This is a genomic window from Pseudomonas sp. Pse79 (genome assembly GCF_024519615.1).
Lineage (GTDB): Bacteria > Pseudomonadota > Gammaproteobacteria > Pseudomonadales > Pseudomonadaceae > Aquipseudomonas > Aquipseudomonas veronii.
Window position 1 is genome coordinate 1 of the sequence record NZ_JALJRR010000010.1, and the last position, 57,395, is coordinate 57,395.

Here is a 57,395-nt window from a genome sequence, read left to right on the forward strand (position 1 = left end):
GATTTGAACCGACGACCTTCGGGTTATGAGCCCGACGAGCTACCAGACTGCTCCATCCCGCGTCTGTGTGTCGGCATTCTACAGCGCAACGCAGGGGTGTCAACCTATGAATCGAAGAAAAGCGCTTGTGCTTCAATCGGTTAGCTCTCCATCACAGCCAGGTTGAGCCTTCGGGGCCAGTCTGGCCGAGGGTTTCAGCTCTATTGGCAGGTTAAATTCGATTGAGAAAATAAATTCATCTGAGAAATTTCCTACCGCTCAAGCGGAAGATTCAAACTACTGGTGCTATATACAGGGGTGAGTGCGATACTGCCCATCCGTTGGATTGCTCCCCTTCTTATATATGACGCAGCGCAAAATCATCCACGTCGACTGTGATTGCTTCTACGCCGCCATCGAGATGCGCGATGACCCGAGCCTGGCGCAAAAACCGCTGGCCGTCGGCGGCTCGGCGGATCGGCGCGGGGTGATAGCAACCTGCAACTACGAAGCGCGGGCCTATGGGGTGCGTTCGGCGATGTCATCACGCCATGCCTTGAAGCTCTGCCCCGACCTGACCATCGTCAAGCCGCGCATGGATGCCTATAAGGAAGCGTCGAAGGAAATCCACGGCATCTTTCGCGACTATACCGACCTGATCGAGCCGCTTTCCCTGGATGAGGCTTACCTGGATGTCTCCGACAGCCCGCATTTTGGCGGCAGCGCCACGCGAATTGCCCAGGACATCCGCCGCCGGGTCTCCAATCAATTGCATATCACCGTGTCCGCCGGTGTGGCGCCCAACAAGTTTCTGGCCAAGATCGCCAGTGATTGGAAGAAACCCAACGGCCTGTTTGTGATCACCCCGGACCAGGTCGAAGACTTTGTGTCGATATTGCCGGTGAAAAAGCTGCACGGCGTGGGCAAGGTGACCGCCGACAAGCTGGCGCGCCTGGGGATCGAAGACTGCCTGCAGTTGCGCGAATGGAACAAGCTGGCGCTGGTGCGCGAATTCGGCAGTTTTGGCGAGCGACTGTGGAGCCTGGCGCGTGGGATAGATGAGCGCGAGGTGCAGAACGACAGTCGTCGGCAATCGATCAGTGTGGAAAATACCTACGATGTGGATCTGCCAGATCTTTCAAGTTGCCTGGCGAAACTGCCTGAACTGATGGAAACCCTGGCTGGACGCATCGCGCGCATCGACAGCAGTTACCGCGCGGGGAAGCCGTTCGTGAAGGTGAAGTTTCATGACTTTACCCAGACGACCCTGGAGCAGGCGGGGGCAGGGCGGGACCTGGAGAGTTATCAACAGCTGATGACCCAGGCGTTCAATCGCGGTGGCAAGCCGGTGCGGTTGCTGGGGATTGGGGTGCGGTTGCTCGACCTGAGCAGTGGCAATGAACAACTCGAACTCTCCTGGTAGAGCCCGGAAACCAAATGTGGGAGGGGCGGTGCGACGATTCGACTTGCTCCCGATAGCGGTGTGTCAGTCAACTAAGGTGTTGAATGTGTCACCGCTATCGGGGGCAAGCCCCCTCCCACATTAGTCCTTTAGTGCTCCTGAGGGCTCAGCGTGCGCCAGGATCCGCGACGAGTCGCCCCGCGTCCTTGGTCAGCGCTTGCAGGAATTCCTGCTGCAACTCCGGATCATTGTGGGTCAGTTCGATCAGGCTCTGCTCCAGTTCGCTGGCTTCTTCCTCCAGGCCCAGCTCCGACAGGCGCTTGACCCGGTGGACCCACTGGCTGACTTCGTCGTCTTCCAGGTCGTCGTAGATCAGGCCGTGGGCTTCGAGCAACTTGCCGCGCAGTGTGTGGCTCACCGCCAGGGTCGAGTCCGAATGTACGTCGTCCTGGCCATCTTCCACGCTGATCTTCAAGGTGCTGATGCGGTTCAGATCCTGCTCGGCAAACGGGCTGTCCAACAGGTTCAGGCGCAGTACGCCGTTGCGGTCGGTGGTCATTTCATACACTTGCCTGCCGGCGGTGACCTGCACCGGGCGTTCGCTCCAGGGCAGGCTCGAATACTCCACGCGCTTGTCGCGCTGGACTTCATCGATACCCGCCAGGTTCTGTTGCGCACGCCCGTGGGATTGCACGTTCATGAACGGGTTGATGCCGTCGATGCCGTAGCTCAGCCAATCGTGGGTGATGCTGGTCGGCAGGTTGCCGAGGGCGAAGATATTCGCCACGTTGGCGCCCGCGCCGGCCACCAAAGCGACCGCGCCCAGCGGCATCTCATAGAGTTTGCGCCAGGGTTGGTAGGGGGTGTAGCGGTCGTAACGACGGGTGACTTCGAATTCGGTGACCTCGAAGGTCTTCTGCTCGTGAATGCGAACCCGGCGTTGCGGCAGCTCCAGCACTTTGGGTTCGCCTACATCGATCTGCAGGCTGTGGTCGAGCAACTTACGCTCGACCCGCTCCTCGTGCTCACTGCGTTGCGACATCTGGTTGGCGCAGCCGCTGACCAGCAGGGCGCCGCACAAGGCGGCGCCCCCCAGGGCTCTGGTGTTTCGCTTGAACATGACTTCTCTTGATCTGGTTTTCAGCGACGAATACGCGCCTGAAGGAAAGACAGCACGTCAGCCACCGGCAACGGTTGGGCTTCGGCTTCGGTCCGGCTCTTGTATTCCAGATTGCCATCGGCCAGGCCACGGTCACTGACCACGATCCGGTGCGGGATGCCAATCAGCTCCATGTCGGCGAACTTGATGCCCGGGCTGGTTTTCTTGTCGCGGTCGTCCAGCAACACTTCGAAACCGGCGGCCGTCAGTTCGGCATACAGTTTGTCGGTGGCTTCACGGACTTGCTCGGTTTCATAGCGCAGCGGCACCAGGGCCACCTGGAACGGCGCCAGGGCGTCACTCCAGATAATGCCTTTCTCGTCGTTGTTCTGCTCGATGGCAGCGGCAACCACGCGCGATACGCCAATGCCGTAGCAACCCATTTCGAGGGTGATCGGCTTGCCGTTTTCGCCCAGCACTTCGCACTTCATCGCCTTGCTGTACTTGTTGCCCAGCTGGAAGATGTGCCCGACTTCAATGCCACGCTTGATTTCCAGGGTGCCCTTGCCATCCGGGCTCGGGTCGCCGGCGACCACGTTACGCAGGTCGGCCACGGTCGGCACCGGCAAGTCGCGTTCCCAGTTCACGCCGAAGTAGTGCTTGTCGTCGATGTTCGCGCCGATACCGAAGTCGCTCATCAGCTCGACCGAGCGGTCGATGATGATCGGCAGCGGCAGGTTCAACGGGCCCAGGGAGCCGGCACCGGCGCCAATGGCGTCGCGCAGTTCGGCATCGGAGGCCATGACCAGCGGGCTGGCCACGCCCGGTTGCTGGGCGGCCTTGATTTCGTTGAGCTCGTGGTCGCCACGGATCACCAGGGCGATCAGCTTGCCGGCTTCCTCGGCGTGAACGATCAGGGTCTTGATGGTCTTTTCAATCGGCAGATTGAATTTTTCCACCAGGGCCGCGATGGTCTTGGTGTCCGGGGTGTCCACCAGGCGCAGTTCTTCAGCCGGGGCTGGACGGGCGGTTTCCCGTGGCACGGCTTCGGCTTTCTCGATGTTCGCCGCGTAGTCGGAACCGTTGCTGAACACGATATCGTCTTCGCCGGACTCGGCCAGTACGTGGAACTCGTGGGAGCCGGCGCCGCCGATGGAGCCGTTGTCCGCTTCAACCGGGCGGAATTTCAGGCCCAGGCGCGTGAACACGTTGCAGTAGGCGGTGTGCATGCGGTCATAGGTGACCTGCAAGGACGCCTGGTCGGCGTGGAACGAATACGCGTCCTTCATGATGAACTCGCGGCCGCGCATCAGGCCGAAGCGTGGGCGGATCTCATCACGGAACTTGGTCTGGATCTGATACAGGTTGAGGGGCAGCTGTTTATAGCTGCTCAACTCGTTGCGCATCAGGTCGGTGATCACTTCTTCATGGGTCGGGCCAGCGCAGAAGTCGCGGCCATGACGGTCCTTGAAGCGCAGCAATTCAGGGCCGTACTCTTCCCAGCGCCCGGATTCCTGCCACAGCTCGGCCGGTTGGGTGCTCGGCATCAACACTTCCAGAGAACCGGCAGCGTTCATTTCTTCGCGAACGATGGCTTCGACCTTGCGCATCACCTTCAGGCCCATGGGCAGCCAGGTGTACAGGCCAGAAGCCAGCTTGCGGATCATACCGGCGCGCAGCATCAGCTGATGGCTGATCACAACCGCGTCGGAAGGCGTTTCTTTCAGTGTGGCGAGCAAATATTGACTGGTACGCATGGTAGGCCGTTGTCGGTTGCTTGGACTTGAAGTGACTTGGGATTGTACGGGCGCAAACTGCCGCCGTACAGGCATCAGGACGCAGAGCTGTTTGTAGGAGCGAGCTTGCTCGCGAAGATCGTCAACGATGACGCGGGAAACCGGGATAAACGCGGTGTCTGTGACTTCTTCGCGAGCAAGCTCGCTACAGCTACAAGGGGAGGCTCTGTCAGTCTTCTGCCGGTGGATTCAAGCGAATCCGTCGGCTTTCCTGGAACCAATGCAGCGCAATCAGCAGCAAGGTCGGCACACCCAGCATGCAGGTGATCAGGAAGAAGTTGTGATAACCGAACTTCTCCACCATCCCCCCCGAATACCCGCCGATCAGGCGCGGCAGCAACAGCATGATCGAACTCAGCAGCGCGTATTGGGTGGCGGAGAACTTGAGGTTGGTCAGGCTCGACAGGTAGGCGACAAACGCCGAGGTGGCAAGGCCTGAGCTGAAGTTGTCCAGGGAGATGGTGAAGATCAGCATCTGCAGGTCCGGGCCCATGTCGGCGAGCATCACGAACAGCAGGTTGGTGCCGGCCGAGGCGATGCCGCCGATGAACAGGATCGGGAGGATGCCGAAGCGCACAATCAACAGGCCCCCCATGCCGGCGCCGACCAGGGTCATGATCAGGCCGAAGATCTTGCTGACCCCGGCAATCTGGTCCTTGGTAAAGCCCTGGTCGATATAGAACACGTTGGCCATCACGCCCATCACGGTATCGGACATGCGATAGGTGGCGATCAGCCCAAGCAGCAGCAGCGCCTGCCAGCGGTAGCGCAGGATGAAGTCGTTGACCGGCGTCAGCACCGGCGCCAGGCCTCGGCGGCCCATGGCCGACAAGCACAATGTTGTCAGGGTGATGTAGAGGATGGCGCGCAGGAAGGCGCGGTCTTCCATTAACAGTTCCCACAGGCTGACACCGTGGAACAGCACGCTGGCGAAATCGGTGTTGTACAACTGGGTGAACGTCGCCGGCACCGACACCAACAGCACGATCAGCACAAACACCGACACCAACTGATGCACGAAACTGTAGCGTCCAGCCTGCAACTGGGTGCGCAGTGGCACATTGGGCTCGCGCATGAACAGGGTGGTCAGCAGCGCCGGAATCATCAGCACGCCGAACAGCACATAGGTGCCGGTCCACGCCGAGTGTTTATAGTTGAAACCGGTAGAGCCGAAACCTTCGGCAAAAAACAGCGCGCCGGCCGTGGCGAGCAGGGCGGCGATGCGGTAACCGGACATATAGCTGGCGGCCAGGGCAGCCTGGCGGCTGTCATCGGCGATTTCCAGGCGATAGGCATCGACTGCAATATCCTGGGTAGCCGAAGCGAAGGCGACGATCACCGCAATAGCGATCAGCCAGGACAAGTGTTTCTGCGGGTCGCAGAAGCCCATGCCGATCAATCCGAGGATCACCAGCGATTGGGCCAGTACCAGCCAGGAGCGACGACGTCCGAGTTTGCCCAGCAGCGGCAGGCGCCATTGGTCGAGCAATGGCGACCACACCCATTTGAAGGCATACGCCAAACCGATCAGGCTCGCATAGCCGATGGTCTCGCGGGCCACACCGGCCTCACGCAACCATACCGAAAGCGTCGAGAACACCAACATGTAAGGCAAGCCGGCGGCAAAGCCGAGCAACAACAGCACTAACGTCGAGGGGCTGGCATAGGCGGCGAGCGCGGCGCGCCAGGTTTTACGGGGCATGGGCTGGAGTCTGCCTCAGATTCACGGAAACAAAGCGCGCACTCTAACCGCTGTGCTCTACCGGGCGCCAGCCATGACGCTGAATATCCACGCGATTGTTCAGGATAGCGACACCTTCGTTGCGTAAACGCGCACGTTGTTCGTCGCCTGAGGCGCTGCCCGCCGGCAGGCTTATCCGACCGCCGGCACCCAGCACGCGGTGCCAGGGCAAGCGGGTATCGTCGGGCAGTTGGCTCAGGGTGCGCCCGACCCAACGCGCCGCGCGCCCCAGCCCGGCGAGGTGGGCCAGTTCGCCGTAACTCACCACGCAACCTTCGGGGATTTGCGCCAGCGTCAGGTACAGCGCGGTGCGGCGCATCTCGGCAGGGCTTTGCGGGGCTTCGGCGGGTTGCTTCACGGTGGATATATCCGTTCAGATCGTCGGTTTCTTGTAAGAAACGTCTGTAAATATGCAGATGAGAACTGAACTCAACACAATTCATTGAGTCAGTCCTAGCTATCTAACACGATAACGCCCCTATTTCGCCAATCCTGAGCCCCTTATCCGCTTATGTTGTCCAGAACCCTGCTGTGCCTTGCTGTTTTCAGCGCCTCCACCCCCTTGCTCGCCGACACCGTCTGGTTAAAGAACGGTGACCGCCTGTCCGGCAAGATCAAGCTCTTCGACGGTGGCAAGCTGCTGATCCAGACCGACTATGCGGGGGCTATCCCGGTGGATTGGAAACAGGTGAAAACCCTGGAGAGCGATCAGGAGTTGTTGGTCAAGCAGGATGCCTACACCGGTGAGAAAGCCAAATCCTTGCAGGCTGCGGCTGATGGCAAAGTGGTGCTGGCCAATGGCGAGGCGCCCAAGACCGTGGAACTGGCCAGCATCCAGCAGATCATCAAGCCCAAGCCGGTGATCGAAGACCTGGTGTGGAAAGGCAATGTCGACATGGCGCTGGACTACAGGCGCGCCGAAAAAGACACCAACGACTACGACATCGACTTCAAAACCTCCGCCCGCCACGGCCAATGGCGCCACACCGGGCAGGGCGAGTACAACCGCGAGTTCCAGGACGACGTCACCACCACCGACAACTGGTCCCTGGAATACGACCTCGACCGCTTCATCACCGAGCACTGGTTCTGGCAGGGCCGCTTGACCTACAAGCGCGACAGGGTCGAAGACCTGTCCCGCCAACGCACTGTCGGCACCGGCCCGGGCTACCAATTCTGGGACGATGAGCTCGGCGCGTTCTCCCTGGGTTCGTTGGTCAACCGCACCGATTACGAATATTCCGATGGCGGCAAGGACAACTTCTATTCCCTGGCCATGAAGTGGGACTACAACCGCTACCTGATCGGCAAGACGGTTGAATTCTTCACCTCCGGCGAGTTGGGCAAGCCTATCGGCGGGCCGGCCGAGTATGCCCTCGATGCGGAAATGGGCCTGCGCTACAAGGTCACCGAGTGGGCGTCGCTCAATCTCAAGGCCGAGCGTGACGTGATCAGCGGCGACTCGGAAAGCAGCTTGAGCAAGACCCGCTACACCGCAGGGTTTGGCGTGGCCTGGTAATCCGCTTCGTGCCCGCTGGCAACCTGCGCGGATATTGATTACCTTGGCTTGAGATCCATTCCCATACGCTATGGGCGACTGAATTCCCGAGGAGTCATACGTTGAGCGCGCACGTTGCCAAGAACGCCCGAGAGCTGTTGCTCAAGGAATACCGTGGGGCCCTCTCCACATTGTCCAAAGCCATGCCCGGTTTTCCCTTCGGTTCGGTCGTGCCGTATTGCCTGGACGAGCAAGGCCGGCCGCTGATCCTGATCAGCCGGATCGCCCAGCACACCCATAACCTGCAGAAAGACCCTAAGTGTTCGCTGCTGGTCGGCGAGCGTGAAGCGGATGACGTGCAGGCAGTGGGGCGCCTGACCTACCTGGCCGAAGCCGAGCAATTGCACGACGCCGCCGCGATTGAAGCGGCCGCCGAACGCTATTACCGCTACTTCCCCGAATCGGCCAACTATCACCAGGCCCACGACTTCGACTTCTGGGTACTCAAGCCGGTACGTCACCGCTATATCGGCGGCTTTGGCGCGATTCACTGGCTTGACCGGTTGACCCTGGCCAACCCGTTCGCCGGCCCGGCCGAGCGCAGCATGGTCGAGCACATGAACGCCGACCACTCCAAGGCCATCGCTCATTACGTCGAGTTAGCCGGCTTGCCCACACACGAGCCGGCGCAACTGGCCGGGATCGACAGCGAAGGCATGCACCTGCGCATAGGGCATGCGCTGCACTGGTTGCCGTTCGCCGAGTCTTGCAACACGCCGACACAAGTGCGCGAGGCCCTGGTTTCCTTGGCTCATGCTGAGGTCTGGCCGAAAAAAAGCGCCGCTGAAGCTTGAATTCACGAAATGGCGACGTCATCTAAGGTGGACTGGCAAGGCAATCTTGCGTTGAGGAAACCATTTGATGCGCCCTTTTTTATTGCTCTTTCTGCTGTTCCCGGTGTTGGAGCTGTTCGTATTCGTAAAAGTCAGTGGTGCGATCGGGTTTTTCCCGGCACTGCTGCTGATCATTCTCGGCTCGATGCTCGGCGTTCTGGTGCTGCGCGTCGCCGGTCTGGCCACGGCGCTGCGTGCCCGTGAAAGCCTGAATCGCGGCGAATTGCCGGCTCAAACCATGCTCGAAGGGCTGATGATGGCCCTGGCCGGTGGCCTGTTGATCCTGCCAGGCTTCATCAGCGATGTGCTCGGCCTGGTCATGCTGCTGCCGTTCACCCGCAAGCTGCTGGCGGGCAAGATGCGCCAGCGCGCCGAAGAGGCTGCGATTCGCCAGCGCGCGTTCGCCGACGACCTGCAACCCCGTGGCGGCCCGGCTCCGCGCCAGCCGTTGGGGCGAGAAGGTGATGTGATCGAAGGTGAGTTCGAGCATCGCGACAGCAAATAACCGCTTCACTGGCGCGGCCCCTTCGGGGGCTGTGTTGTTTTTAAGGGCCGGCAGACGCAAAAAAATTCATCGCCGGCCCCTTGTAATAAGCTGATGCGCCCTTATGTAACGGTCACCGCAAGGTTTCTGGTGGCGACACCAGACAGACTTCCGCGTTTCGCCCTGCGAACCGCGACCGGCCCCGCCGGATTTAACCTGCCGGTACTGACACCGGCCGATGAAAAACACAATTAGGAGAGATCGACAATGAGCAAGCTTCGTCCTCTGCACGACCGCGTCGTTATCCGTCGCAGCGAAGAAGAAAAGAAAACCGCTGGCGGTATCGTTCTGCCAGGTTCGGCTGCTGAAAAAGCCAACCACGGTGTGATCGTCGCTGCAGGCCCAGGCAAGACTCTGGAAAACGGTGAAGTACGTGCGCTGGCCGTTAAAGTCGGTGACAAGGTTGTATTCGGTCCTTACTCCGGCAGCAACACTGTGAAAGTCGACGGCGAAGACCTGCTGGTCATGGCTGAGAACGAGATTCTCGCCGTTCTGGAAGGCTGATTTCCCCGCTCATTTTCCCGTTACTACAAAGTATTTAAGGAATATCGATAATGGCTGCTAAAGAAGTTAAATTCGGCGATTCCGCCCGCAAGAAAATGCTCACCGGTGTCAACGTCCTGGCTGACGCAGTAAAAGCGACCCTGGGCCCTAAAGGCCGTAACGTGATCATCGAGAAGAGCTTCGGCGCTCCGACCATCACCAAGGACGGCGTTTCCGTCGCCAAAGAAATCGAACTGGAAGACCGTTTCGAGAACATGGGCGCGCAGCTGGTCAAAGACGTTGCCTCCCGTGCCAACGATGACGCAGGCGACGGCACCACCACCGCTACCGTTCTGGCTCAGTCGATCGTCAACGAAGGCCTGAAAGCCGTCGCTGCCGGCATGAACCCGATGGACCTGAAACGCGGCATCGACAAGGCGACCATCGCCATCGTCAAAGAGCTGAAAAACCTGTCCAAGCCATGCGCTGACACCAAGGCTATCGCTCAGGTGGGTACCATCTCCGCCAACTCCGACAACTCCATCGGCGACATCATTGCCGAAGCCATGGAAAAAGTCGGTAAAGAAGGCGTGATCACGGTTGAAGAAGGCACTGGCCTGGAAAACGAACTGTCGGTTGTAGAAGGCATGCAGTTCGACCGTGGCTACCTGTCCCCGTACTTCGTCAACAAGCCAGAAACCATGGTTGCCGAGCTGGAAAGCCCGCTGATCCTGCTGGTCGACAAAAAGATCTCCAACATCCGCGAAATGCTGCCGGTGCTGGAAGCCGTTGCCAAGGCCGGCCGCCCACTGCTGATTGTTTCCGAAGACGTTGAAGGCGAAGCCCTGGCGACTCTGGTTGTGAACAACATGCGTGGCATCGTCAAGGTTGCAGCCGTCAAGGCTCCAGGCTTCGGCGACCGTCGCAAGGCCATGCTGCAGGACATCGCCGTTCTGACCGGCGGTACCGTTATCTCCGAAGAGATCGGCCTGAGCCTGGAAAGCGCCACCCTGGAAAACCTGGGCAGCGCCAAGCGCGTGACCATCTCCAAGGAAAACACCATCATCGTCGACGGTGCTGGCGTAGATCAGGACATCCAGTCGCGCATCACTCAGATCCGTGCCCAGGTTGCCGAAACTTCCTCGGACTACGACCGTGAAAAACTGCAAGAGCGTCTGGCCAAGCTGTCCGGCGGCGTTGCAGTGATCAAGGTTGGCGCTGGCTCCGAAGTTGAAATGAAAGAGAAGAAAGCCCGCGTTGAAGACGCCCTGCACGCAACCCGCGCAGCCGTTGAAGAAGGCGTGGTACCTGGCGGTGGTGTTGCACTGATCCGCGCCCTGGAAGCCATCCTGGACCTGAAAGGCGACAACGCCGATCAGGACGTGGGTATCGCTGTACTGCGTCGTGCCGTTGAAGCACCGCTGCGTCAGATCGCTGCCAACAGCGGCGACGAGCCAAGCGTTGTGGTTAACGCTGTGAAGAACGGTAAAGGTAACTTCGGTTACAACGCGGCAACCAGCGAATACGGCGACATGATCGAAATGGGCATCCTGGACCCTACCAAGGTGACTCGTTCGGCGCTGCAAGCAGCTTCCTCCATCGGCGGTCTGATCCTGACCACCGAAGCAGCTGTTGCTGAAGCACCGAAGAAAGAAGGCTCGGCTGGCGGCGGTATGCCAGACATGGGCGGCATGGGTGGCATGGGCGGCATGATGTAAGCCAGCCTTACCCGGCGACTGAAAAACCCCGCCTGCAGCGATGCAGGCGGGGTTTTTTTATGCGGGTGCGTAAAGGGAGGGAGGTAACTGAAGTGGTTGGCCGGTCTACGTATTCAATGCACGCACTTCTGACACCCTGACCTTCGATGGCCGATAGAGTATCAGGCAGTACAGCCCCAGGCAGATCAGCCAACAGAAAATCGCCGTCCACACATTGTGGGAAAAGAAGTGCGCGCCCTGCGCCATGCGGCTCACGGAAAACACGCTGCCCAGCGCCACGGCAAAGATGAACGCCTTGCGTGCCATCCGCGGCCGGCGATCCCGTAGCGCAAAGAACCAGGCGAACAGGGCGAACCCGGTTGCCGCATGCCCGCCGGGCCAGCAGCGCCCAGGTTTATCGGTGGGCGGGCGAGGGCTCAGCAGTTCGCTGTAGGTTTCCTGGCCACCGAACTCCTTGAGGCTCCACGGGCATTGCACGGCGGTGACGGTTTTCAACGGCGAGACGAACGCCGTGGCCAGCCCCAGGGACAACACCAGGCAGCCCAGTTCGCGGCGGTACGGCTTGAGGCGCTGGAGGATAAAGGTACCGGCAAACCCCAGAATGGCCAGCACCGAGAACAGGATGACCATCTGTTTGGCGCGGTCATGCAGGATGTCTTCGAGGAAGAAGCTGTAACGCCCGATGAAGCCGCCACCCGCAGCGCTGTAGAACTGCTTGGCGAGGTCCATGTCCAGCGATGTCAGCTGCAGCAATAGCATCAGCAGCACAGCGCCGGCGGGGATGCCCAGGCACAGCCAGAAATTGAGAGGTTTGGAAACCAGAACAACAGGTGGGGATTGCATGGTAAACCCTGATAAAAAAGTCCCGTACTCGGCTGTACGGGACGTTTTGGTTAGCGCGTGCTTAATGCCGGGGCCTCTTCCTTGGGCGCTTTCCAGCTCAGCAGTTGTTGTTTGAAATCATAACTGGCGGCCTGGTAGTAGGTGATTGCCCGCTGGATCAGCGGGTCATCGCTGCCGACCCGCAACTCCTGGCTTTTACCCAGCGCCTCGTCGTGGCGACGCAGGCCCTGGCGTGGGCTGAGAATCGCCAGGTTTTTGCCGTCGAACAGCCCCAGGTGCTGGTAGTTGCCGACCACGACCCGAGGGGGCAATGGGTTGTCCTGCAACAGGTCACGGCCAAAGAAGGTCGATTCATAGCTCAGGTTGATCAGGCCCAGCAGGGTCGGCGCCAGGTCGATCTGGCTGGCCAGTTGCGCCGATTCCCGTGCGTCGATCAGCTTCGGCGCATAGATGAACAGTGGAATCTGATAGTTGGTGATGGGCAGGTCTTCCTGGCCTGCACTGCCGGCGGTGTGGTCGGCGACGAAGACGAAGATCGTGTTATCGAACCATGGCTTCTGACGCGCCGCTTCCAGGAATTGGCCGATGGCATGGTCGGTATACTTCACCGCGCCGTCGCGGCCATTGCCGGATTTGATATCGATGCGCCCGTCCGGGTAGGTGTAGGGGCGATGGTTGGAGGTGGTCATCAGTTGCAGCAAGAACGGCTGCTGCTTGGCGTAGTCGGCATCGGCCAGCTTCAGGGTCTGTTTGTACAGATCCTCGTCCGCCATGCCCCAGGCATTCTTGAACGAGATTTCTGACTCGGGCACGCTGCTCTGGTCTACGACGCGATAACCGTTGCCGCTGAAAAACGCGTTCATGTTGTCGAAATAACCGCGCCCGCCATACACAAACACGCTGTCGTAACCGATGGCCGTGAGTTGTTGCCCCAGGCTGGCGAAGCCGCTCTCCCGACCAATGCGCTTGACGATGGAGCGTCCCGGCGTCGGTGGGATGGCCAGGGTGATCGCCTCCAGGCCACGGTCGGTGCGGGTGCCGGTGGCGTAGAAGTTGTTGAAGTACAGGCTTTGTTGACGCAAGGCGTCGAGATTCGGCGTGAGGTTGCGCCCGTCGCCATTGCTGCCCATGTATTTGGCGCTGAAACTTTCGATGGTCACCAGCACGATGTTGGGTTTGCGCAGCGTGCCCGGGTGGGTGATGGCACGGCGGATATCCAGTGGGTCCTGGCCGATGAAGCGCGCATTGGGCTCGCTGAGTTCGGCGCGCAACTGCTTGGCCACGATCTCGGTTGGCAGGCTCTTGTAGAACTGTGAGTAATCCAGCTCGTTGTTACGGAACGCGGCGAAAAACTGATACGGGCCATTGCTCGCCAGTTCGTTCTTGTAGGCATTGCCGCCTTGGGCGCGTGGGCTGTCCTGGCTGATCAGTTGCAGGCTCAGGCCCGCGACGACCAACAGCGCCAAGGCATTCAACAGACGGCCGCGCATGGGCGGCAGCGGGGCGTTCATTGCCGCATTGAATGGCTTGCGCAGGGCCAGGCTCAACACGATGGCCAGCATCGCCAGCAAACTGAGCAACTTGCCGATGGGGTAGGATTCCAGCAGGTTGTTCAGTACTTCGTCGGAGTACACCAGGTAGTCGACGGCGATAAAGTTGAAGCGCACGCCGAATTCATCCCAGAACAGCCATTCGGCCACCGAGGTGAACAGCATCGCGAACAGGCTGACGGTGAGCACTGCCTGCAGGAACCAGCGATGGCCACGGCGACGCCACAGCGCGGGCGGACACAGCAACAGGTACAGCCCCAGAGGGAGGGCGGCATAGGCTAGAAAAGCCAGGTCATAGAGCAGGCCCACGCCAAACACCGGCAGCAGATTGCCGCCGACTTCATCCAGATGCGTAATGAGCAGTACGCTGCGGGTGAGCAGGAAAACAACCAGCCAGGCACCGGTTACCAACAGCAAATAGCGCATAGGCGCTGTTTTGAGAAACCCCATGTCCAACTTCCTTAGATCGATGGGGGCGATCTTCGACCTGGCACTGTAGTCAGTTTGTGAAGCTATAGTGAAAAACTCGTTCAACTCTTTAATCGGTTGAAATCGTTTATCTGCGCAGCGCTCAGCTCTATCCCTGAGCCCCACTAGGCCTTAAGCTGCGCGAGCCAACACACGGCTGGCACGAAAGTACGGAGACACTGCCCATGCGAATTTTATTGGTTGAAGACAACCGCGATATTTTGGCCAATCTGGCCGATTATCTGGGGCTCAAAGGTTACACCGTGGACTGCGCGCAGGACGGTTTGTCGGGCCTGCACCTGGCTGCCACCGAGCACTACGACCTGATCGTACTCGACATCATGCTGCCCGGCATCGATGGCTACACCCTGTGCAAACGCCTGCGCGAAGATGCGCGCCGCGATACGCCGGTGATCATGCTCACCGCCCGCGACCAGTTGGATGACCGCCTGCAGGGTTTCAAGTCCGGCGCTGATGACTACTTGCTCAAACCGTTTGCCCTGTCGGAACTGGCCGCGCGCATCGAAGCCGTGCTGCGCCGCGCCCAGGGGGGCGGACGCCGTGCCCTGCAGGTGGCCGACCTGCATTACGACCTCGATACCCTGGAAGTCACCCGCGAAGGGCGCCTGCTCAAGCTCAACCCGGTGGGCCTGAAGCTGCTGGCGGTGTTGATGCAGAAAAGTCCCCATGTGCTGCGTCGGGAAATTCTCGAAGAAGCCCTATGGGGGGATGATTGCCCCGACAGTGACAGCCTGCGCAGTCACGTCCACCAGTTGCGCCAAGTGATCGATAAACCTTTCGCCAAACCATTGCTGCAAACGGTACACGGTGTGGGTTACCGCCTGGCCGAGGGTCGTGATGGAGTTTAAGCAAAGCCTTGCCCAGCGGATCATCATCGCCTTTGCCTTGATGAGCGCATTGGTGGCGGGCGCCTTCGCGATGGGGATCATCGCGACGGTGCATCTGGTGGAAGAGAAGCTGATTTCGGCAGGTCTGGGCGGCGACTTGCAGCGCCTGCTGCTGATGGACAGCGTCGAGGACTGGAGCCACCGACCCGAGCCGGACCAGCTGTTCTATTTCAGCGGCGGGCGCGGGGATTTCGAGCTGCCCAAGGACCTGCGGCACCTGGAACCGGGTTTTCATGAAGTGTTCCGCGAGGCGTTGTCGTACCACGCCATGGTCGAAGTGGTCGATGGTCGGCGTTACGTGCTGCTGCAAGATCAGAGCGATTTCGAAGAGCGTGAGCGCGTGCTGTTCGCGGTGGTGCTGGTGGGCTTCGTGCTCAGCCTGGCGCTGGCGGTCTTCCTCGGCTGGGTGCTGGCCCGCAAGGTGATGGCACCGGTGGTGCGCCTGGCGCGCCAGGTGCGTCATCGTGACCAGTTGCTCGGCCTGGCGCCGCCCCTGGCACCGGATTACGCCGCCGATGAAGTGGGCGAGCTGGCCGTGGCCTTCGACGCCACATTGGGCCGTCTGCGCCAGGCGCTGTCCCGCGAGCAGTTGTTTACCAGTGATGTGAGCCACGAATTGCGCACGCCGTTGATGGTATTGGCCAGTTCCTGCGAGCTGCTGCTGGAAAACCCGGCCATCGACGAGCGTGGGCGCAACCAGGTGCTGCGCATCGCCAGGGCCTGCGAAGAAATGCGCGAACTGGTGCAGACCTTCCTGATGCTGGCACGCGCCCAACACAACGACGCCACCATGTCCCCCCGGGTAACCCTCACCCAGGTGGCGGATGATTTGCTCGGCATCTGGCGTGAGCCGATCGAGCAAAAAGGCCTGCAACTGATCTACCAGCCGGGCAACCCCCTGGATACCCGCTATAACACCACCTTCCTGCATGCGGTGATGGGCAATCTGCTGCGTAATGCACTGCATTACACCGAGCAGGGCTTTATCCGGCTCACCCTGGAACCGAGTGGTTTTGTGGTGGAAGACTCCGGCGTCGGCATTCCTGAAGACAAGCGCGAAGCCATGTTCGAGCCCTTCGTGCGCGGCAGCGAAAAACGCGGCGAGGGCCTTGGACTGGGGCTGTCGCTGGTGCAGAGGATCTGCGAAAACCAAGGCTGGAGCGTCAGCCTGAGCACCATGGAACCCAATGGTTGCCGCTTTCATGTCCAACTGAGCCAGGTCAAATCCTGACCGTGTGTGCTACCGCTATGCTGGCAACGATCAGTGTAAATCGTCGTAGATAGCCCGTTGCTATCATTTGTGTCGGTAAAGTCTTGACATGTATGAATCTGGACAGGACAAGTTTTTCACAACGAGTTGACCTATTGATCACAGTCTGCAACTTAAGGTCGTAGGCATCAGTAAACGGAGACGTAAGATGCCTACCCCGATCAAGCTCGAATTTTCCGATAAGTACGACGAAGAGCATGCACAGAATTATTTGCTCAAACATCAGGATAATTTAGCTCGCCGGCTGTCCCACAAACGTGACGAGCAGTTGGCGCGCGGTGCGCTGGCCATGGCCGGTGAACCTGGCCTGGTCTTGGACTTGCCTTGCGGGGCCGGGCGTTTCTGGCCGTTGCTGGCGGAAAAACCCAACCGGGTGATCATCGGCGCCGATAATTCGGAGTCGATGTTGAAGGTCGCGATGGTCGCCCAGCCACCGGACGTGGTCAAACGGGTACGCCCTTTGCAGACATCCGCCTTTGATATCGATTTGCCTGATAACGCGGTCGACAGCATCTTCTGCATGCGCCTGATGCACCACATTGGTGAGCCTGAGCACCGCTTGGGGATATTGCAGGAGTTTCATCGTGTTACCCGCGACAGCGTGATCATCTCGCTGTGGGTGGATGGCAACTTCAAGGCCTGGAAACGCAAGCGTGCTGAAGTAAAACGTCGTAGGAAAGGTGAGCAGGAAGGTTACCAAAACCGGTTCGTGTTACCGGCTGCTACTGTCGAGGCAGAGTTTGAGCAGGCCGGTTTCCGTGTTCAGGAGTCCCTGGACTTCATTCCGCTCTACGCCATGTGGCGAGTATATGTATTGCGCAAGAGGTAACAGGATGGCAGTTGAGTGCGTAGCAGGCAGTCATGTAGCTCCCGAAGAGCGATTTGAGTATTTCTGGCGCCAGCAGGGCGAGTGGGTCGAAGAGCCTAATCGTCGGCGTGGCGGTGAAAGTGGCGTGCAGCGTGTGATGGGGCCCACCGGGCGTTTGCTCTACAGCAAACGTCAGACCGGGCATATCTACCGCAGTTTGCTGCATCCGTTTGGACGCCCGACGGTGTTGCGCGAACGGGATGCTCTCAAAGGCCTGCGCGCGCTGAATGTACGGGTACCGGAGATGGTGTTCTGCGAGGCGCGTCGTGATCCGCAACACCAATGGAAAGCATTGTTGGTGACGGCTTCGCTGGACGGTTTCGACGAAATCGAAAAATGGTACGCCGCCGGTGGCCGTGAACAGTACGGCGAAGCGGTACACGAGCGTGTACTCAAAGAGGTGGCGGCGACATTGGCGCGCATGCACAAAGGTCGCTGGCAACACGGTTGCTTGTACATCAAGCATATCTTTGTGCGCGTCACGGGTGAGCCCGGCTCGGCCAACGTGGAAGTCGCGCTGCTGGACTTCGAGAAATGCCGCCAGCGCCTGACCGCTTATCGAGCCGCCTCCCATGACATGCTGCAACTGCGCCGCCATTCGTCGTGGAGCGATGGCGACTGGGCAAAACTCAGCTACTTTTACGAGACGGCGTTTGGCAGCGCTATCAAGGGTTTAACCAAATGAAGCTAGAAATAGCTCGAGGTCTGTTTCTGGTCGGGGCGTTGGGCGTTGCTGCCCTGGCCCTGGCTGCATGGGAACAGCCTCGGACACAGGTCCTCAGTGCGGTGCAAGGCAGCGGGCAATGCCTGCTGCCGCGCATCGCCAAGGCGAATGCGACGGTCAAGCCCGATCATGACCTGCTGCTGTTCATGTTCGGGATGTCTCGAGGGGTGGGGCCACAAAGTTGAAACGATCGAAACCACCCAAAAAGGGCCTTGTGAGACGAGGCCCTTTTTTTTCGCCAGCGATTTGGCCGTCGGGCGCAGCGCGGGCCGAGCCTGACCGTCAGACCAGATGCAGATGGTTATCCCAAAGCCCGGCTGGCAATTCCAACGGTGTTGCGCTCAGCTGTGCCTGGCGGCAGTCATAGAACCGGCAGCGCCCCTGGCCGGAGGTCACGACAAACCCATCCGCCACCGCACCCACGCCCGCACAGTCCGGCAACGGCCCATCCAGGCGCAGCTCGCCACTGTCCATGTGCCAGATAAACAAGCGGTTGCCGCGCGGTGCGGTCAACGCGACCAGGCGCAATTCGCTGTGTACGGCGACGCTGGCGGTGTAGTGCGCCATTGCCTGTAGCTGCTCGTCGGCCACCGCAAACGCCATGAATGGCTGCCCCGGCCGCTTGATCGCAAGCAACTCGGAGCGCTCCTGGGACGGCCCCATGAACTGCTGCCCGGTAAGGATGGTGCCATCGCTGGCGATGCCCATATGGCGCACGCTGTTCATCTGCTGGCCGAGGGTTTCCTTGCTGATCAGGCTGCCGTCGCGTTGCATCAGCACCAGGCTCGGTTCCATGGCGTTGAGGTTCATTTCCACGCGGCTTTCGGCTTCGGTGCGGATGCCGCCGTTGGCCACCACCAGGGTTTCGCCGTCGGGCATCCACGCCACCTGGTGCGGGCCGATGCCATGGGTGGAAATCTCGCCGCTGTGCACCAGCCGTTCGCCTTCGAACCGGTACACCCCGAGCAGGCCACGGCCCGGATCGGAGGTGTCGTTTTCGGTGGCGTACAGCCAGTCGCCACTTTTATGGATTACCGCGTGGCCATAGAAGTGGCGGTTTGCATTCGCGGTGATGGTTTGCAGCAGCGCGCCATCACGCAGGTCGATCAGGTAACTCTCGGTGCCCGGGCGACGGGCGACAAACAGCGCGATCGGCAGCGTCGGGTGGTTGATGATGTCGTGGCAGCGCTGGCCGACCTGGGTGGCGAACACCCGCTGGCCGTCCAGGCGATAACCGACAGCATAGTGTTTGCCGTCTGCATCATCCCGCGCCGACAGCAGCAGCGGGCCCTTGTCTTTCTGCTTGAACAACGTCCAGCCGCCCAGCGTGAGTGCGCCGAGCAACGCGCTGCCAATGGCCAAAGCCTGTCGCCTGAGCATCATCAGTCACCGTCGTTGGCGTTGAAGCCCAGTTGGATGCCCAGCGCCTTGGCCAGCTCGCCTTCGTGCAGGCGGTGGACGACGTTGAGGCTGTCGTAGAGATCGTTGAGCTGCTGGCGTCCGGCGTCATCGCCGAGCAATTCGTTGAGGGTGCGCTGGTTGCTGGCGAACAGTTTCAGGGACGCGGCATAGGCGGCGTCGATCTTCTCGGCCAGGGCCTTTTGATCGGCCGGCAACAAGCCACGCAGGCCTTTGTTGTCGACGCCGACCCACACGGTCTGAGCCGCGGCAAGGCTGGCTTCCAGGCTTCGCAGGGACGACTGGCTGCGCCACGCGTCGGCCTGGAACGGCTGCGGGATGCCCTTGGTCTGGCGGCCCATCGGCGTGCCGAGTTTTTTCTTCAGGGTGTCCAGTGCGGTCACTTGTACGCGCAGCAGGTCGGCAATGGCCTCGTGGGAATCAGCGTAGCGCTGGTTGGGAAACTTGCTCATCTGCGCGAGCATGCCGTCGGTGCTGTTCCAACTGGCCAGGATCTCTTCGGCCAGGGCTTTCTGGCGCTCGCCGATGGCGGTCAGCAGCGGGCAGTAGCGGGCTTTCTGCGCGGCGTCGGCGATATCGGTCTTGGCGTCGTAGAGGATGTATTCATAGGCCGACAGGCCCTGCACCACTACGCTGGATTTGGCCAGGGCGGCCGCATCGATCTGCGGCTGGGCGGCGACCAGTTGCTCGACCTGGCGACCCACCAGGTTTTTCTTGTCCGGCCAGAACTGCACCTGCCACGAACGGTTACCCTCGGCCAGCGGGCCGATCAGCAGCGGTTGCAGTTCGGCCCAGGCTTTTTGGGCGTGAAGGAAGTCGGCGCGAGCGGTGTCCAGGCTTTCCTTGCCCTGGCAGTACGCCAGGGCGCTGACGGCCAGTTGACGGTCGGCTTCCACCCAGCGGCTGTAGGTCGGCAAGATCACTTGCTTGGCGATGGCGGCCGAGGTCACCGCTTGCGGGTCTTGCGGCGAGCAGGCACCGAGCGCGAGGGCGGCCAGGCTGGTGAACAACAACTTGGGACGGAACATGTCGAGCTCCCTTCTGTAAGTGGGGCGAAGCTTATAAAGAGTTCAGGAACGCCAGCAGTGCAGCGCGCTGCTCGGCATTGAAGGACAACACATGCTGCTGCGCCGCTTGTGCTTCACCGCCGTGCCAGAGCACGGCTTCCAGCAGGTTGCGGGCGCGGCCGTCATGCAAGAACTGGGTGTGGCCACTGACGGTTTGCGTCAGGCCGATGCCCCACAACGGTGGCGTGCGCCAGTCGCGGCCACTGGCCTTGAATTCGGTGCGGTGGTCGGCCAGGCCGTCGCCCATGTCATGCAACAGCAGGTCGCTGTAGGGGCGAATCACCTGGTTGGCCAGTTCAGGTTCGGCAGCATTGGTCGCCGTGGTGAACGACGGCGTGTGACACCCCTGGCAACCGGCCTGGTAGAACAGGTTCTTCCCGGCCAGCACCTGTGGTGCGTCGACGTCGCGGCGCACGGGCACTGCCAGGTTGCGGGTATAGAACAGCACCAGGCGCAGGATGTTATCGCTGACTTCCGGCTCGCCATCGGGGCCATTGCCGTTGGGCGCCTGTTTGCAGGCGACCTGGGCGTCGGTGCAGTCATCGAACGGTCTCAGCGACGTGGTGAGGCCCATATCCCCCGAAAACGCGTGAACGTTCTGTTGATTGAGATTGGGTTGCCCGGCTTTCCAGCCGAAACGTCCGAGCACGGTTTTTTGCCGGGCGTCATCCCAGACCCAGTTCGCGCGGCCGACGATGGCGTCTTTGTCGGCGGTCTTCGGGTCGGTGTTGCGCAAGATATCCGCGTCGGCAATCGCTTCGAGCAGGCCCAGGCCGATCATCGGCGGGGCGATGCGTGCGGAGAAGCGCGTGTCCGGGTGCATCGGGCCGTAACCGAGTTGGGTGATCTGCAGGTTGGGCTTGCGCAGTTCGACGACGCTGCCGTCCGTGAACGTGACGTTGACCGGCGTGTAGTCGACCCGCACCTTGCCCTCCGGCGTCACGCCGGGTACGGCCATGTCCTGCAACTGCCCACCGTAGACCGGCTCGGGCACTACGCCGAGTTGCTCGATGAGCTTGGCATACGGCGGCGCATCCGGGATCGACAGGCGCACCAGCATCGACACGGCGTTCTGCGCGTCGGCCAGCGGCGGGTGGCCACGGCCGTCCTTGATATGGCAGTTCTGGCAGGCATTGGTGTTGAACAGCGGCCCCAGGCCGTCGCGCGCGGTGGTGGTGGAAGGCGCGATCACCCAGGGGCTGCGAAAGAAACTGTTGCCGACGCTGAAATCCAGGCGGCGGGTTGGCGACAGGTTGGCCGAGGGTAGGGAAAAGGCGTTCTGGCCGTGTTTGTTCACCGTCGTTGCCCCGCCGGCCCGCGCTTCCCCCGGCTCAGCCTGGGTAAACCGGGGGGCGTCGTCGCAGGCAACCAGGCTCATGGCCATCAGTCCTGCAGACAGGCGAAGAAGCGAACGGAGCATCGAGTTTCCTGAGCAAAGGCGGAAAATAAGGTCGCAAAGTCTAACAGGGCGGGGCGGTTTGAATAAGAGCAATTATCGTTTGATGGCATCCCGGTCCATTCCCGCTAGAATGACCGCACATTTTTTTCTGGAGGTGGCCAATGCAGGCTCTCGACGCTTTGCTCAACCGTGTTTCCGTGCCGCGCCTGCTGGAACCGGCACCGACCCAGGAGCAGCGTGATGTGCTGTTCGCCGCGGCCATGCGTGCGCCCGACCACGGCCAGCTGCGTCCTTGGCGGTTCCTCACCGTGGAAGGCGCGGCCCGTGAGCAGATGGGCACGTTGCTGGTCGAAGCCGCCCGCCTGCAAGACCCCGACGCGCCGCAGGCCGTCCTCGACAAGGCCCAGAACGGCCCGTTGCGCGCGCCGCTGGTCGTAGTGGTGATTGCCCGCCTGCAGGAACACTTCAAGGTGCCGAAATCCGAGCAATTGCTGGCGGCGGCTTGTGCCGCCCATGGCATCCTGCTGGCGGCCTACGCCCAGGGGATTGGCGCGGTGTGGCGCACCGGGGACTTGTCCTACTCGGCCCATGTGGCCAAGGGGCTGGGACTGAAAGAGGGCGAGGAAGTGATTGGCTTCCTCTACCTGGGCACGCCGCAGAACCCACCGCGTACCGCGCCGAAAGAGGATGTGGCGGCGTTTGTCACGGCCTGGACCGGCCTGTAGGAGCGAGCTTGCTCGCGAAAAACTCAAGGACACCGCGTTCATCCAGGATGCACGCGTGATCGAGGATGTAGCGGCGTTTGTCACGGCCTGGACCGGCCTGTAGGAGCGAGCTTGCTCGCGAAAAACTCAAGGACGCCGCGTTTATCCAGGATGCACGCGTGATCGTTGACGTTCTTCGCGAGCAAGCTCGCTCCTACAGTGTTGTTTACACCCTGAACTGGTCCATCAACTTCATCTGTTGAGTCGCCAGTGCATTGAGTTGGCTGCTGATCGCCGCCGATTCCGTGGCCTGGCCGGTGAGGGTTTCGGTCACGGTGCGGATCGCCGACACATTGCGGTTGACCTCTTCGGCCACTGCGCTCTGTTGTTCGGCGGCGCTGGCGATCTGCAGGTTCATGTCGCTGATCACCGTCACCGCGTCGCTGATCTTGCCCAACGCCTGCACGGCCTGATGGATCTGTCCGGCATTGCTCTGGGCCTGCTGTTGGCTCGAATGCATGGTCGCCACCACGCCACGGGTGCCGCTCTGGATGCGTTCGATCACCTGGCGGATTTCCTCCACCGAATCCTGGGTGCGCTTGGCCAGGTTGCGTACTTCGTCGGCCACTACCGCAAACCCGCGCCCGCTTTCCCCGGCGCGTGCCGCTTCGATGGCGGCGTTGAGCGCCAGCAGGTTGGTCTGCTCGGCAATGCTGCGAATCACTTCCAGCACTGAACCGATCTGCTCGCTGTTGACGGCCAGTGCTTCGACTTCGCTTACGGCCTTGCTGACTTCGTCGGCGAGGGTGGTGATATCGCGGGTGCTCTGCTCGATGATCGACATGCCTTCGCGCGCCGACTGATCGGCCCCGCGCGCCGCGCTGGCGGCGTTGGAGGCGCTGTTGGCGACGTCATGGGCGGTGGCGCTCATTTCATTGGACGCCGTGGCCACCTGGTCGATCTCGCGGAACTGCACCTGCATGCCTTCGCTGGTCTGGCGTGCAATGGCCGAAGACTGGTCCGCCGTGCCACGGGCTTCGCTGATGCTTTGCTTGATCTGCGCGATGGTCGGTTGCAGCTTGTCGAGGAAACGGTTGAACCAGGTCACCAGTTCGCCCAGCTCGTCTTTCTTGGAGTAGGCCAGGCGCTGGGTGAGGTCGCCGTCGCCGCTGGCGATGTCCTTGAGCATGGCGGCCACGCTGTTGATCGGCCGGGTCACGCCGGTGGCGGTCAGCCAGACCAGCAGCAGGCCGAGCAATGCGGCGACGGCCGCGACCAGCAAGGCCTTGAGCGTGCCGCTGGCCTGGGCCTTGTCGAGTACGGCTTGCAGCTTGACGTTATCGGCCAGCAGTACCGCCTTGGGCAGCTTGATCACTATGCCCCAGGACTTGGCGTCGGCAAGCGGTTTGAGCGGGTACACCGCGCGAATGGTGTTGTCCTGTTCGAGAATCGTGCGGTTGTCGCTGCCCAGCAGTTGCACGATCTCTTTGCCTTCGGCGCCCAGGGTGTCGATCAAGTTCTTGCCGACCTTGGCCGGTTCGCCACTGTAGGCGGCGATCAAACCGGTGCTGGAGATAATCTCCAACTGCGCCATACCGTTGAACAGGTCTTTCTGCGCGGCATCGGTGCTGGCTTGCAAGGCATTGAGGGCAATGTCGACGCCTAGGACGCCGATGAGTTTGCCGTCTACCAGCAACGGCAGGGCGATGGTGGTCATCAGTACAGTCTTGCCGCCCACCGTGTCTTCATACGGGTCCAGCAGGCAAGCGCGACGGGTGTCCCGTGGGCAGGTGTACCAGATGTTGTAGGGGGTGCCGTTGAGGTTGAGGGTGGTTTTGTTCAGGTCCTCTTCGACCATGATGGTGTTCAAGCCTTCGCCGCCGGCGCGGCTCCAGTAGCTGGAGAAACGGCCTTTATCGTTGGAGACACGCGCCTTGTCGTCGACAAACTCACTGTCCTTGCCATCCAGCGCATTGGGCTCGAACGACATCCATATCCCCAGCACCTTGCTGTTGCGTTCAAACGCGGTTTTCAGGCTCTGGTTGAGTTCTTCACGCAGCGCGCCGGGTTCGAGGGAACGCTTGGCGGCCAGGGTGCGCAGGTCTTTGACCTGGTCGGCGAGGGCGGTCAGCGCCACCAGGCTGTCGCCGAAGGTTCGCTGCAGTTGTACCGCCTGTTCGGCAGCCTTGGCTTGCAGCAGTTGTTGCACACTGGCGGTGAGCATCCGTGAGCTTGAGTCGCTGACCAGCGCATTGTTCTGCGCGGTATTGTAAATATTCATGCCGACCACCAGCGCAATCACTCCCAGCAGGCAGAGGCCGGACAGCAGCACGATTTTCAAGCGGATGGAGAGGGTATCGAACATAGGTTCACTCACGGATGGGCTTGTTGGTATGCGAGCCGGGCCAAGTCCATTCGGCGCCTTATCCGGAGCATCGGCGTAGCCAGGGGTTTCATGAGAGGGAGGCGATGAACGGTAGGAAAACGCCTACATCCCGCGTTATACGGGGCGTGCAAGCCGTTCCGGGCGGGACCATATCCACAGGTTGCCCAGGCTCATTCCGGCGATGGTGAGGTAGATCGGCCAGCCGTGATCGAGCGTCAGCAGCATCAGTAGGGCACAGAGCAGCATGCTGACGGTGGCGCTGATTTTGGCGCGGCGCGCAATGATCTTGCCGTTGCGCCAGTTGAACAGGATCGGCCCGAACAGGCGGTGGTTTTCCAGCCAGGCGCTGAGGCGCGGCGAGCTTTTGGTGGCGGCCCAGGCAGCCAGCAGGATGAATTCGGTGGTGGGCAAACCCGGCACGACAATCGCCACCAACCCGATACCCAGGCTGACGTAGGCCAGCAGGCCGAAGAGGAACCGGGCGATTCTCGAGGTGGATGGGGATTTGCCGGTCATGGGTGTGTGCAAGTCGGGGAAAACAATTATTCAGCTTGGCATGAGATCCAAGTGTGGGGGGGGCGTGTCAGCCACCACTTTCATGGCTGACCCATCCCTATCGGGAGCAAGTCGAATCGTCGCACCGCCCCTCCCACCGAATACGCATTTCAATCGAATATCAGGCCAGTTCAGGGGCGGTAGCGTATGCCTGTTCGAGCAACACCGTGAAGCGCATAAACGCATTGAGCGCACCTTTTTCCACATCGGCTTCTTCTTCGGCGCTGAATTCCAGGCCGTCGAGGGTGCGGGTGAAGCGCTTCCAGCCGTCGGCGCGGCCGCCGGCCGGCTCGCCGAGGTGGCGGGCGCCGAAGGTTTCGCTCAGGCCCAGGGCCACGGCGCGCTTGATCAGGAACGCCGCGCCCAGCTTGGAGCCTTCGGAGACGAACAACCAGCCCAGGGCCTCGGCTTGGCTCGGGTTCTGCACGGCGCCGGGGACGGCGGCCGGCACGTCAGTGTCCAGGTCGGCCAGGTCCAGTCTGGCGGCGTCGGCGCGGCAGCGCTCGGCCAGGTCGGGGACGATCTTGATCAGCGCGGCATCGTTGTACAGCGCCACCAGTTCCGATTGGAACAGGTACTGCGCCACCACGAAGCGCGCGAAGTTGGGCTGGGTTTCAAACGGCGCGTGCGCCTTGACCAGCGCATCGAGCCGGGTGTGCGGCTCGCTGGTGATCTGGTTCAGGCGCTGGGAGCGCAGGCTTGGGCGTTCTGCGGAAGGCGAAGCGGTCATGACAAAGTCCTTGTGAAGGGAGCGCCGTGTTGCCCTGAGGCATGGCTGGGCGGTTAGTAACTAGACGAACAAGAAGACGCGGCACAGTAAAAAATCCTCACCTCGCCGGTGATTGATTCCGGCGAGGCGAGGCGGATTGATCAGATGTCCCAGATCACATTGATCGCAAAGTTGCGACCGGGCTGGGTCAGGCGGTCGAGGTTGGCCGGGCCGGTGACACCGGCTTCGCCGACGCTGTCGTAGCTGCGCACGTCATCCCAGTTCCAGTACTTCTTGTCGGTCAGGTTGTAGAGGCCGGCGTTGAGGGTCACGTCGTGGGTGACTTTATAGAAGCCGGTCAGGTCGAGGATGCCGAAGCCTGGGGTCTTGAACGGGCCGTTGGCGCTGTCGCCGTCGGGCGCGAAGAAGGTCTTGCTGTCGACACGGTCTTGTTTCTTCACCAGGGTCCAGCTCAGCAGGCCACCGTAGTTGTCCTGTTCGTAACCCAGGCCGAATACGCCTTTGAGTGGGTTGACGCTGTTCAGTGGCTCGCCGCTGTCGTCGTTGCGCCCGTAGGCGTAGGCAATCGACCCCTGGGTATACAGGCCCTGAGGCGCCCCGAAGGCGTCGAGGTTCAAGCGGCCCTTGGCTTCCGCGCCCTTGATGGTTGCGCGCTTGATATTGACGGCCTGGAACTGTTCGACGGTGCCGCCGACGACCGCGTTGTCTTCGTCGATAAAATCGCGGTACTTGTTGTAAAACACCGCGATGTCGAAGGACCCTGCGGCGAACTTGCCGCGAATCCCGGTTTCAATGCCTTTGCTGGTTTCCGGCTTGAGGTCGGGGTTGGGCTCGACGGTGTAGCCCAGGTTCAGGTTTTCAAAGCGTCCGTACAGCGCCTTGGCCGAGGGGGTGCGGAAGCCTTCGGCGTATTGGCCAAACAGGGTGTAGTGATCGGTCAGGGCATACGTCAGGCCAAACTTGGGGGTGACACGGTGCCAGGTTTTTTCCTTGTCGCTCACCGGGTATTGGCCGGTCGGGTTGACGGTACTGAGGAACGCTTGAGTCAGCTTGGGTTTGAGCTGGGTGTAGTCATAACGCAGGCTGGGCAGGAAGGTCCATTTGTCCCAGGCAATCTGGTCCTGGGCAAACAACGAATAGGTGTTGATGGTCGGGTCGGGGAAGTCGCTGGCCTTCTTCACGCTGTCGCTGGCCGTTGGGCTGGGCGCGCCAATGGCTGTGCAACCGGCGCCGACGGCAAGGCAAGTGGCCGCGCCCTCGCGGGAGCCGGTGACTTTCTGCTGCTTGAGCGTGGTGCCGTAGGTCACTTGGTGATCGGTTTCGCCGACGCTGAATGCCTTGTCCAGCTGGGCATCGAATACCCACTGTTTTTCTTCATAAAGCGTGTCGCGGGTGCGCAATACCCGACGGCCGGCCTGGTAGATTTCTGCGGTGCTCTGGTCGGTCTTGGCGATCTGGTAATTGAGACTGGTCTTGATGCGATCGGTCACGGGCGAGTCGAAGGCAAAGGTGTTTTCCAGGCCGAAACGTTCGCGGGTGATGGTGTCGTTGCCTCGGCGATCACGGTAGAGATTGAAACCTTGACCACCGACGAACGGGCCACCCACGGCATTCTTCAGGTTGACGTCGCGATCGTCCTTGTACTTCTCGTAAGTCAGGCCCAGACGGTTGTCATCGCCATAGTTCCAGCCCAGTTTGGCCAACACGTTGGTGGTGCGCGCCTCCTCGGGGTTGGCGCCGGTGCGGGCCAGGCCGGTGGCGTTGTTGCCGTCGTAGGCTTCGGTTTCATGGCCGTTGCGCTGGCTCAGGTGCAGCAAACCGTCGACGTCCTGTACGCGGCCGGCGACGGTGGCGGAGGTCAGCCAGCTCTCGTCGGCGGAGCTGTAGCCGGTCTTGAGGCGGGCGCCGACGTCCTGGCCGGGCTTGATGATGTCGTCCGGGTCGAGGGTGAAATAGCTCACCGCGCCGCCGATGGCGCTGCTGCCATACAGGGCCGACGCCGGGCCGCGCAGGATTTCCACGCGCTTGACGATTTCCGGGTCGACGTAGTTGCGACGGGTCTTGGCGTAGGGGCCGTTGAAGAAGTTGTCCGGCACTTCCACGCCATCGACCTGGGTGAGGATGCGGTCGCCGTCGATACCGCGAATGTTGTAGCCCGCATTGCCGGCACGGGTGCCGGCGCCACCGACCGAGACGCCCGGCTCGTAACGCACCAGCTCGCGGATCGTGTTGACGTTCTGGCGGTCCAGCGTTTGGCGATCATGCACGCTGACGGTGTTCGGTACGCTGTTGACGTCCTGCTCGTTACGGGTGGCGCTGATGGTCACCTGTTGCAGGTTGAGGACACCGCCGGCAGCGCGCTTTTCCAGGACGATGTTGCTGTTGCCGAGTTTGCGGTAGCTCAGGTTGGTCCCCACCAACAAGCGCTCCAGGGCTTTTTCCGGCGACAGCGCACCGCGCACGCCAGGGGACGACACGCCCTGGCCCAGCTCCGCCGGCAGGCCGACTTGCCAGCCGGTCACGGCGGTGAAGGCATTGAGTGCCGAAACCAGTGGCTGCTGTTCGATGCTGAAGCTGTAGTTGCCGTGGCTGCGGGCGGTCGGTTCGGCGGCGGCGGCCGTCAGCGGGGTACCGACCAGCAGGAGGGCGGCGGTCAGCAAGGACAGCACGGGTGAAGAAGACCGGCGATTGAAACGAGAGGACATCGAGAGCGCTCCGGAAGTACGAGTCTTATAGTTGCGCACTGGTTCAAATAGGAATCAGTTGCATTGGCTAAGACGAGACGTACAGCCGAGGTCTATCGAGTAAAAATAATTCTCATTTAGTTCAGGATCACCAAGGCCGGGTATTCAGAGAGCTTGGCCGAGGTGATGTGGGCCAGGGAACGCACTACGTCCAACGGTTGGTCGAGGCGGTAGTTGCCGGTGACGGCGACGCTGGCGAGTTGGTCGTTGGTGTTGACGATCCAGCCGGGGTAGTAGCGGCGCAATTCGGCGAGCACTTCGCTCATCGGGCGGTTTTCGAAGATCAACCGGCCCTGGACCCAGGCCAGGTCCTTGTTGGCGTCGAGCCTGGCGGGTTGACCGAAGCCGTTGGGACCGATGCGGATGCTTTGCCCAGCGCTCAGGCGCACGCGGGCATCGTCGAAGGTGTTGCTCAGGTCGACGTCGCCGCGCTGCACCTGCACCTGCGCTTCGCCGTTGAGGTAGCGCACGGCGAATGCGGTGTCGCGCACGCTGGCGCGCACCGGGCCGGCGTCGACTTCCAGGGGCAGGCCGCGGTTGGGCGTTACCTCGAAAAACGCTTCGCCTTGGTAGAGGCGGGCGATGCGCTGGTGATCCCGGGTGGTGCTGGAGAACGCCGAATCGGTGTTCAGCAGGACGTTCGAGCCCTCATCCAATTGCAGGCGCTGGCGCTCACCCACCACGGTGAGGTGGTCAGCTTGCAGGCGTACCGGCAGGTTGCTGAAGCTGAACAGCCCGAGCATCAACACGGCGGCGGTGGCCAGTGGTTTCCAATGCGGTTTGATGCGGCGCCAGGCCCCGGGTTTGCGCGGTGCGGACAGCGCGACGGCGGCGCTGTGGACGGGCGCCCCGCCCCAGGCGGCCTGGGCTTTGCCGAAGGCACGGACGCGTGCCGGATCGCCGGCCAGCCAGGCTTCGAACGCGGCCTGCTGCCCGGGTTGCGGGCACTGCAGGGCGATCAGCCAGTCGAGGGCCTGGTCCATCGCCGGGTCTTGCAACACCTCATGAGCCAGCGCATGGGGGCGCAGTTTATTCGGGTCGGTCACGGTGTGCCTCGGGTCTTCGCCACGTTCTATTTATCTTTCCTACAGCCTGGGTCGACATTTCTGTCGGGTGAAGCTTAAGGCTGATCCAGCCGTTCGGCCACACCTACACAGATGGCCATGATCAATTTCAGTTCCTTTTGCACCGTGCTCAAGGACACTTCCAATTGATCGGCAATCTCCTGGTAACTGCAACCGTGCAGGCGGCTGAGGATGAAAATCCGTTGCTGGCGGGCACTCAATTGGCCGAGGCTGATGCTCAGGTGCTCAAGCAGTTGCTCGGCCTGGGTCGCGTCTTCGGGCGTGCTGATGGGGGCGGCGACGCTTTGCAGGACGTCCAGCGGGACATCTTCCTGCAGTGTGCGCGCCTGTATCCTGCGGGAACGCAAGTGATCCAGCGCGAGGTTGCGCGCGGTCTGGTAGACGAAGGGTTCGAGGTGATCGATCGGCCGCTCGCCCAGGGCCCGGGTCACGCGCAGGTAGGTTTCCTGCAACAGGTCCTCGGCGGTGCTGTGGTTGTTCACCATCCGCTGCAAGGTGCGTAGCAGAATCACCCGTTGGGTGAGAAAGACTTGGTTGAAGCGAGATTGGCTCACAGCGATACCGGACCGATTTGTAGTTAATGATAATGCGTATCATCAGCACAAATGGCAAGTGGCTGTTTCTCTGGGCCTCTACCGATCAAATGTGGGAGCGGCTTGCTCCCGATTACGGAATGTCAGTCAACACATGCATGACTGATACACCGCCATCGGGAGCAAGTCGAACCGCCCCTCCCACAAAAGATTATTCGGCGTTGCAGAGCGCCAGGCAGTTGTCCAGCATGCGGTTGGAGAAGCCCCACTCGTTGTCGTACCAGGCCAGCACTTTCAGCAGTTTGCCGCTGGACTTGGTGTGGTTGGCGTCGAAGATCGACGACAGCGGGTTGTGGTTGAAGTCACTGGAAACCAGCGGCAGGGTGTTGTAGCCGAGGATCTTCGAGTGCTGGCTGGCTTCCTTGAGCAGCGCGTTGACTTCCTCGGCGGTAGCGTCTTTCTTCAACTGCACGGTCAGGTCCACCAGCGATACGTTGATCACCGGCACCCGCACGGCCATGCCGGTCAGCTTGCCCGCCAGTTCCGGCAGCACCAGGCCGACCGCTTCGGCGGCGCCGGTCTTGCTCGGGATCATGTTCTGGGTGGCCGAGCGCGCGCGGTAGGGGTCGGTGTGGTAGACGTCGGTCAGGTTCTGGTCGTTGGTGTAGGCATGGATGGTGGTCATCAGGCCGCTTTCGATGCCCAGTTCGCGGTGCAGCACCTGGGCCACGGGTGCCAGGCAGTTGGTGGTGCAGGAAGCGTTGGAGATGATCTGGTGGGATTGACGCAAAATGTCATGATTTACCCCGTAGACCACGGTGGCATCCGCGCCTTTGGCCGGGGCAGAGATGATCACCTTGCGCGCGCCGGCGCTAATATGGGCAGCAGCCTTGGCCCGGTCGGTGAACAGGCCGGTGCATTCGAACACCACGTCGATATTGTGCGCAGCCCAGGGCAGCTCGGCCGGGTTGCGAATGGCACTGACGGCGATCCGGTCACCATTGACGGTCAGGCTTTCCTGATCGTGCGCGACTTCTGCATCGAAAGTACCGTGGACGGTGTCGTATTTGAGCAGGTGGGCATTGATCGAGCTGTCGCCCAAGTCATTGATCGCGACGATCTGCAAATCCTGGCGATAGCCTTGGGTATACAGTGCGCGCAGGACATTGCGGCCGATACGGCCAAAACCATTGATTGCGATTCGAAGAGTCATTGAAGAGTGCCTGTCGTCGATTTGTTGTAAGAATTACAAGATTATTCGCATAAAAATAGAAAACAAGCCTTTTTAGTGGCAATATTTTGTTCAATCTACAACGAGTGACCTGAATCAACTGGTCCGATGATCCAAACGACTCTCTGCCATCCCATGTGCCGCGGGCGTTTGATCAGCATAGACACTCAGGTCGCCACATCCGTTAGCCTGGAGTTCTACACATGCATCCCCGCGTTCTTGAGGTCACCGATCGGCTTATCGCCCGCAGTCGTGCAACCCGTGAGGCTTACCTTGCGCTCATTCGCGGCGCCGCCAGCGACGGCCCGATGCGCGGCAAGCTGCAATGCGCCAACTTTGCCCACGGCGTGGCCGGTTGCGGCACCGAAGATAAAAATAGTCTGCGTATGATGAATGCCGCCAACGTGGCAATTGTTTCGTCATATAACGACATGCTCTCGGCGCACCAGCCGTATGAACATTTCCCGGACCAGATCAAAAAAGCCCTGCGCGAAGTCGGCTCGGTCGGCCAGTTCGCCGGCGGCACGCCCGCCATGTGCGACGGCGTGACCCAAGGCGAGCCGGGCATGGAGCTGAGCCTGCTCAGCCGTGAAGTCATCGCCATGTCCACGGCGGTAGCGCTGTCCCACAACATGTTCGACGCTGCGCTGATGTTGGGCATCTGCGACAAGATCGTCCCCGGCCTGATGATGGGCGCCCTGCGCTACGGCCATCTGCCGATGATCTTCGTTCCTGGCGGGCCAATGCCGTCGGGCATCTCCAACAAGCAGAAGGCCGACGTGCGCCAGCGCTACGCCGAAGGCAAGGCCAGCCGCGAAGAGCTGCTGGAGTCGGAGATGAAGTCCTACCACAGCCCCGGCACCTGCACCTTCTATGGCACCGCCAATACCAACCAGTTGCTGATGGAAGTGATGGGCCTGCATTTGCCCGGCGCCTCGTTCGTCAACCCGTACACGCCGCTGCGTGACGCGCTGACCCGCGAAGCCGCGCATCAGGTCACGCGCCTGACCAAGGCCAACGGCAACTTCACGCCGATCGGCGAGATCGTCGACGAAAAATCCATCGTCAATGCCATCGTTGCGCTCAACGCTACCGGCGGTTCCACCAACCACACCCTGCACATGCCGGCCATCGCCATGTCGGCGGGGATCATCCTGACCTGGCAAGACATGGCCGACCTCTCCGAGGTGGTGCCGACCCTGTCCCACGTGTATCCAAACGGCAAGGCCGACATCAACCACTTCCAGGCGGCGGGCGGCATGTCGTTCCTGATCCGCGAACTGCTCGAAGCCGGCCTGCTTCACGAAGACGTCAACACCGTGGCCGGCAAAGGCCTGAGCCGCTACATCCAGGAACCGTTCCTGGTCGACGGCGAACTGATCTGGCGCGACGGCCCGATCGAAAGCCTCGACGAAGCCATCCTGCGCCCGGTGGCCCGCGCGTTCTCGCCCGAAGGTGGCTTGCGCGTGATGCAAGGCAACCTCGGCCGTGGCGTGATGAAAGTCTCCGCCGTGGCCCCCGAGCACCAGGTCGTCGAAGCCCCAGCGGTGGTGTTCCAGGATCAGCAAGATCTGGCCGATGCGTTCAAGGCCGGCCAGTTGGAAAAAGACTTTGTCGCGGTGATGCGCTTCCAGGGGCCGCGCTCCAACGGCATGCCCGAATTGCACAAGATGACGCCGTTCCTCGGCGTGTTGCAGGACCGTGGCTTCAAAGTGGCGCTGGTAACGGACGGGCGCATGTCCGGCGCGTCGGGTAAGATCCCCGCCGCGATCCATGTCAACCCCGAAGCCCAGAGCGGCGGGCCGCTGGCACGGGTGCGCGATGGCGATATCATTCGTGTGGATGGCGTCAAAGGCACCTTGGAGCTTAAGGTGGACGCCGAAGAATTTGCAGCGCGCACACCTGCCACGGGCCTGTTGGGCAATAACGTGGGGGCCGGTCGCGAGCTGTTTGCATTTATGCGCTTGGCCGCAAGCTCCGCAGAGCAAGGCGCCAGCGCCTTTACCTGTGCCTTGGAGACGCTTAAGTGAAGCTTGCGCTGGTCGGTGATATTGGCGGTACCAACGCCCGGTTTGCGTTGTGGCGGGATCAGGCACTGCATTCGATCCGGGTGCAGGCCACCGCGGATCATAAAAGCCCTGAGGACGCGATCAAGGTCTACCTCAAGGAAGAAGGCCTGGCGATCGGCGACATCGGCGCGGTGTGCCTGTCGGTGGCCGGGCCGGTGAGCGGTGATGAATTTAAATTCACCAACAACCACTGGCGCCTGAGTAAGACTGCGTTTTGCAACACCTTGCAGGTGGATGAATTGCTGCTGGTCAATGACTTCTCGGCCATGGCCCTGGGCATGACCCGCTTGAAGCCCGACGAATTCTGCGTGGTCTGCCCTGGCACGCCGGAACCGTTGCGCCCGGCGGTGGTGATCGGTCCGGGCACCGGCCTGGGCGTCGGCACCTTGCTCGACCTGGGCGGCGGCCGTTGGGCCGCGTTGCCGGGGGAGGGCGGCCATGTCGACCTGCCCCTGAGCAGCCCGCGGGAAGCCCAGCTGTGGCAGCACATTTACAATGAGATCGGCCATGTCAGCGCCGAAAGCGCCTTGAGTGGTGCAGGTTTGCCACGGGTGTATCGGGCGATCTGTGCGGTGGATGGTCACTCGCCGGTGCTGGATACGCCGGAAGCGATCACGGCGGCAGGCCTGGCCGGCGACCCGGTGGCGATGGAAGTGTTGAACCAGTTCAGTATCTGGCTGGGCCGCGTAGCCGGTAACAACGTCCTGACCACCGGCGCACGGGGCGGTGTGTATATCGTCGGCGGGGTGATCCCGCGGTTTGCCGACTTCTTTATCCACAGCGATTTTGCCAAGAGCTTCAGTGACAAAGGCTGCATGAGCGACTACTTCAAGGGCATTCCGGTATGGCTGGTGACGGCGCCGTATTCCGGGTTGACCGGGGCGGGTGTGGCGCTTGAACAGGCATTTGCCATGTAGGAGCGAGCTTGCTCGCGAAGAACGTTGACGATAACGAAGCGCATCAGGTGATACGCGGCAGCCTCAGGATTTTCGCGAGCAAGCTCGCTCCTACAGCATGGCCATAACAACAAGGAGGACCCCGTGAGCGTAATCAGTAAATCGATTCTCCTCGTCGACGACGACCAGGAAATCCGCGAATTGCTGCAAACCTACCTCAGTCGCGCCGGTTTCCAGGTGCGTGGCGTGCCGGACGGTGCGGGGTTCCGTCAGGCGATGGACGAGGCGCCGTGCGACCTGGTCATCCTCGATGTGATGTTGCCGGACGAAGACGGCTTCAGCCTGTGTCGCTGGATTCGCCAGCACCCGCGCCAGGCGCAGGTGCCGATCATCATGCTCACCGCCAGTTCCGACGAAGCCGACCGTGTGATCGGCCTGGAGCTGGGCGCCGACGACTACATCGGCAAGCCTTTCAGCCCCCGCGAGTTGCAGGCGCGGATCAAGGCACTGTTGCGCCGCTGCCAGTTCGGCCAGGAGCGCGGCGGCAATGGCGACGTGTTGGCGTTCGATGAATGGCGCCTGGACACGATCAGCCACCGACTGTTTCACGTCGACGGTGAAGAGGTGATTCTCTCCGGGGCCGACTTTGCCCTGCTCAAGCTGTTTCTCGACCACCCGCAACAGATCCTCGACCGCGACACCATCGGCAACGCCACCCGTGGCCGCGACCTGATGCCGCTCGACCGGATCGTCGACATGGCCGTCAGCCGTCTGCGCCAACGCCTGCGCGACACGGAAAAACCACCGAGGCTGATCCGCACCGTGCGCGGCAGCGGTTATCAACTGGCAGCCAGCGTGGTTGCCGGCAGTGTCCACTGAACACCTGAGCGAACGTCGCCGCCGCTTCCCGGTGCCGCGCTCGCTGCTCGGGCGCATGCTCCTGCTGACGCTGCTCGCGGTGTTGTTCGCCCAGGCGCTGTCCAGCGTGATCTGGGTCTCGCAATTGCGCGCCACCCAGCTCGAAGGCCTGGTCACCAGCGCCCGCAGCCTGGCGCATTCGATGACCGCCAGCGTGAGCTATTTCCGTTCGTTGCCGGTGGCTTATCGCCCGTTGGTCCTCGACCAATTGCGCAGCATGGGCGGCACACGGTTTGTGGTGACGCTCAACGACCGCCCGCTGGACATGGCGATCTTGCCGCAGACCCCGCGCAAGCAAGCGGTGCTCAAGGCGGTCGATGAAGTGTTGCGCCAGACCTTGGGCGCCGATGTGCATATCTCGGTGGAATTCGTCAGCGCCGAAGACCTGCGCATCTTCAACGCCGGGTTGAAACTCGATGAGCTGCCACGCTCCTGGGCGCATTACGCGCTGACCCTGGAACCGGTGAACCCGCCCGTGCTGGTCACCCAGATCCAACTCGCCCCCGGCGAATGGCTGTACATCGCCTCGCTGTTGCCCGAGCCGTACACCAGCCTCGAAGAACAAGGCCTGCCGTCGCAGCAAGTGTGGTTTATCGTGCTGACCAGCGGCTTTTTGCTGCTGTTCATCGGCCTGTTGGTCCACTGGCAGAGCCGGCCGCTCAAGCGCCTGGCGCGGGCGGCGCGGGACATGTCGCTGGGCGCCGACGTGGAGCCGGTGGCCGAAGGCGGCGGCAGTGAAGTGGTCGAAGTCGGGCGCGCCTTCAATGCCATGCGTGAACGCATCAGCCGTTACCTCACCGAACGCAGCCAGTTGTTCAGTGCAATTTCCCACGACTTGCGCACACCGATCACACGCCTGCGCCTGCGGGTTGAATTGCTTGAAGATGAAAACCTGCAAACCAAATTCGGCCGCGACCTGGACGAGTTGGAGTTGCTGGTCAAAGGCGCGCTGCAATGCGTGAAAGACACCGACATCCACGAAAACATCGAGCCGGTGGACCTCAACCATGTGCTCGACTGCCTGGTGGAACCGTACCTGGCGCCCAACGGCAACGGCCGCGTGACCCAGCATGGGCGCGCGTTGGCACCGTACCCGGGCAAGCCGCTGGCGCTCAAGCGCTGCATCGGCAACCTGATCGACAACGCATTGAAGTACGGGCAGAACGCCCATTTGCATATCGAGGACGATGGCGCGGAGTTCGTCCTGCACGTCGACGACGAAGGCCCCGGCGTGCCGGAACAGCGCCTGGAGCAAGTCTTCGAACCGCACTTCCGCCTCGCCGGCCAGCAGCAGGGCTACGGCCTGGGCCTGGGCATCGCGCGCAACATAGCGCACAGCCATGGCGGCGAAGTGAGTTTGCAGAATTTGCGCGAGGGTGGCTTGCGGGTCACCTTGCAACTGCCCCGCACCCTCGACTAAGCAGCGCCGCCGATCAAATGTGGGAGGGAGCTTGCTCCCGATAGCGGTGCAACAGTCAGCTTATCTTTAGCTGACTCACTGCCATCGGGAGCAAGTCGAACCACCCCTCCCACATCTGATCGGCAGTGAATCACACGCTCTGACGCAACCTGGCCAAATCCCGCAGTGGCGGCGCACCAAACAGCCGGCTGTATTCGCGGCTGAACTGCGACGGGCTTTCATACCCCACCCGATACCCCGCCGCGGAGGCTTCCAGACCTTCGGCAAGCATCAGCCGCCGCGCCTCCTGCAAGCGCAACTGCTTCTGGTATTGCAGCGGGCTCATCGCGGTGATGGCCTTGAAGCGGTGGTGCAAGGTCGAGACGCTCAGGTTCACTTCCCTGGCCAGGTCATCGATGCGCAGCGGTTGTTCGTAGTTGCCATTGAGCCATTTGATCGCCTGGCTGACCCGATGACTCTGACTGTTGGCTACGGCAATTTCATACAGCCGATAGCCCTGCGGCCCACGTAACAAGCGGTAGAGAATTTCACGGCTGATCAACGGCGCCAGCATGGCGATGTCTTTGGGCGAATCGAGCAAGCGCGTCAAGCGCAGTACGGCGTCGAGCAGTTGGTTGTCGAGGCGGTCGACGTACATCCCACGCGCAGTCGGGCGCGATGGCACGCCCATCGGCCCGGCTTCTGCGATCAGGGCGGTGAGCTGCGCCGGGTCGATGTTGATGCGGATCGACAGGTTCGGGTCTTGCGCGGTGGCATCGATGATCCGCCCGGCCACGGGCATCGACACCGAAAACACCAGGTAATTGAGCGGGTCATAGGCGAAGATTTCATCGGCCAGGCGCACTTCCTTGCGGCCATTGGCCAGGATGCACAAGGCGGGCTCCACCAGCACCGGGCTGAAGTCGCGCGGGGTGTTGTGGCGGTTCAGGAACAGTGACGTGATCGCCGTACCGTAGGAGCCGTCTTCCCAGGTATGCCGACGCACGATGCTGGCCAGTTCGGCGCGCTGTTTTTCCATCTCGGCATCGAGGGGCACGGGCTTAGGTTCGGGCGACGACATAGGGCGTCCTCTGCAGGCTTCTTTGATGGGCTCAGCTTAGCGGTGGCGGTGCAAACCGTGTTATGTCGATTCTGCTCGATCCTTGCCTGATCCTGCGAAGCGGCGTGAATCAGGCAAGCGCGGCGGCTGTCACGTCCCTGAAACAAGGCGTTTGCCGGTGGAATAAAACCGGCGGGCAATCGTCCTGTCTACGCTTTTCGCAGGATTGTGCAATAAGCCGGCAGGAATCGACTAACCGCGCCTCGACCCGCGCCGTTATCTTTGATCCTGTGGCAACACACCCTCACAGTGTTTGCCGAGCATCACTTCTCAACGGGAGAGTCGAACATGTCCACCCCCATTCCCGCGAGCCATATGGCCTTTATCCGCGCCCGTAGCGGCTGCAGCACCGAACTCGGTGCTCGTTTGAGCAGTTTGATCGAACCGGGCCGTCAGGCTCAGGGTTGCCTGCAATTTTCGTTGCAGCATTCCCAGGTCGACCCCGATGTCTGGCTGGTCTCGGGCCTCTGGAGCAGCGAGCAGGCGATGAGTGCCTACTTCAACTCGCCAGCCCTGATGATCTTCACCGAGCTGTTGAACGACGCAGTCGTGCGCAGCATGGACTTCCAGACCTTCACCGATGCATCCGCCGCCAGTGCTTACGGCGAGTACCTGCAACTCGCCGGTTAGGGTTTAGAATGGCCGACTTTCCATTGGCCAGGACCTGCAACATGGCACGTAAACAATTTGCCCACCACGAAGCCGTTTCCGCCGTAGTACCGGGCGAAGGAGGCTACAGCGCCGCCGTCGCCGTCAAGGCACTCGATGGCATGGGCGCACCGCAGTTTCACAAGATCCTGGATGGACAGAAGTTCAAGACGGCATCCGATGCCGATGATGCGGCGACGCTGCACCTTGAGTTGTTGACCGACGTCGACGCAGAAGGTCAGTTGACCTGGGCAACTGCCACAAACTAACGCACGCCGCTGATCTAATGTGGGAGGGGGCTTGCCCCCGATAGCGGTGTTTCAGCTACAGATAGGCTGACTGACACACCTCCATCGGGGGCAAGCCCCCTCCCACATTTTTATTGCATTGCAGTCAGGCTTGGGTGGCGCCTGGGCGATACATTCTGAACAGCGCCTCGGGGCCCAGTTGGAAGTAATCCGCCGGGCCGCCGCCACGCAGGATCGGCTCGGCGGCGGCGGTGTCGTAGATCCCATCCTTGAGCAGCCACTTGGCAATATGCACCGCGACCACCTCGCCCAGCACCAGCCAGCTGGGTACCAGCACATGGTCGGCACGCTGCAGCTGAATGATCTGCGTGACTTTGCACTCGAACGCCACCGGGCTCTCGCCCACCCGCGGCACGCCGACGATCTTCGAGGCCACCGGCGTCAGGCCGGACAACTCGAACTCATTCACCTGCGGCGGCACGGCGGCACAGCTCTGGTTCATCTGCTCGGCCAACGGACGGGTGGCCAGGTTCCACACAAACTCGCCGGTCTGTTCGATGTTGTTCAGGCTGTCTTTGCGCCCGACACTGGAAAACCCAATGATCGGCGGAATGTAGTTGAACGCATTGAAGAAACTGTAGGGCGCCAGGTTCAGGTGGCCCTCACTGTCGTGGGACGAAATCCAACCGATCGGTCGCGGGCCGACGATGGCGTTGAACGGGTCATGGGGCAGGCCGTGGCCCTTGGCGGGTTCGTAGTAGTAGCTGTCGTCAGACATGGCTGGGTTCCTGCTGCGCTTTTCTGAGAGGCCGTCATAGTGCAAGCCATGGCGGCGAATTTCCATCGGCCCTATGGAATTATCATTCAGCGCCCACCTATTTTTCACAGCGTCCCGTTCAGTCTGCGCGCGCGGTCGACACCCCCTATAAGTCGGCCCAGAGTTGTCCTGATTCCACCTGTGAGAGGGATTCTACATGTGAGAGGGGGCTTGCCCCCGATGGCGGTGGGTCAGCTTGAGACAAGTTGACTGATACACCGCGATCGGGAGCAAGCCCCCTCCCACATTCGTGACTGCGTTCAGCGGTTAGTTCGTGGTGATCCGCGAGTGCTTGCGGGTGTCTTTCATGGTCACGTAGACCACCAACGACACCGCGATACATGCGGTCACGTACCAGTAGTAGCCGGTTTCCATGCCGATGCTCTTGAACCACAGCGCGATGTATTCAGCGGTGCCGCCGAAGATCGATACGGTCAGCGCATACGGCAGGCCCACGCCCAGCGCGCGGATTTCGGTGGGGAACAGCTCAGCCTTCACCACCGCGTTGATCGAGGTGTAGCCGCTGACGATGATCAGCGCCGCCATGATCAGGAAGAACGCGCCCCACCAGGTCTGGATGGTGTGCAGGGTGGTCAGGATCGGCACGGTGAACAGCGTGCCGAGAATGCCGAAGGCGATCAGGATCGGACGGCGGCCGACTTTGTCCGACAGCGTACCGACCAGGGGTTGCAGGCACATGAACAGAAACAGCGTCGCCGCCGAGATGGTGGTGGAGTCGGAAATGCTCATGCCGACGGTGTTCACCAGGTACTTCTGCATGTAGGTGGTGTAGGTGTAGAAGGCCAGGGTGCCGCCCATGGTCAGGCCGACCACGGTCATCAGTTCCTTGGGGTGGCGCATCAAGGTACGCATTGCGCTTTCCTTGGCTTTTTCCTTCTTGGTGAACGACTCGGTTTCTTCCATGCCGCGACGCAGGTACAGCGCGACCACTGCACACAGGGCGCCGATGGCGAACGGGATACGCCAGCCCCAATCGTACAGTTGCTCGGTGGTGAGCACTTGTTGCAGCACGATCAGCACCGCCAGGGCTATGAGCTGGCCGGAGATCAGGGTCACGTACTGGAAGCTGGAGAAGAAACCGCGACGCTCCTTGGTCGCCATTTCACTCAGGTAAGTGGCCGAGGTGCCGTATTCGCCACCCACCGACAAGCCTTGCAGCAGACGGGCGAACACCAGCAGGATCGGTGCGCCGACGCCGATGGTTTCATAACCCGGGCTCAGGGCGATGATCAGCGAGCCGAAGCACATCAGCAGCACCGAGGCCATCAACGCGGCCTTGCGACCGGCGCGGTCGGCATACAGGCCCATCAGCCAGCCGCCGATCGGGCGCATCAGGAAGCCCACGGCGAAGATCGCAGCGGTGTTGAGCAGTTGGGCGGTGGTGTCGCCTTTCGGGAAGAAGGCTTTGGCGAAGTACAGCGAGAACGCCGCGTAGACGTACCAGTCGTACCACTCGACCATGTTGCCGACCGATCCGCTGAAGATCGATTTGATGCGGCTGGTGGTGGTGCGTTCTTTCGCCGGCGCAGCCGCCGACCCCAGAGGCAAAGTATTGGAGTTATCCATTGAAGGAACCTTCAGATAGTTGTTTTTATGGAGCGTGCCTGAGCACAGCCTGACTGGGGCTATAGCAGGAGCTGTGCCAGGTGGGGGAAGGCCCGATCTAGAAGGGTTTGCAGCTTTTTTTGAGCGGAAAGCCGCCGATGGTTCTGGGGTGGGTGAGCGGAAATCCGCTTATGGCGTGCCCGCGATGGCGTCTTTGAAAACACCACAAAGAACGCCCTAGAGAAACATCTCGCGCACCAACCCATGCCGCTGCATTTTCTCGTTGAAGGTGCGCCGGGGCAGTTGCAGCTCGGCCAGTACCGCCTTGATATCGCCTTTGTGTCGGGTCAGTGCGGCTTTCAGGCAGTGGGCCTCGAAGGCTTCCTGTTGCGCCGCCAATGATTGCCCGGCCTCGATGCCTTCGGGCTCCGGTTCGCCCAGCCCCAGCACCTGGCGTTCGGCGACGTTGGCCAGTTCGCGCACGTTGCCCGGCCAGTCATGGCTGAGCAGGCGCCCCAGTTGCGCGCCACTCAGCGGTTCAACGGTGCGGCCCAGGCGTTCGGCGGCGCTTTGCGCAAAGTGATCGAACAGCAGCGGTATATCTTCACGGCGCTCGCGCAGGGGCGGCAGGCGCAGTTGTGCGACGTTCAGCCGATAGGCCAGGTCTTCGCGAAAGCGTCCGGCGCGGGCTTCTTCCAACAGGTCCGGTTTGGTCGCAGCGATGATGCGCAGATCGACGTGGATGCTCTGATTGGAGCCCAGGCGCTCCAACTTCTGCTCCTGCAACACCCGCAGCAATTTGACTTGCTGGGCCAGGGGCATGCTTTCGATTTCATCCAGAAACAGCGTGCCGCCGTGGGCGTATTCCAGCTTGCCGATACGCTTGCCCTGAGCGCCGGTAAACGCGCCGCTCTCGTGGCCGAACAGCTCGGCTTCAAACAGCTGCTCGGGGATTGCCGCGCAATTGAGCGCGACAAAGGCTTTCTTCGCCCGCGGGCCGAAGTCGTGCAGGCAGCGGGCGACCAGTTCCTTGCCGCTGCCGGTCTCGCCGCGGATCAGCACATTGACCGGCAACGTCGCCAGGTCGAGCACCTGGCGGCGCAGGTTCTGCATGCTGCGGGACACGCCCAACAGGCTGTTTTCCAGTTGTGTCCGATGATCGGCCTGTTGATGCAGGCGGCGGTTTTCCAGGATCAGCCTACGTTTATCGAGGGCGCGACGCAGGCTGTTGAGCAGGGCTTCGGGGCTGAAGGGTTTTTCCAGGAAGTCGTAGGCCCCGTCGCGCATGGCCTCGACGGCCATCGGCACATCGCCATGGCCGGTCAGCAGGATCACCGGTAAGTCGGCGTCGCGCCGCCGCACTTCGGCCAGCAGTTCCAGGCCGCTGAGGCCGGGCATACGCACGTCGCTCAACACCACCCCGGGAAAGTCCTTGGGCAGTTGCGCCAGGCAGGCCTCGGCGCGACTGAACAACTGCACGTCAAATCCCGACAGGCTCAACCATTGCTCAACGGCTGTGCGAATGCTGGCTTCGTCATCGACCACAATCACCGCATTCAACATAGCTCCGGCGTCTCCAGCGCGATAGGCAGGGTCAGGGTAAACACCGCGCCGTCGCCACGGTTAGCGACGCACAGGCGTCCACCCAGTTCATGCACGATAGCGTAGGACACCGCCAGCCCCAAGCCGAGTCCATCACCCACGGGCTTGGTGGTGAAGAACGGGTCGAACACGCTGTTCAGGTGTTCTTCGGCGATGCCGCCGCCGCTGTCGCTGACGGTCAGTTGCCACAGTTGCTCATCGGCGTGCAGGCGGATTTCCAGGCGTTTGCGCGGCTTGTTGGCCATGGCGTCGAGGGCATTGCGCAACAGGTTGATCAGTACCTGTTCCAGGCGGATCGCGTCGCCACGGACCCAGGCGGGGCGGGTCAGGTCCAGCACGGTGCCGATGCCTTCATCGCGCAGGCGTGCGTCGAGCAGTTGCAGGGCCTGGTCGACCACACTGGCCAAGTCCAGGCGCTCGCGCAGGCCGCTGGGGCTTTTGCGGGCGAAGGTCTTGAGGTGGCCGGTCAGCGCGGCCATGCGGGTGAGCATGTCGTCCAGTGGTGTGAGCGCCTTGTAGGCATCTTCCACGCGGCCATGGTCGAGCAGCAGGCGCAGGGTCGCCAATTGCATGCGCTGTGCGGTCAGCGGCTGGTTGATTTCATGGGCGAGGGCGGCAGACATCTGCCCCAGCGCCGCCAGCTTGGCCGATTGCACCAAACCATCCTGGGCCGTGCGCAGGGCCTGGGTGCGCTCCTCGACAAGCTGTTCGAGCTCTTCGCGGCTGCGCTGGCGCATGCGGGCCAGGCGCCAGCGCTGGGTCAGGAACAGCACCAGGAACACCAGCGCCAGCCACGAACCGGCGGCGGCGAGGCCGGCGTTGCGTTGGTCTTCGAAGGCGAACTGGGGTTTGCGCAGCAGGTGCAAGGTCCAGCCTTCGCCCTTCAGCGGCAGGGATTCCCAGAGGTACCGGGCGTTGCCGTCGGGGCCGTTGACGCGCATCAGGTGGCTGTTTTCGTCGAAACGCTGCAGGGTCTGGGTCTCCAGCGATTGCAGCTGTTTCTTGTCGTACTGGCGGGTGGCCGTGAGTTCGGCGAGGTCGCTGGCCGACAGCGGGCGCAGGTTGCGATAACGCCAGCCCGGCTGGTTGGCAATAAACACAATGCCGCGCGCATCGCTGACCAGCAGCAGGTCGTTGCCCTGGGCCCATTCGCGCTCGAGTTCGGGGAACTCCAGTTTGACCACCATCGCGCCGAGGAACTGTTCGTGTTCATCGAGCACCGCGCTGGATAGGAAATACCCCGGCACGCCGGTGGTCACCCCGACCGCATAAAAGCGCCCGGTGCCCTGGCTCAGGGTCTGCCTGAAATATGGCCGGAACGCATAATTGTTCCCGACGTAACTGCTCGGCAGCTTCCAGTTGCTCGCGGCCACGGCCAGGCCGGTGCGGTCCATCAGTTCCAATGTGGAGGACTGCGCGGCGCCGTTGATACGTTCCAGTTTACGGTTGAGCAGGTCCTGGGTCGCGGCATCCAGCGGGCCTTTCAACGCGCTGATCATTTCCGAATCCAGTGCCAGCACGGCGGGCAGGGCGCGGTAGCGTTCGATCAGGGTGTGCAGCGAGTTGGCATACAGCGCTAATTGCTGATTGGCACGGGCGGCATCGTCCACCAGGGCCTGGCGTTCAGCGTGGCGGGTGGCCAAGGCAGCGGCCAGCACCGCACCGGCGATGATCAACAGGGAGTAGAAGGTCAGGCGCAGGGGGCGAGGGATCGCGATCATACGGAGATGAACAGCTGCAATTAGGGGGGAGCACCATAGCATGCGCAATAAAAAAGGCGACTGGGCTGTGTAGCCGCAGTCGCCTTTATCGGTGCGAAGAAGCGTTTACTGCACTTCTACCGCCAGGCTTTCACTGATCTTTTTCTGCCAGATGGCAGGACCGGTGATGTGGACGGATTCGCCTTTGCTGTCCACCGCAACGGTGACCGGCATGTCTTTCACTTCGAACTCGTAGATCGCTTCCATGCCCAGTTCGGCGAAAGCCACCACGCGCGACTTCTTGATGGCTTGCGCCACCAGGTAAGCAGCACCGCCTACGGCCATCAGGTACACGGCCTTGTAGTCCTTGATCGCTTCGATGGCGGTCGGGCCGCGCTCGGATTTGCCGATCATGCCCAGCAGGCCGGTTTGTTCGAGGATCTGACGGGTGAACTTGTCCATCCGCGTCGCGGTGGTCGGGCCGGCAGGACCAACCACTTCGTCGCGCACCGGATCAACCGGGCCGACGTAGTAGATGAAGCGACCCTTGAGGTCCACCGGCAGGGTTTCGCCCCTGTTCAGCATCTCGACCATGCGCTTGTGCGCCGCGTCGCGACCGGTCAGCATCTTGCCGTTGAGCAACACGGTTTCGCCCGGCTTCCAGCTCTGCACGTCTTCCGGGGTCAGGGTGTCGAGGTTGACGCGACGGGCCGACGGGCCGGCTTCCCAGACGATTTCCGGGTAGGCGTCCAGCGGTGGCGCTTCCAGCGATGCCGGGCCCGAACCGTCGAGCACGAAGTGCGCGTGACGGGTGGCGGCGCAGTTGGGGATCATGCACACCGGCAGGGAAGCGGCGTGGGTCGGGTAATCCATGATCTTCACGTCGAGCACGGTGGTCAGGCCACCCAGGCCCTGGGCGCCGATGCCCAGTTGGTTGACCTTCTCGAACAGCTCCAGGCGCATCTCTTCGATACGGTTGGAAGGGCCACGCTTTTTCAGCTCGTGGATGTCGATGGATTCCATCAACACTTCCTTGGCCATCACGGCGGCTTTCTCGGCGGTGCCGCCGATGCCGATGCCGAGCATGCCCGGTGGGCACCAGCCGGCGCCCATGGTCGGAACGGTCTTGAGCACCCAGTCGACGATCGAGTCGGACGGGTTGAGCATGGCCATTTTCGACTTGTTCTCGGAACCACCGCCCTTGGCGGCCACGTCCACTTCCACGGTGTTACCCGGGACGATGGAGTAGTGGATCACCGCTGGGGTGTTGTCCTTGGTGTTTTTACGCGCGCCCGCCGGGTCGGCGAGGATCGAAGCACGCAGGACGTTTTCCGGCAGGTTGTAGGCGCGACGCACGCCCTCGTTGATCATGTCGTCCAGGCCCATGGTGGCGCCGTCCCAGCGCACGTCCATGCCTACGCGCACGAACACGGTGACGATACCGGTGTCCTGGCAGATCGGGCGGTGGCCGGTGGCACACATGCGCGAGTTGATCAGGATCTGGGCGATGGAGTCACGGGCTGCCGGCGATTCTTCGCGCAGGTAGGCTTCGTGCATTGCCTGGATGAAGTCAACGGGGTGGTAGTAGGAAATGAATTGCAGGGCGTCGGCAACGCTCTGAATCAGGTCGTCTTGCTTGATCACGGTCATGAGTCGCGCTCCTCTATAAGGGAACATTCAATAAAGGTGGCTTCAGTGGGGTGTATCGGTCGGCTGAAACCACCTTTCCAAGGCACGCCGAGTGATGCTGGCGCGACGCTAAAAAGGCGCGGCAGTATAACCCGGCACGGTGGCCGATACACCCGACTATGGTCAAACTCTGCCGGGCGTGATTCCCTGTGTAGGCTTTTTTGATCTGAGACTTTGTATGCCTGAACTGTACGTCGGCGAACGCCACTGGTCGGTCTCCACCGGCAGCAACCTGTTGGATGCCCTGAACCAGGCCGGCGTTGCCGTGCCCTACAGTTGCCGCGCCGGCAGTTGCCATGCGTGCCTGGTGCGTTGCCGGGGCGAGGTCGAGGATCAGCAGCCCGACGCCCTCAGCCCGGCGCAACGCGAGAACGGCTGGCGCCTGGCCTGCCAGTGCCGGGTGGTGGCGGACCTGCACGTCGAAGCGTTTGACCCGAGCCGTGACGGCGTGCCGGCCGCGGTGGTCGGCGTGGAGTGGTTGAGCACGCATGTGCTGCGCCTGCGTCTGCAACCGGAGCGCGGCCTGCGCTACCGGGCCGGGCAGCATCTGGTGTTGTGGGCGGGGCCGGTGGCGCGCCCGTATTCCTTGGCCAGCCTGCCCGAGGAAGATCCGTTCCTGGAGTTTCATCTCGACTGCCGTCAGCCCGGCGCGTTCAGCGATGCCGCTCGACAGTTGCGCGTCGGTGACCGTCTGCGCCTGGGCGAACTGCGCGGTGGCGCTTTGCAGTACGACCCGGACTGGCAAACCCGGCCGTTGTGGCTGTTGGCGTCCGGCACCGGCCTGGGCCCGTTGTGGGGCGTGTTGCGTGAGGCGTTGCGCCAGGACCACCAAGGCGCGATCCGCTTGATTCACCTGGCCCACGATGCCAGCGGTCACTACTTGGCCGAGCCCCTGGCAGCGCTGGCCGAGCGCCATCCGAACCTGACGGTGGAGCTGTGGACGGCGGCGCAGTTGACCCCGGCCTTGGCGCAACTGCGGCTGGTTTCCCGGCAAACACTGGCCTTGCTCTGTGGGCATCCGGCCAGCGTCGAGGCGTTCTCCAAGCGCCTGTTCCTGGCAGGGCTGCCGCGCAATCAACTGTTGGCTGATGTGTTCCTGTCCAGGTCGATCAGCGGGTGCTGATGGCGTTTCCACAGGCAAGCCCATCACTGTGAGCCGCAAAGCAAAAAGCCCCGCCATTCACAGGGCGGGGCTTTGTTTTTTCAGCAGATCACTCAGACCATTGGGTCGCCAACGTGCAGGATCTTCATGCCGTTGGTGCCGCCGATGGTGTGGTAGCTGTCGCCCTTGGTCAGGATGACCCAGTCGCCTTTCTCCACCACGCCACGCTTGAGCAGTTCGTCGATGGCAGCCTGGCTGACTTGCTCAGGCGGCAACGACGCCGGGTCGAACGGTACGGTGTAGACACCACGGAACAACGCCGCGCGGGCCTGGGTTTCGCGGTGCGGGGAGAACGCGTAGATCGGTACCGAGGAACGGATACGCGACATGATCAACGGCGTGTAGCCACTTTCGGTCAGGGCGATGATCGCTTTGACGCCAGGGAAGTGGTTGGCGGTGTACATGGCGGCCAGGGCGATGCTCTGGTCGCAGCTTTCGAACACTTTGCCGATGCGGTGGCTGGAGGTCTTGCTGGTCGGGTGCTTTTCGGCACCGATGCAGATACGCGCCATGGCCTGGACGGCTTCCAGCGGGTACGGGCCAGCGGCACTTTCAGCCGAGAGCATCACGGCGTCGGTGTAGTCGAGCACGGCGTTGGCCACGTCGGACACTTCGGCGCGGGTCGGCATCGGGTTCTGGATCATCGACTCCATCATCTGGGTCGCCACGATTACTGCTTTATTGTGGCGGCGTGCGTGCAGGATGATTTTTTTCTGGATACCGATCAGCTCGGCATCACCGATTTCCACGCCCAGGTCGCCACGGGCAACCATCACCGCGTCGGACGCCTTGATCAGGCCGTCGAGGGTTTCGTCATCGGCCACGGCTTCGGCGCGTTCGATCTTCGCCACCAGCCAGGCAGTACCACCGGCTTCGTCGCGCAGTTTGCGCGCGTATTCCATGTCGGCAGCGTCGCGTGGGAAGGACACCGCGAGGTAGTCCACTTCCATTTCTGCGGCGAGCTTGATGTCGGCCTTGTCTTTTTCAGTCAGGGCCGGCGCCGTCAGGCCACCACCGCGACGGTTGATACCTTTGTGATCCGACAGCGGGCCGCCGATGATCACGGTGCAGTTCAGCTCAGTGACGCTGGCGGTGTCGACTCGCATGACCACGCGACCGTCGTCCAGCAGCAGTTCGTCGCCGACGCCGCAATCCTTGACCAGGTCCGGGTAGTCGATACCCACGACGTGCTGGTTGCCGTCGGTCAGCGGGTGGCTGGTGGAGAAGGTGAACGTGTCACCGATCTTCAGCTCGATCCGTTTGTCGGTGAATCTGGCGATGCGGATTTTCGGGCCTTGCAGGTCACCCAGCAATGCGACGAAGCGACCGTGTTTGGCGGCCAGGTCACGCACCAGCTTGGCGCGAGCCTTGTGCTCGTCCGGGGTGCCGTGGGAGAAGTTCAGACGGGCAACGTCCAAACCAGCCAGAATCAGCTGTTCGAGGACTTCCGGCGAGTTACTGGCCGGGCCAAGGGTGGCGACGATTTTGGTACGACGGACGGACATGCACAGACTCCTGAGTTCAAGCGCTGAGGAAGGCTACTATGCTCTTTGGTTGTAGTCATTGTTCGTTTGCACTACTTATCGGCGATTCGCTTTTCGCTCCGGTTGAATAGCTGAACAACCTTGAAGATTTTTGACGAGGGGTCGATACACTGCACAAGACAGGAGAACCCTCATGCGAATTTTGCTCATTGCTGCCCTGGCCGTCAGTGTTGTCGGCTGTACCCGCTGGTCGATGGACCACCATTTGAACAACGCCTACCGTGCGTATGGGGTTGGTGACTGCGAGCGCGTGACCCTGGAATTGTCCCAGGTCGACCGGGAAAGTCGCACCCGGCGCTATGTGCAGCCGGAGGTCTCGATGTTGCGCGGGCAGTGCCTGGAGCGACAGAAGTTGTTCGTCGACGCGGTGCAAACCTATCAGTTCATCATCAACCAGTACCCGTCCAGCGAGTACGCCTACCGGGCCCGTGCGCGTCTCGACACCCTGCAACAACTGGGGCACTACTCCGGCGCGAGCGTTGCGCAGCCACGTCCGGCGTCGTTGTGATGGTATTTGTCGTTGCGTAGCTGGCCCGTTGCCAGTCTTAGGCTATTCTTTGAATGTCCGTTTGTACAAGTTTGTGTCCAAACGGATAGAACACTTGGGATTGGCAGGCTGTAGAGTGGCAAAGCGCTAGCTGTTGTCGCACTGATCTCCAGGGAGAGCGGGGTGTTTAGCCCGTTCCGAATCACTGGCGTGGCCAGAGTTATGGCCAATGGATGGCGATATCATCATGTTTACCGACCGACGAATTGAGCGGCATCAATTGTCTTGTTTCCTGCAAGTGTTCAACCGGCTTACGGATAAGCCCATTGGTTACTTGGGTAACGTATCCGCAGAAGGACTGATGTTGATCAGTCAATTGCCGATGATGGTCGACGTGGCGTTCGAGCTGCGCTTGAAGATTCCCACGGTCGACGGTGATTTCCAGGCCGTTGATTTCACGGCGACCTGTTTATGGAGTCACGAGGACATCAATCCCCAGCATTACGACTCGGGTTTCAGCGTGGCTGAGGCGCCTGCCGAATACGGCCAACTGATCAATGCCTTGCTGCAGTATTTCAGCTTTGACCCCTTACAGGCGTCCGCTTAGACATAGCGTGCAGTCGCCCCGGCTTGGGTGTGGCGACCCAAGCCGGGGGGTGCGCTGTTTTCACAGAACGCCGGCTTTTTTCCAGCCCAGGTAACGTGTCACCAGAGCGGCGCCCAACTCCGAGGGGCGCGTATCCAGTACCGACAACCCATGGGCGTTCAGGCGGTCATGCAGTTCGTCGCGTTGATTGAGGTAGTCGACGGTGCCGCTATAGGCCAGCGCTTCGGGCAGGGTTTGCACCGGCGAAAGGCGCACTTGGTCGAGTACTTCTTCGCGCAGGCTGGCGACCAGTACCCGGTGTTGCCGGCTGATGCGTTTGACCGCGGTCAGCAGCGCCTCATCGTCCTCATCTCGCAGGTTACTCACCACGATCACCAGCGCCCGGCGTTTCTGCCGAGCCAGCAACTGGCTGGCCGCGGCTTCGTAGTCGGCCGCGCGTCGCGTGGTGTCGAGGTCGTAGACGGTGTTGAGCAACAGATTCAACTGCCCGGTGCCCTTGACGGGCGCCAGGTAGCGCGGCTGGTCGCAGGCAAAAGTGCATAGGCCGACGGCATCGCCCTGGCGCAAAGCAACATAACTGAGCAGCAGGCAGGCATTGAGCGCGTGATCGAAGTGGGACAGCTCTGCGTCCTGGCTGCGCATGCGCCGACCACAATCGAGCATGAACACGATCTGCTGGTCGCGTTCGTCCTGGTATTCCCGGGCGATCGGCGTGCGTTGGCGTGCGGTGGCTTTCCAGTCGATCTGCCGCAGGCTGTCGCCCTCGCGAAACTCGCGCAGTTGATGAAACTCCAGCCCCAACCCCCGGCGCTGGCGTTGACGCACGCCCAACTGGCTCAGCCAGTTATCTACACCCAAGAGCTGCGCGCCATACAGGCGGGCGAAATCCGGATAGACCCGGGTGGCATCGCTGACCTCAATAAAGCGCCGTGCGGACCACAACCCCAAGGGGCTGGGCAGGTGCAGCTCGCAGCGACTGAAACTGAAGTGCCCACGCCGCAGGGGGCGCAGCCGATAGCCCAGCTCGCTGCGTTCGCCGGGGCGCAGTTCGATCGACTGCGGCATGTGTTCCAGGCTCAGGCCGTCGGGGACGTGATCGAACACCTGCACCGTCAGCGGTTGTGGGTAATCGTGTTCAAGCGTCAGGCGTACTTCGCCCCAGCGCCCCAATGCCAGGCTGCCGGGCATCTGCCGTTGTATTCGCGCGGACGGACGACGGCGCAGGCGCATCGCGTCCAATAGCGCCAGCAACAACAGCGCCAGCAGCAGACCCCAGGCCACCGAATGCAGGCTGTCGGGCACCGGGAGCTGCAACGCCTGTGCGGCGCCCAGCAATATATTCAGGCCCAGCAGCACGCCGAGCCAGATCAACAGCAGACGGGTCGGCTTCATGGATGGGTCATTGCCGAGGTGCCGAAATCTGGTCCAGCAGTTGCTGGAGGACCTGGTCCACTTCCAGTCCGTCGATATCCAGCTCGGGGGCGATGCGAACGCGATGACGCAGCACCGCCAGGGCGCAGCCCTTGATGTCGTCCGGGGTGACGAACTCGCCCCCGCGCAGCAAGGCGCGGGCACGGGCGCCGCGCACCAGGGCAATGGATGCGCGTGGGCCGGCACCGATGGTCAGCCCCGGCCAACTGCGGGTGGCCCTTGCCAGGCGCACGGCGTAGTCGAGCACTTGCTCATCCAGCGCCAGTTCGCTGGCGATCTGTTGCAGTTGCAACACGTCCTCGGCTTGCAGCACGGTGCGCAGGGGTTGTACGTCGAGCATGTCGGCCCGGGATGAGCGCGTGACTTCGCGCACCATCTCCAGCTCTTGTTGGGAGTCGGGGTAGTCCATCCGCACCTTGAGCATGAAACGGTCCAGTTCGGCCTCGGGCAGCGGGTAGGTGCCTTCCTGCTCGATGGGGTTCTGGGTGGCCAGCACCATGAACGGTTGGCCGATGGGCAGCGCTTCGCCCTCAAGGGTCACTTGGCGCTCCTGCATGGCCTCGAGCAAGGCGGCCTGGGTCTTGGCCGGCGCGCGGTTGATCTCGTCGGCCAGCAACAGGTGGGTAAACAACGGCCCCTTGCGCAGCTTGAACTGCTCGGTGTGCAGGTCGTACACGGCGTGCCCGGTGACATCGCTGGGCATCAGGTCCGGCGTGAACTGGATGCGCGCGAAGTCGCCGCCGAAGCAACGGGCCAGGGCCCGAACCAACAAAGTCTTGCCCAGGCCGGGTACGCCTTCAAGCAGCACGTGGCCGCCGGCGATCAAGGCGGTGAGGACGTCGTCGATCACCTGGTCCTGGCCAATCACCGCCTTGCGCAGCTCAACGCGCAACGCCTGGGCTTGGCGGCTGGCGTGTTGCAGGGTTTCGGTGGTCAGGGCAGTGGGTGTTGGAAATTCGCTGATGATTTCCGGAGCCTTATTCATTGTTACATTGGTTGTATTATCCATAAATCAGATACTTACCTAATCTAACTATTGTTGGGTTTTTATGGGCCGGATGAATGGAATCAGGTCGATATGCACAACTTTCATTCCATGATAGTCCCCGACTTTTGGCGCTCGACAGACGACGCGTGGGCCATAATGACCCGCTTCGGTTTGGAGGGATGCCTCCAGGCGCCAGTGGCACTGCCTTCCGGATCATCCCCTGATGCCTAGGGCAATGGAAGTGTGGCCGCTCAAGAGAAGACACTACAGACTGGCTATGCTTTGTAAACCTCAATAAGACGCTCTCTCGCCTCTTCGGCTGCAACGGGCAGCTCGTTATAGGGCGGCAGGAGAGCCACTTTTTCAACAGCGTTGGGCAAAATCAGCCGCTCTCGAGTAATAAGCTGGCTTGTTTAGCCGCCAAGTTTAATATCAGAATATTCATCTGGTTTCATTTGTTGATCGTCTGGGCTATCGCCTTAATGCTCCAACACGACATCGTGCACTGGAGCAAAAATAATGAAAAAACACCAATCGGCACTTCAACTCAATACCTTGGCCGTGGCGCTGGCATTTGCCTTGCCGGCCATGAGCTATGCCAGCGATCAGTCCGATTCCAAGGGGTTTGTCGCGGACAGCAGTTTAAATATTCTGAATCGCAACATGTTCTGGAACCAGAACGGCAGCGGCCCCCACACCCGTGACTGGAGTCAAGCGCTGATGGCGACCTTCAGCTCGGGCTTCACCCAAGGCACCATCGGCGTCGGCATTGATGCGTTTGCCGACCTGGCGTTGCGCATCGACGGGAGCACCGACCGTGCCGGAGGCCCGAACATTCCATCCGATGCCAATGGCCATCCGGATCACGGCCTCGCGAAGGCCGGCGGTGACGTCAAGTTCCGTGTTTCCAATACCACGCTCAAGGTCGGCGACTTGCAGCCCACGTCGCCGGTGTTTGCCACCGCTGATAACTACCTGATGCCACAGACGGCATCGGGCTTCCAGATCGACAGTCATGAAATCACGGGCCTGAACCTGGAGGCCGGTCATTACACCGCCGGTACCGGTAACACCACCACGTCGCGCAGCGGCGACATTCTCGCCAGCTACGCGGGTGTGGAAGCGGCGTCGGCCAGCTTCGCGGGTGGCAAGTACCAGTTCAGTAAGGAATTCACCGCGTCGCTGTACGGAGCGCGCCTGGAAGACGTTTGGAACCAGTACTACGTCAACTTGAACCTTGTTCATCCATTGGCCGTTGACCAATCCGTCGCACTGGATTTCAACCTCTATCGCACACTGGACGACGGCAGCGCCAAGGCCGGTACCATCGACACCACTGCAGCCTCGCTGGCGGCTGCCTACACCCTGGGCGCGCACACCTTCACACTGGCCGGACAGAAGATCCATGGTGACGAGCCGTTCGACTATGTCGGCTTTGGGGAGACCAACGCTGGTGTCGGTGCCGGCCGCTACGGTAACTCGATCAACCTCGCTGATTCGGTGCAGTACTCCGACTTCAACGGCCCGGGCGAGAAGTCCTGGCAGATGCGCTATGACTTGGACATGAGTTCCTTTGGCGTCCCAGGCCTGAGCTTCATGGCTCGTCATATTCGCGGTTCTGGCATCGACGGTACGCATACTGCCAGTAACTCGGCCTACGCCGGGGCCTATGGCGCCAACGACCAGGAACACGAAACCGACGCCGAAGTGAAATACGTCGTACAGAGTGGCCCGGCCAAGAAACTGACTGTTCACCTGCGGGAGGCCTGGCACGATGGCGATGCTTCTACCGGGGGGCATTTGGTGCAGACGCGTCTGATTACTGAGTACCCGTTGAATATCTTCTAAACAGGCGGGCTTACTTGTCGCTTTAGTTAACGTGTTTGGATTCAACGACGAAACTCGACCGACAGTCTTGCCGCACAAATGCGATATAACCAAACACGGCCTTTGAGGTCTGCCGGGGTTTGTGCGTCCAGAGACTCGGCCGGGGCAATCAGGCGACGGATCAGGCACTCCAGGTTGGTTCTCACTCTGGGTGTGGATCTCACGAGGCGCTGAACCTCAGAGTCGAGGCGCAGCGCCCTCTTGCTGGCGTTGTACCACGCACCTTCGTCACAGAACGCGGGGTCATAGTGCATTCCTGAGCGTTTGCAGGCACGCCACCTGGCGGCTGAAATCGGCGCTGGAAAGCCGTTTTGCCGCAAGTGGGCCAAGGGCCTGGCTGATCACGTGAGAGGGTTGGCGCGTCAGGTGTTCAAGCACCTGCCACTGGTCTGCGGTGTTTAGGTGTTCAAAGCCAGGGTGGCGCCGCCTTGCGGCGCGCAGGATATCGCGCTGCAAGGCGTGCAACAGGGTGCCCTGGCCGCTGCGGCGCAGCAGGAAGTCGGCGCTGGCCTGCAAGTGTTCCTGCAGTTGTCGGCGAGCTCTGGGGGCTGGCGCGTGGATCGGGCCTTGGCGCATGCCGGCCTGCCAGAGCGCCAGGGCGATCAGCGCGGTGAGCGCCACCAGCGCCTGGGGGAAATAGCGCATCAACAAGGTGAACAGGTCGTCCACGTCGCTGTTGAACAGCAGGCTCACGTCGGTGCCCTGGTTGAGGTACCACAGCAGCCAGGCGTTATCGTGTTGGCCGATTCCCGGGGTTTTCCATAAGTCGCTGTCGGTGACGACTGTCACACGGCCTTGGCCGAGATTGAGTTGCATCAGGTGGCTGGACCTGGCGCTGTTGGCGGAAAACTGGGCCAGGTGCTTGGGGTCGGTGAGATTGAAGTCGGTATCGAAGCTGAAATACGCCGGGGCGGTTTCATTGTCGACATAGAGCTTGGTCAGGTCCGGTTTTTTCTGTTTGCGTGCCGGAGCGGGTTGCTCGGATTCGTCGCTCAAGGTCTGCTGGATATGCAGGCTGTCGAGCAGCAGGTCGCCGCTTTTAGCGGTTTCTTCATCCCACAGCGCTTCGGCCACCACCAGCAGGTGGCCACCGGATTTTGCCCAGTCCAGCAGTTGATCCACCTGGCGCGGGGTCATGTTGTCGCGTTCGCCCAGCAGCAACAGGCTGCGGTCTTTGGGGGGCAGATCGGAGAGCCGTTCAAGGCCGCTGGCACGTTCCACCGCCAGGCCTTGCTGGCGCAGAAAGTGTTCGGCCGCCAGGTAGGGATTGCCCAATGCTTCGGGTGAAGGGCCGCGATCCACCACTTCGTCATAAGGCATTGCCTTGTGCCACACATACAGGCCGCCCGCCCCCAGCAGGCAAGCAAGCAGCAACCCCACCCACAGCAATGGCCGCTTCATCGGGCGACTCCCGAGCTGAACAGGGTGCGCCAATCGTTGCACAACTGCTGCTGTACCACCGTGGGCGGAAGGCGGTGCCCGTAGGCGAGGTTTTGCCAGTGCCGGGTCAATTCGTCGCTGAATGCCAGCAATTGTGGTTGTTGCAAGCGTTGAACGCGTTCCAGGACCTGGCCTTCGGTGTCGGCGGTTTTCAGTGGCAGGTTGAAGTCGTGCAGTAACCGGCTGAGCAGCCCGCGATACAACAGGCCCAGGGCTTCCCTGGGGTGGTTGGGCCATAGTCGCTCGGCGGCGCTGGCAATGTCATCGGGCAGGGTTTCGGCGCCCAGCTCCAGGCCGAACAGTTGGGTGGGTGTCGGTTTGGCGAGCTTGGGTTGGCGTGGCCCGCGCCGGCTGACAAAGGTGCGCAGCCACTCGCGATAACGCCAGGCGAGCAACGCCACACCGCCCGCCAACAGACTCCACAGCAGCACCTCCAGGCCTTGGGCAAGGTGCTTGAAGGCGTCGCTGTTGAAGTTGTCCAGCAGTGCTTGCAGCCAGGCCGGTAGTTTACCGTCACCGCGTGCCTGGGGCTTGGTGTTGGGTTTTTCGTCAGCAAAGCGATAGCGCGTGACGGTTTCCGGATTTTTGAACGGAGGCTTGTCCAGCAGCGCCTTGATCGATTGGCTGGCGGATTGGGGGGTGACTTGCCGGGTGGGGGGCGAGTCATCGGCCGTCGCGGGTCGGCCCAGCGGCAGCAGCATCAGCCCGATCACCAGCAGTAGCAACGGGGCCGCGCTGCTCAGGCGCTGGCGCAGGCGGCGAAAAACCAGCTCAAGGTCCCACGCTTCCAGCACGGTGCGACGGTTGAGGTAGAGGCTGAAGCCACAGGCGACGTAGATCGGTTCCCAGAACACCAGGACCAGCGCGTAGAAGGCGTTGCTCAGGTGTTCCAGCCACAACCCCTCCGGGCCGGTTGCCAGGGCCAGCCGTTGCCAGTCCCAATCCAGCTCAACCTGCTGGGGGATGAACAGATAGAACAGCGCCATGCAGCCGAACCACAGGCCGATTTCCAGGTGTACACCGAGCGTGGTCAACCAGCGCGCCGCGCCGGCGTTGTGTTGTTGCAGCACGCCCAGGCGTTTTTGGCGTGCCTGACCATCCAGGCCCTCGAGTTGGCTGACCGGCATCAAAAAGCTGCGGCTCAGGCTCAGTCGCCGCCAGGTCAGGCTGGCCAGGAGTTGGCCCTTGAGCAGGCGCGGCCAGTGACGCACGGCCTGTTTCAGGCTGGGCGTCTCGCCAAACAGGGCCTTGGACAGGATATACAGGGGCAGCCGGTCGAAGGCCGGCTTCAACCACCAGAACACAAACAAGGCCGTGGACGGGTATTGCCACAACAGAACGCTAAGCGCGATGAATATCGGCAGGCTCACCAGCGCCCAACTGGCCATCAGCAGCAGTCGGTGTTCCTGGGCCATTAACACGCCCAGATCCATGGCTTCCCATGATGTTCGCGGGCGAATCACTACGCTGGCATCACTCAGGCGCATGGCGAGTCCGTCCGGCAAGGGTCAGGTAGGCGGCCACCAGTAGCCAGAGCCCC

General features: G+C 61.6%; 51 protein-coding genes and 1 pseudogene (1 of these 52 running past the window's edge). 23 read left to right on the forward strand and 29 right to left on the reverse strand.

Features of this window, described 5'->3' with window-relative positions; genetic code table 11:
* Positions 1-343 precede the first annotated feature (343 nt).
* Positions 344-1,402 carry a DNA polymerase IV gene (gene dinB / locus NR164_RS14435; RefSeq protein WP_046382209.1) on the forward strand — a complete coding sequence of 353 codons (1,059 nt, stop codon included), beginning with the start codon at positions 344-346 and terminating at the stop codon, positions 1,400-1,402.
* Between the two features lie 145 nt (positions 1,403-1,547).
* Here dinB and NR164_RS14440 read toward each other — a convergent pair whose 3' ends face one another.
* The 4 genes from NR164_RS14440 to NR164_RS14455 all read right to left on the reverse strand — a co-directional run bounded on the left by NR164_RS14440 (position 1,548) and on the right by NR164_RS14455 (position 6,336).
* Positions 1,548-2,501 (reverse strand): hypothetical protein, encoded by a 954-nt coding sequence (locus NR164_RS14440; protein ID WP_108524500.1) that lies wholly within the window; start codon positions 2,499-2,501, stop codon positions 1,548-1,550.
* A gap of 20 nt (positions 2,502-2,521) precedes the next feature.
* Positions 2,522-4,237, reverse strand: a complete 1,716-nt coding sequence (locus NR164_RS14445; protein WP_017846118.1) for a proline--tRNA ligase — start codon at positions 4,235-4,237, stop codon at positions 2,522-2,524.
* A 208-nt stretch (positions 4,238-4,445) separates the two neighbouring features.
* Positions 4,446-5,978, reverse strand: coding sequence for an AmpG family muropeptide MFS transporter (locus NR164_RS14450; protein WP_256822882.1), 1,533 nt, complete (start codon positions 5,976-5,978; stop codon positions 4,446-4,448).
* A 43-nt stretch (positions 5,979-6,021) separates the two neighbouring features.
* On the reverse strand, positions 6,022-6,336 hold the full coding sequence (locus NR164_RS14455; RefSeq protein WP_186352037.1) for an MGMT family protein: 315 nt from the start codon (positions 6,334-6,336) through the stop codon (positions 6,022-6,024).
* 192 nt (positions 6,337-6,528) lie between these two features.
* On the opposite strand from NR164_RS14455, the gene NR164_RS14460 reads away from it, so the two are divergent.
* The 5 genes from NR164_RS14460 (at position 6,529) to groL (ending at position 11,153) form a co-directional block, all read left to right on the forward strand.
* Positions 6,529-7,536, forward strand: a complete 1,008-nt coding sequence (locus tag NR164_RS14460) for a DUF481 domain-containing protein (protein WP_057004560.1) — start codon at positions 6,529-6,531, stop codon at positions 7,534-7,536.
* A 101-nt stretch (positions 7,537-7,637) separates the two neighbouring features.
* Positions 7,638-8,369: a HugZ family protein gene (locus NR164_RS14465; protein WP_046382214.1), complete on the forward strand. Its 732-nt coding sequence runs from the start codon at positions 7,638-7,640 to the stop codon at positions 8,367-8,369.
* A gap of 67 nt (positions 8,370-8,436) precedes the next feature.
* Complete coding sequence (locus tag NR164_RS14470; protein WP_017846113.1) at positions 8,437-8,913, forward strand: FxsA family protein; 477 nt, start codon at positions 8,437-8,439, stop codon at positions 8,911-8,913.
* A gap of 246 nt (positions 8,914-9,159) precedes the next feature.
* Positions 9,160-9,456 (forward strand): co-chaperone GroES, encoded by a 297-nt coding sequence (gene groES, locus NR164_RS14475; RefSeq protein ID WP_017846112.1) that lies wholly within the window; start codon positions 9,160-9,162, stop codon positions 9,454-9,456.
* Between the two features lie 50 nt (positions 9,457-9,506).
* On the forward strand, positions 9,507-11,153 hold the full coding sequence (groL, locus tag NR164_RS14480) for a chaperonin GroEL (RefSeq protein WP_017846111.1): 1,647 nt from the start codon (positions 9,507-9,509) through the stop codon (positions 11,151-11,153).
* Positions 11,154-11,258: 105 nt separating this feature from the next.
* On the opposite strand, the gene NR164_RS14485 is transcribed toward groL, so the two are convergent.
* Both NR164_RS14485 and NR164_RS14490 read right to left on the reverse strand, forming a co-directional pair.
* Positions 11,259-11,996, reverse strand: coding sequence for a phosphatase PAP2 family protein (locus tag NR164_RS14485; RefSeq protein WP_079444611.1), 738 nt, complete (start codon positions 11,994-11,996; stop codon positions 11,259-11,261).
* A 50-nt stretch (positions 11,997-12,046) separates the two neighbouring features.
* Positions 12,047-13,996 (reverse strand): LTA synthase family protein, encoded by a 1,950-nt coding sequence (locus NR164_RS14490; RefSeq protein WP_256822883.1) that lies wholly within the window; start codon positions 13,994-13,996, stop codon positions 12,047-12,049.
* A 203-nt stretch (positions 13,997-14,199) separates the two neighbouring features.
* Here NR164_RS14490 and colR point away from each other — a divergent pair, with 203 nt between their 5' ends.
* The 5 genes from colR to NR164_RS14515 all read left to right on the forward strand — a co-directional run bounded on the left by colR (position 14,200) and on the right by NR164_RS14515 (position 17,969).
* The gene (gene colR / locus NR164_RS14495) at positions 14,200-14,883 is read left to right on the forward strand and encodes a two-component system response regulator ColR (RefSeq protein ID WP_016975511.1); all 684 of its coding nucleotides are present in this window, start codon (positions 14,200-14,202) and stop codon (positions 14,881-14,883) included.
* Positions 14,873-16,153 (forward strand): HAMP domain-containing sensor histidine kinase, encoded by a 1,281-nt coding sequence (locus tag NR164_RS14500; RefSeq protein WP_046382218.1) that lies wholly within the window; start codon positions 14,873-14,875, stop codon positions 16,151-16,153. The genes colR and NR164_RS14500 overlap by 11 nt, the downstream gene beginning before the upstream one ends.
* Before the next feature lie 187 nt (positions 16,154-16,340).
* On the forward strand, positions 16,341-17,021 hold the full coding sequence (locus tag NR164_RS14505) for a class I SAM-dependent methyltransferase (protein ID WP_256822884.1): 681 nt from the start codon (positions 16,341-16,343) through the stop codon (positions 17,019-17,021).
* 4 nt (positions 17,022-17,025) lie between these two features.
* Entirely contained in the window at positions 17,026-17,745 is a 720-nt protein-coding gene (locus NR164_RS14510) for a lipopolysaccharide kinase InaA family protein (protein ID WP_256822885.1), read from the forward strand.
* Complete coding sequence (locus tag NR164_RS14515) at positions 17,742-17,969, forward strand: hypothetical protein (RefSeq protein WP_017846105.1); 228 nt, start codon at positions 17,742-17,744, stop codon at positions 17,967-17,969. Before NR164_RS14510 ends, NR164_RS14515 begins: the two co-directional genes overlap by 4 nt.
* A gap of 97 nt (positions 17,970-18,066) precedes the next feature.
* Here NR164_RS14515 and NR164_RS14520 read toward each other — a convergent pair whose 3' ends face one another.
* Genes NR164_RS14520 through NR164_RS14530 form a run of 3 tightly spaced genes read right to left on the reverse strand, consistent with a single transcriptional unit; the run spans position 18,067 to position 21,690 of the window.
* On the reverse strand, positions 18,067-19,164 hold the full coding sequence (locus tag NR164_RS14520) for a DUF1513 domain-containing protein (protein WP_057004551.1): 1,098 nt from the start codon (positions 19,162-19,164) through the stop codon (positions 18,067-18,069).
* Between the two features lie 2 nt (positions 19,165-19,166).
* On the reverse strand, positions 19,167-20,231 hold the full coding sequence (locus NR164_RS14525; protein ID WP_017846103.1) for an imelysin family protein: 1,065 nt from the start codon (positions 20,229-20,231) through the stop codon (positions 19,167-19,169).
* Between the two features lie 31 nt (positions 20,232-20,262).
* Positions 20,263-21,690: a di-heme oxidoredictase family protein gene (locus tag NR164_RS14530; RefSeq protein WP_256822886.1), complete on the reverse strand. Its 1,428-nt coding sequence runs from the start codon at positions 21,688-21,690 to the stop codon at positions 20,263-20,265.
* 140 nt (positions 21,691-21,830) lie between these two features.
* Between NR164_RS14530 and NR164_RS14535 the strand changes: the two genes are divergently transcribed.
* Together NR164_RS14535 and NR164_RS14540 are read left to right on the forward strand one after the other, a co-directional pair.
* Entirely contained in the window at positions 21,831-22,394 is a 564-nt protein-coding gene (locus tag NR164_RS14535) for an NAD(P)H nitroreductase (protein WP_017846101.1), read from the forward strand.
* A complete protein-coding gene (locus tag NR164_RS14540; RefSeq protein ID WP_256350928.1) occupies positions 22,369-22,497 on the forward strand; it encodes a hypothetical protein in 129 nt (42 codons plus the stop codon). Before NR164_RS14535 ends, NR164_RS14540 begins: the two co-directional genes overlap by 26 nt.
* Before the next feature lie 102 nt (positions 22,498-22,599).
* Here the strand turns inward: NR164_RS14540 and NR164_RS30565 are convergent, their stop codons facing one another.
* The 8 genes and pseudogenes from NR164_RS30565 to gap all read right to left on the reverse strand — a co-directional run bounded on the left by NR164_RS30565 (position 22,600) and on the right by gap (position 31,619).
* Entirely contained in the window at positions 22,600-23,355 is a 756-nt protein-coding gene (locus NR164_RS30565) for a methyl-accepting chemotaxis protein (RefSeq protein ID WP_370737558.1), read from the reverse strand.
* A 102-nt stretch (positions 23,356-23,457) separates the two neighbouring features.
* A pseudogene (locus tag NR164_RS30570) lies at positions 23,458-24,738 on the reverse strand (HAMP domain-containing protein); the annotation flags it as partial.
* Between the two features lie 135 nt (positions 24,739-24,873).
* On the reverse strand, positions 24,874-25,275 hold the full coding sequence (locus tag NR164_RS14550) for a YbaN family protein (protein ID WP_256822888.1): 402 nt from the start codon (positions 25,273-25,275) through the stop codon (positions 24,874-24,876).
* A gap of 160 nt (positions 25,276-25,435) precedes the next feature.
* Entirely contained in the window at positions 25,436-26,044 is a 609-nt protein-coding gene (locus tag NR164_RS14555; protein WP_046382224.1) for a biliverdin-producing heme oxygenase, read from the reverse strand.
* 140 nt (positions 26,045-26,184) lie between these two features.
* Positions 26,185-28,749, reverse strand: a complete 2,565-nt coding sequence (locus tag NR164_RS14560; RefSeq protein WP_256822889.1) for a TonB-dependent receptor — start codon at positions 28,747-28,749, stop codon at positions 26,185-26,187.
* A gap of 116 nt (positions 28,750-28,865) precedes the next feature.
* Positions 28,866-29,834, reverse strand: a complete 969-nt coding sequence (locus tag NR164_RS14565) for a FecR domain-containing protein (protein ID WP_256822890.1) — start codon at positions 29,832-29,834, stop codon at positions 28,866-28,868.
* A 74-nt stretch (positions 29,835-29,908) separates the two neighbouring features.
* Entirely contained in the window at positions 29,909-30,427 is a 519-nt protein-coding gene (locus tag NR164_RS14570; RefSeq protein WP_017846095.1) for an RNA polymerase sigma factor, read from the reverse strand.
* A 190-nt stretch (positions 30,428-30,617) separates the two neighbouring features.
* Positions 30,618-31,619, reverse strand: coding sequence for a type I glyceraldehyde-3-phosphate dehydrogenase (gene gap / locus NR164_RS14575; protein ID WP_057004545.1), 1,002 nt, complete (start codon positions 31,617-31,619; stop codon positions 30,618-30,620).
* Positions 31,620-31,840: 221 nt separating this feature from the next.
* On the opposite strand from gap, the gene edd reads away from it, so the two are divergent.
* The 4 genes from edd (at position 31,841) to NR164_RS14595 (ending at position 36,940) form a co-directional block, all read left to right on the forward strand.
* Positions 31,841-33,667 (forward strand): phosphogluconate dehydratase, encoded by a 1,827-nt coding sequence (gene edd, locus NR164_RS14580; RefSeq protein WP_046382228.1) that lies wholly within the window; start codon positions 31,841-31,843, stop codon positions 33,665-33,667.
* A complete protein-coding gene (locus NR164_RS14585) occupies positions 33,664-34,623 on the forward strand; it encodes a glucokinase (protein WP_108524491.1) in 960 nt (319 codons plus the stop codon). The genes edd and NR164_RS14585 overlap by 4 nt, the downstream gene beginning before the upstream one ends.
* 123 nt (positions 34,624-34,746) lie before the next feature.
* Positions 34,747-35,481 carry a response regulator gene (locus NR164_RS14590; protein WP_046382230.1) on the forward strand — a complete coding sequence of 245 codons (735 nt, stop codon included), beginning with the start codon at positions 34,747-34,749 and terminating at the stop codon, positions 35,479-35,481.
* A gap of 31 nt (positions 35,482-35,512) precedes the next feature.
* Positions 35,513-36,940, forward strand: coding sequence for an ATP-binding protein (locus tag NR164_RS14595; RefSeq protein WP_169864134.1), 1,428 nt, complete (start codon positions 35,513-35,515; stop codon positions 36,938-36,940).
* Between the two features lie 130 nt (positions 36,941-37,070).
* Here NR164_RS14595 and NR164_RS14600 read toward each other — a convergent pair whose 3' ends face one another.
* Positions 37,071-38,000: an AraC family transcriptional regulator gene (locus NR164_RS14600; protein ID WP_046382231.1), complete on the reverse strand. Its 930-nt coding sequence runs from the start codon at positions 37,998-38,000 to the stop codon at positions 37,071-37,073.
* 327 nt (positions 38,001-38,327) lie between these two features.
* On the opposite strand from NR164_RS14600, the gene NR164_RS14605 reads away from it, so the two are divergent.
* Positions 38,328-38,669: an antibiotic biosynthesis monooxygenase family protein gene (locus NR164_RS14605; RefSeq protein ID WP_046382232.1), complete on the forward strand. Its 342-nt coding sequence runs from the start codon at positions 38,328-38,330 to the stop codon at positions 38,667-38,669.
* Between the two features lie 41 nt (positions 38,670-38,710).
* A complete protein-coding gene (locus NR164_RS14610; protein ID WP_017846087.1) occupies positions 38,711-38,956 on the forward strand; it encodes a hypothetical protein in 246 nt (81 codons plus the stop codon).
* Between the two features lie 124 nt (positions 38,957-39,080).
* Here the strand turns inward: NR164_RS14610 and NR164_RS14615 are convergent, their stop codons facing one another.
* The 5 genes from NR164_RS14615 to NR164_RS14635 all read right to left on the reverse strand — a co-directional run bounded on the left by NR164_RS14615 (position 39,081) and on the right by NR164_RS14635 (position 46,270).
* On the reverse strand, positions 39,081-39,713 hold the full coding sequence (locus tag NR164_RS14615; RefSeq protein WP_017846086.1) for a flavin reductase family protein: 633 nt from the start codon (positions 39,711-39,713) through the stop codon (positions 39,081-39,083).
* 306 nt (positions 39,714-40,019) lie between these two features.
* Entirely contained in the window at positions 40,020-41,339 is a 1,320-nt protein-coding gene (locus NR164_RS14620; RefSeq protein WP_017846085.1) for an MFS transporter, read from the reverse strand.
* A gap of 216 nt (positions 41,340-41,555) precedes the next feature.
* Positions 41,556-42,881, reverse strand: a complete 1,326-nt coding sequence (locus NR164_RS14625) for a sigma-54 dependent transcriptional regulator (RefSeq protein ID WP_256822891.1) — start codon at positions 42,879-42,881, stop codon at positions 41,556-41,558.
* Complete coding sequence (locus NR164_RS14630; RefSeq protein ID WP_046382236.1) at positions 42,875-44,641, reverse strand: ATP-binding protein; 1,767 nt, start codon at positions 44,639-44,641, stop codon at positions 42,875-42,877. The genes NR164_RS14625 and NR164_RS14630 overlap by 7 nt, the downstream gene beginning before the upstream one ends.
* Positions 44,642-44,746: 105 nt before the next feature.
* A complete protein-coding gene (locus tag NR164_RS14635; RefSeq protein WP_017846082.1) occupies positions 44,747-46,270 on the reverse strand; it encodes a fumarate hydratase in 1,524 nt (507 codons plus the stop codon).
* 217 nt (positions 46,271-46,487) lie between these two features.
* Here NR164_RS14635 and NR164_RS14640 point away from each other — a divergent pair, with 217 nt between their 5' ends.
* A complete protein-coding gene (locus tag NR164_RS14640; protein ID WP_079444601.1) occupies positions 46,488-47,432 on the forward strand; it encodes an iron-sulfur-binding ferredoxin reductase in 945 nt (314 codons plus the stop codon).
* Positions 47,433-47,524: 92 nt separating this feature from the next.
* On the opposite strand, the gene pyk is transcribed toward NR164_RS14640, so the two are convergent.
* On the reverse strand, positions 47,525-48,976 hold the full coding sequence (gene pyk / locus NR164_RS14645) for a pyruvate kinase (RefSeq protein ID WP_079444600.1): 1,452 nt from the start codon (positions 48,974-48,976) through the stop codon (positions 47,525-47,527).
* 172 nt (positions 48,977-49,148) lie between these two features.
* Between pyk and NR164_RS14650 the strand changes: the two genes are divergently transcribed.
* On the forward strand, positions 49,149-49,523 hold the full coding sequence (locus tag NR164_RS14650; RefSeq protein WP_017139782.1) for a tol-pal system YbgF family protein: 375 nt from the start codon (positions 49,149-49,151) through the stop codon (positions 49,521-49,523).
* Between the two features lie 226 nt (positions 49,524-49,749).
* The gene (locus NR164_RS14655; protein WP_046385190.1) at positions 49,750-50,109 is read left to right on the forward strand and encodes a PilZ domain-containing protein; all 360 of its coding nucleotides are present in this window, start codon (positions 49,750-49,752) and stop codon (positions 50,107-50,109) included.
* A gap of 60 nt (positions 50,110-50,169) precedes the next feature.
* Here NR164_RS14655 and NR164_RS14660 read toward each other — a convergent pair whose 3' ends face one another.
* Positions 50,170-51,501 carry a DUF58 domain-containing protein gene (locus tag NR164_RS14660; protein WP_256822892.1) on the reverse strand — a complete coding sequence of 444 codons (1,332 nt, stop codon included), beginning with the start codon at positions 51,499-51,501 and terminating at the stop codon, positions 50,170-50,172.
* Between the two features lie 7 nt (positions 51,502-51,508).
* Positions 51,509-52,549: a MoxR family ATPase gene (locus NR164_RS14665; RefSeq protein WP_186354534.1), complete on the reverse strand. Its 1,041-nt coding sequence runs from the start codon at positions 52,547-52,549 to the stop codon at positions 51,509-51,511.
* A 498-nt stretch (positions 52,550-53,047) separates the two neighbouring features.
* Between NR164_RS14665 and NR164_RS14670 the strand changes: the two genes are divergently transcribed.
* Positions 53,048-54,376 carry an OprD family porin gene (locus tag NR164_RS14670; protein WP_256822893.1) on the forward strand — a complete coding sequence of 443 codons (1,329 nt, stop codon included), beginning with the start codon at positions 53,048-53,050 and terminating at the stop codon, positions 54,374-54,376.
* A gap of 282 nt (positions 54,377-54,658) precedes the next feature.
* Here the strand turns inward: NR164_RS14670 and NR164_RS14675 are convergent, their stop codons facing one another.
* The 3 genes in view from NR164_RS14675 to NR164_RS14685 are tightly spaced (each overlapping or abutting the next) and all read right to left on the reverse strand, a layout consistent with a single transcriptional unit that may run on beyond the window.
* The gene (locus tag NR164_RS14675; RefSeq protein ID WP_256822894.1) at positions 54,659-55,816 is read right to left on the reverse strand and encodes a DUF4350 domain-containing protein; all 1,158 of its coding nucleotides are present in this window, start codon (positions 55,814-55,816) and stop codon (positions 54,659-54,661) included.
* A complete protein-coding gene (locus NR164_RS14680) occupies positions 55,813-57,342 on the reverse strand; it encodes a DUF4129 domain-containing protein (protein WP_256822895.1) in 1,530 nt (509 codons plus the stop codon). The genes NR164_RS14675 and NR164_RS14680 overlap by 4 nt, the downstream gene beginning before the upstream one ends.
* Positions 57,329-57,395 carry the 3' portion of a stage II sporulation protein M gene (locus NR164_RS14685; RefSeq protein WP_017846071.1) on the reverse strand. The gene runs 914 nt beyond the window's last position, so only the last 67 of its 981 coding nucleotides appear in the window; its start codon lies off the right edge, out of view; it ends in the stop codon at positions 57,329-57,331. The genes NR164_RS14680 and NR164_RS14685 overlap by 14 nt, the downstream gene beginning before the upstream one ends.

Coding starts and splice junctions, on each gene's coding strand:
- dinB (WP_046382209.1), top strand. CDS start 344: ATGACGCAGCGCAAAATCATCCACGTCGACTGTGATTGCTTCTACGCC.
- NR164_RS14440 (WP_108524500.1), bottom strand. CDS start 2,501: ATGTTCAAGCGAAACACCAGAGCCCTGGGGGGCGCCGCCTTGTGCGGC.
- NR164_RS14445 (WP_017846118.1), bottom strand. CDS start 4,237: ATGCGTACCAGTCAATATTTGCTCGCCACACTGAAAGAAACGCCTTCC.
- NR164_RS14450 (WP_256822882.1), bottom strand. CDS start 5,978: ATGCCCCGTAAAACCTGGCGCGCCGCGCTCGCCGCCTATGCCAGCCCC.
- NR164_RS14455 (WP_186352037.1), bottom strand. CDS start 6,336: ATGCGCCGCACCGCGCTGTACCTGACGCTGGCGCAAATCCCCGAAGGT.
- NR164_RS14460 (WP_057004560.1), top strand. CDS start 6,529: ATGTTGTCCAGAACCCTGCTGTGCCTTGCTGTTTTCAGCGCCTCCACC.
- NR164_RS14470 (WP_017846113.1), top strand. CDS start 8,437: ATGCGCCCTTTTTTATTGCTCTTTCTGCTGTTCCCGGTGTTGGAGCTG.
- groES (WP_017846112.1), top strand. CDS start 9,160: ATGAGCAAGCTTCGTCCTCTGCACGACCGCGTCGTTATCCGTCGCAGC.
- groL (WP_017846111.1), top strand. CDS start 9,507: ATGGCTGCTAAAGAAGTTAAATTCGGCGATTCCGCCCGCAAGAAAATG.
- NR164_RS14485 (WP_079444611.1), bottom strand. CDS start 11,996: ATGCAATCCCCACCTGTTGTTCTGGTTTCCAAACCTCTCAATTTCTGG.
- NR164_RS14490 (WP_256822883.1), bottom strand. CDS start 13,996: ATGGGGTTTCTCAAAACAGCGCCTATGCGCTATTTGCTGTTGGTAACC.
- colR (WP_016975511.1), top strand. CDS start 14,200: ATGCGAATTTTATTGGTTGAAGACAACCGCGATATTTTGGCCAATCTG.
- NR164_RS14500 (WP_046382218.1), top strand. CDS start 14,873: ATGGAGTTTAAGCAAAGCCTTGCCCAGCGGATCATCATCGCCTTTGCC.
- NR164_RS14505 (WP_256822884.1), top strand. CDS start 16,341: ATGCCTACCCCGATCAAGCTCGAATTTTCCGATAAGTACGACGAAGAG.
- NR164_RS14510 (WP_256822885.1), top strand. CDS start 17,026: ATGGCAGTTGAGTGCGTAGCAGGCAGTCATGTAGCTCCCGAAGAGCGA.
- NR164_RS14515 (WP_017846105.1), top strand. CDS start 17,742: ATGAAGCTAGAAATAGCTCGAGGTCTGTTTCTGGTCGGGGCGTTGGGC.
- NR164_RS14520 (WP_057004551.1), bottom strand. CDS start 19,164: ATGCTCAGGCGACAGGCTTTGGCCATTGGCAGCGCGTTGCTCGGCGCA.
- NR164_RS14525 (WP_017846103.1), bottom strand. CDS start 20,231: ATGTTCCGTCCCAAGTTGTTGTTCACCAGCCTGGCCGCCCTCGCGCTC.
- NR164_RS14530 (WP_256822886.1), bottom strand. CDS start 21,690: ATGCTCCGTTCGCTTCTTCGCCTGTCTGCAGGACTGATGGCCATGAGC.
- NR164_RS14535 (WP_017846101.1), top strand. CDS start 21,831: ATGCAGGCTCTCGACGCTTTGCTCAACCGTGTTTCCGTGCCGCGCCTG.
- NR164_RS30565 (WP_370737558.1), bottom strand. CDS start 23,355: ATGCAGGTGCAGTTCCGCGAGATCGACCAGGTGGCCACGGCGTCCAAT.
- NR164_RS14550 (WP_256822888.1), bottom strand. CDS start 25,275: ATGACCGGCAAATCCCCATCCACCTCGAGAATCGCCCGGTTCCTCTTC.
- NR164_RS14555 (WP_046382224.1), bottom strand. CDS start 26,044: ATGACCGCTTCGCCTTCCGCAGAACGCCCAAGCCTGCGCTCCCAGCGC.
- NR164_RS14560 (WP_256822889.1), bottom strand. CDS start 28,749: ATGTCCTCTCGTTTCAATCGCCGGTCTTCTTCACCCGTGCTGTCCTTG.
- gap (WP_057004545.1), bottom strand. CDS start 31,619: ATGACTCTTCGAATCGCAATCAATGGTTTTGGCCGTATCGGCCGCAAT.
- edd (WP_046382228.1), top strand. CDS start 31,841: ATGCATCCCCGCGTTCTTGAGGTCACCGATCGGCTTATCGCCCGCAGT.
- NR164_RS14600 (WP_046382231.1), bottom strand. CDS start 38,000: ATGTCGTCGCCCGAACCTAAGCCCGTGCCCCTCGATGCCGAGATGGAA.
- NR164_RS14605 (WP_046382232.1), top strand. CDS start 38,328: ATGTCCACCCCCATTCCCGCGAGCCATATGGCCTTTATCCGCGCCCGT.
- NR164_RS14610 (WP_017846087.1), top strand. CDS start 38,711: ATGGCACGTAAACAATTTGCCCACCACGAAGCCGTTTCCGCCGTAGTA.
- NR164_RS14615 (WP_017846086.1), bottom strand. CDS start 39,713: ATGTCTGACGACAGCTACTACTACGAACCCGCCAAGGGCCACGGCCTG.
- NR164_RS14620 (WP_017846085.1), bottom strand. CDS start 41,339: ATGGATAACTCCAATACTTTGCCTCTGGGGTCGGCGGCTGCGCCGGCG.
- NR164_RS14625 (WP_256822891.1), bottom strand. CDS start 42,881: ATGTTGAATGCGGTGATTGTGGTCGATGACGAAGCCAGCATTCGCACA.
- NR164_RS14630 (WP_046382236.1), bottom strand. CDS start 44,641: ATGATCGCGATCCCTCGCCCCCTGCGCCTGACCTTCTACTCCCTGTTG.
- NR164_RS14635 (WP_017846082.1), bottom strand. CDS start 46,270: ATGACCGTGATCAAGCAAGACGACCTGATTCAGAGCGTTGCCGACGCC.
- NR164_RS14640 (WP_079444601.1), top strand. CDS start 46,488: ATGCCTGAACTGTACGTCGGCGAACGCCACTGGTCGGTCTCCACCGGC.
- pyk (WP_079444600.1), bottom strand. CDS start 48,976: ATGTCCGTCCGTCGTACCAAAATCGTCGCCACCCTTGGCCCGGCCAGT.
- NR164_RS14650 (WP_017139782.1), top strand. CDS start 49,149: ATGCGAATTTTGCTCATTGCTGCCCTGGCCGTCAGTGTTGTCGGCTGT.
- NR164_RS14655 (WP_046385190.1), top strand. CDS start 49,750: ATGTTTACCGACCGACGAATTGAGCGGCATCAATTGTCTTGTTTCCTG.
- NR164_RS14660 (WP_256822892.1), bottom strand. CDS start 51,501: ATGAAGCCGACCCGTCTGCTGTTGATCTGGCTCGGCGTGCTGCTGGGC.
- NR164_RS14665 (WP_186354534.1), bottom strand. CDS start 52,549: ATGGATAATACAACCAATGTAACAATGAATAAGGCTCCGGAAATCATC.
- NR164_RS14670 (WP_256822893.1), top strand. CDS start 53,048: ATGAAAAAACACCAATCGGCACTTCAACTCAATACCTTGGCCGTGGCG.
- NR164_RS14675 (WP_256822894.1), bottom strand. CDS start 55,816: ATGAAGCGGCCATTGCTGTGGGTGGGGTTGCTGCTTGCTTGCCTGCTG.
- NR164_RS14680 (WP_256822895.1), bottom strand. CDS start 57,342: ATGCGCCTGAGTGATGCCAGCGTAGTGATTCGCCCGCGAACATCATGG.